The organism is [Scytonema hofmanni] UTEX 2349 (genome assembly GCF_000582685.1).
Lineage (GTDB): Bacteria > Cyanobacteriota > Cyanobacteriia > Cyanobacteriales > Nostocaceae > Hassallia > Hassallia hofmanni.
Genome location: NZ_KK073769.1, coordinates 850186 through 907856 on the forward strand (window position 1 = coordinate 850186; position 57671 = coordinate 907856).

Genomic DNA, 57671 nt, shown 5'->3' on the forward strand with positions numbered 1-57671 from the left:
AGGACTTTCAACTGACCAGTGGAAAATACACTGCGTTCGTTTTGCTCCCAATTGTCCGGTACAAAACCCCATTGAGGATGTTTGGTTGCAAGCCAAAACCTGGGTTCGACGTTTTTGTGCTTTGCTCCCTTCATTCTCTCATTTAAAATGGATGTTTGAATGGTTTATCCGTCACACTACCTTTGATTTTCCCACTCTTCAGATGTACGGAGCTTTTTCAAAAATCAAATATTAGTCCTATATTCTTGTTGGTATTAGCCTCGGCTTAGAAAAACCTGCAACTGTTGCAGTAGTAAACGGCACTACAGGTCAAGTCCTTACCTATCGCAGCATAAAACAACTACTGGGTGATAATTACAAACTGCTAAATCGACAGCGACAGCAAAAGCATTTTTTATCCCACCAACGCCAAATAGCTCAAACGCTTGCTGCACCAAATCAGTTTGGAGAATCGGAGTTAGGTCAGTATGTAGACAGCTTGCTGGCGAAAGAGATTATTGCGATCGCACTGAACTACTCTGCTGGAAGTATTGTTTTACCTAACTTGGACAATATGCGAGAACAAGTTCAAAGTGAGGTTCAAGCCAAAGCTGAACAAAAATCAGACTTAATAGAAGTTCAAAAACAGTATGCTAAACAATACCGAGTTAGCGTCCATCAGTGGAGTTACGGCAGATTGATGGCAAATATTCACTCGTCAGCTGCTAAAGTTGGAATTGTTATAGAGGAGTCAAAACAGCCAATTCGAGGTAGTCCACAGGAGAAAGCGAAAGAATTAGCGATCGCAGCTTACCATTCCCGCAAAATAAACTGATTGACAAAACACCGAACCTTGACAATAAAATAATCAGTAATAGCGCCGCAGTTCATGCTTGTTACAAGCCTCTGTGCTGTGTAAATTTGGGTTAGTTTGACTGCTGTTAAACAGTCTTGCTTTCTGACCCTGGTAGCTGCCCACCTTGATGCTGCTGTCCCTTGCGGACAGGAATTAGGTGCGCCCCCAGTAATAGAGGTGCGGGTTTACCGCAGTGGTGGCTACCCAATCACCTCCGACCAAGGAGGAACCCACCTTAATTATTTTTTGGCATGGTAAAGCGGGAGCGATTTCCCTGGGACTCCTGCCAAATCTTCAAATCCCTTTATTAGCATACTTTCTAGGTTTTTAGTTGTCACTGGATTTACTTTTTTCAGTTTCAACTAGTGAGTAATTTTGGTAGTCCTGCCAAAAGTGCCTCTAGGAAGCTTGATAAATAAAGGGTTTCAAGCACGGAGTTTCAATGCGCCTCCTAGCTTGAGGCGGGTTGAAAGCGTTGATTCATGGCATTGAAGTTATCCATCTTGGTGGTTTCAATGCGCCTCCTAGCTTGAGGCGGGTTGAAAGGTTGGGTTACGAGTCGTGATGCGTAAAGCCCCCGTCATTCATGCGGGGGATATAAGCGAATAAGCCAAATTTATTTGGCTTTAAAAACAGTTTATTCATTTTTAAGATACAATGGATAAATGCTAAATCTAACGTATACCTATCGCCTAAAACTAACACAACTGCAATCCCTAACCTATGAGACGTGGCTAGAAACCTCTCGCAGGGTTTGGAATTTTGCGTTGGCAGAAAGGAAAGATTGGTATCAGTCTAGATCATGCAGAATTGATGCTTGCAGTCTAAAAAATGAGTACATCATTCCGGCTGATGCGCCTCGACCGACCTTCGCTTCTCAATGCAAAGCTTTAACTCAAGCAAGAATTACTAATCCTGACCTCAATGCAGCACATTCTCAAATGTTGCAGCAAGTGTTAAGAAGATTAGAAAAAGCATTTATTGGAATGTGGGAGACGGGTAGAGGTTTCCCCCGATTCAAGAAAAAAGGGAGAATGCGCTCTTTATTGTTTCCACAATTAGGGGTTAATCCAATCCAAGGAAGCAAAGTTAAACTTCCTGGTGTTGGCTGGGTGAAAATGCAACTATCCCGACCTATCCCAGATGGGTTTGCGGCAAAGCAAGCCCAAGTGGTGAGGAAAGCTTCGGGGTGGTATGTAATGCTCACACTGCAATGCTTAGTTGATGTTCCAAGTTTTGCGCCACACGGTCAACCTATTGGTATTGACTTAGGGCTAAAAAGTTTCTTAGCTACATCCACTGGTGAACAAATCGCTAGACCAAGATTTTTTGTGGATCTCCAACGCAAGCTGAAATTGCTGCAACGCATGGTTAGTCATAAGAAATTAGGATCAAATAACTGGCGAAAAGCTCAACTGAGGGTATCACGGATACACGAATATATTCACAACACTCGCAAGGATTTTCATTTCAAGTTAGCACATCATTTATGCGACCAAAGTGGAATGATATTTGCTGAGGATTTGAATTTTAAAGCGTGGGCTAAAGGGATGTTTTCAAAGCATACTTTAGACGCAGGTTTTGGTGAATTTCTCTCAATCTTAGAATGGGTGTGTTGGAAGCGCGGGGTTTATTTTGCTAAGGTCAACCCCAATGGAACCAGTCAAACTTGCCCCAATTGCAGCCACCACACCGGAAAGAAAGATTTAAGCGAGCGGATACATTCTTGTGGTGAATGTGGATTTCAAACTGATAGAGATGTTGCAGCTGCTATGGTGGTGATGCAGCGTGGTCTTGCAGCCGTAGGGCATACGGTCAAGATGCTTGGCGAGGGGTTAAGCAATAGCACCCTTTTGACCCAAGAATCCCCCGTTTTATAAACGGGGGAGTGTCAATCCGCTACCGTCTACCAAGGCTCTAGTTTCAATGCGCCTCCTAGCTTGAGGCGGGTTGAAAGCAACAACTGGTAATGCTTGCCCTAAATTTATAGGAGGTTTCAATGCGCCTCCTAGCTTGAGGCGTGTACAAGCGGCAATGGGTGACCTGGGACTCGAACCCAGAACCAACAGATTAAGAGTCTGATGCTCTACCATTGAGCTAGTCACCCGCATAGTCATCTACTATAGCCTACTTCTGAAGCATACGCCAGCATTTGCGAAAAAATCAAATTTCCGACTTCTTCAAGGATACTGGGCAAATCAGGCGTATTACCTTTTATATAACGATTTTTCCTTATTCCACACGATTGATTGTAGAGACGTTCCGCACCGAACGTCTCATAGTAATGCATCTTGGCGCCAAATTTAAAACAGTTCTACACCTTCAAACTGCTGCTTACTTGCAGACGCAGCTTCTCCACAAGTACGTGGGGTGGGAAAAATCTTTCCAGGATTTGCTAAACCTTGAGGATTAAAAACTTGCCGAACCCATTGCATAGTTTCTAAATCAATTTCGCTAAACATATCTGGCATGTAACATTTTTTATCTGCACCAATGCCATGTTCACCAGAAATACTCCCACCTACTTTAACACAAAGTTTCAGAATTTCTCCGCCGACTTCTTCCACCTTTTCTAATGCTCCTTCAACGGAGTTGTCAAAGAGAATTAGTGGGTGAAGATTGCCATCTCCTGCGTGAAACACATTTGCAATTTTATAACCAAATTTTTGACTTAATGCCTCAATTTCTTGCAAGACGTAAGGTAATTGCGTGCGGGGAATTACGCCATCTTGAACATAATAATCAGGACTTAAATGTCCAGCAGCAGCAAAAGCAGCTTTGCGTCCTTTCCACAATTTTAATCGCGTTTCTAAGTCACTAGCAGAAGTAATGTTACGCGCACCATTCTTGAGACAAATTTCCGCAACCCGCTGTTTATTTGCGGCAACTTCTACTTCTAAACCATCGATTTCTACTAACAAAATTGCCGTAGCATCGCGGGGATAACAATTAGTAGCAACTACATCTTCCACAGCATTGATGCTGATATTATCCATCATTTCCATACCACCAGGAATAATTCCGGCGCTGATGATGTCAGAAACACTTTCTGCTGCTGCTTCAACTGTGGTAAAATCTGCTAAAAGAACGCAAATTGATTCTGCACTTTTGAGAATTCGCAAAGTAATTTCTGTAGCAATTCCTAATGTGCCTTCGGAACCAACGAATATACCTGTTAAATCATAACCAGGCATTTCCGGAATTTGTCCGCCAATATCGACAATTGAACCATCAGGTGTGACAATTTTCAATCCGAGAACGTGGTTAGTGGTGACACCGTACTTCAAGCAATGCACACCTCCAGAATTTTCTGCGACATTGCCACCAATTGAGCAGATAATTTGACTGGAAGGATCGGGAGCGTAGTAAAATCCAGCACCAGATACGGTTTGAGTTACCCAATTGTTAATTACCCCAGGCTGAACGACTACCCGCTGATTCTCTAAATCTACGCTGAGTATTTGCCGCATTAAAGAAGTGACAATTAAAACACAATTTTCAATTGGCAAAGCACCACCAGATAAACCGGTGCCAGAGCCACGGGCGATAAAAGGGATAGAATAGCGATCGCATATCTTCACCAATTGGGCAACTTGTTCTGTAGTTCTTGGCAAAACTACCACAGCAGGACGTTGACGATAGCTAGTTAAACCATCACACTCATAGGTGATCAGTTCTTCACGACGCTGTACTACCCCATTTTTGCCCAATACAGCCTCAAATTCTTTGATTATGGGTTTCCAGTTGCGTTGTTGTTTTTCTTGAGTAATCATGAGTAGTTAAAAAGAAAAGCGTTATTTGCTATTAATTAGATCGTATCCGCGTAAACAGTTATCCAATAAAATTACTTCACTATGCGATCGCAACGTACCCTTATACATCACGGAAACACTGCGCTAACGGGATTTAGATGCGTTTCAGACTGTATATTGCCCGCTTCACAATTACTTTACAAAATAGCGCAAAATTATAAAAAACTGCTAAAGACAAATCTGGGTACTAACTGTATTTGCTATGCTGGAAGGTATACTCTAAAGAAATAGTGAGCGTGAGATTACGCAAAAGAATCTAATTTCCTCATTAGATTGCTGAACATTGCAGAAATATAAGCCTTAATTTCACACTTATTTTTTCCACTTACAAAATATTAAATAAGCCATGAAAAAAGAACTTGTAGCTACAGGATTTGCCCTTTTCTGTTTTACTTTGCCAGAGAAAGCGATCGCTGCCAAGTTTGATGCGCTTTATGTATTCGGTGATAGTCTTTCTGATACGGGTAATACTTTCACAGCTACACAAGGACAAATACCCGTCCCTAGAGTCAATAATTCCAACCTTCCGGCTTATTTTCCTGGACGTTTTTCTAACGGTCCAATTTGGGTAGATTATTTCGGTTCGCAGACAGGATTAATACCCACACCTTTTGTTGCCCTCCAAACTATTCCGAATACTATTCCTAAAGATGGGGTTAATTTCGCCTTAGGTGGTGCTCAAACAGGTATAGTTAGTTCTTTTCCCGGTTTTCAAGATAATATACCAGGAGTGCTGGGGCAAGTTGCTTTGTTGAGGCAAAATTTGCCAGTTGATTCAAATGGTCTCTACTCAATTTTTGGTGGGGGAAATGATTATTTTGCAGGCAATACAAACGTTAATCAAGTAATTCAGAATTTAACTAATTCAATCGGCTCTTTGGCTCAAGGTGGAGCGACAAATTTCTTAGTATTTAACTTACCTGATTTGGGGGAAAGTCCTTTTGGAAAAATTTTAGGCTTTCCCAGTCAATTAAATCAATTGACACAAGAGCATAATAGACAATTAGCATTAGCTATCAGCAGTCTTCGCACCAGCAACCCGGATTTAAATATCTATTCTGTTGACATTAATACTCTTTTTAATACAATAAGAGCTACTCCAGCTAAATTTGGTTTTAAGGATGTAACCACTCCTTGTGTAACAGGTAACTTTCAGCAAGTCACAAATATCTGTGATAACCCAGATGATTTCTTGTTCTTTGATAATGTCCATCCCTCCTCACGCGCTCAGAACTTAATCGCACAAGCAGCACTGGCAGCAATTAATGGTAAAACCATTCCCGAACCTTCGGCAGCGTTGGGGATGTTAGCGCTTGGTGCTTTGGGTGCAGCAAAAGTGCGGAAGCGGAAAGTAACTTCACGAAATCGGGTTGTTGAGGCAGAACCTTCTAGAGAGCCGGTTCACTAATACAGTAGATTGCGTTGTTATTAAATACACGTAGAGACATAGCATTATCCTTACTGGGTGTGGGTATACGGTATTATCCAATTATATAAAGTGCGATCGCTAAAGCTTAAAGGCTGATCGCACTTTTTATGGGAGCAATCATCTAACCTAGAAATAAGACTTGAAATTTGTAGATAAATTTATGGTTGAGCAACTTTTGATCAATAATGATGATTACTACGTGCCAGATGCTAACCAACTAGTCACTGAAGATGATACGCCTATGGACAATTTCGCCTCTGCTAAACAACAACGTCTTTCAGTCACTTCTCTTTACAGTTCTCGACAAAATCAAACTTTCCTAGCCGAGGCTAATGTTGGCATTTATCATACAGATGGTGAGCCTCCCATTGTACCCGATATTTTCCTCAGCTTAGATGTAGAAGTGCCTCAAAATTGGTGGGAAAAGCAAAATCGTTGTTACATGGTTTGGCGTTTTGGTAAACCACCAGAAGTGGCAATTGAAATTGTCTCAAATAAAGAAGGTGGTGAACTGGGGAAAAAACTAGAAATTTATGAACACATGCGAGTGAGTTACTACATTGTATATGACCCCACTCAGCAATTAGGACAACCGCTACGCATTTATGAACTTAGAGGAAGGCGTTATTTTGAAACTACAGAAACTTGGTTAGAACAAGTTGATTTAGGTTTGACTCTCTGGGAAGGAGAATTTGAAGGTAGACAAGATATTTGGTTGCGTTGGTGTTACAAAGATGGGAACATTTTGCTAACTGGTGATGAACGTGCTTCCCAAGCTGAACAACGTGCTTCCGAAGCTGAACAACGTGCCCAATTACTTGCAGAAAGGCTCCTGGCTATGGGCGTAGATCCAAATAGCCTTTAGAGACATTACAAAGGCAGTTTACAAGCTTTTATCTGGCTAAGGGAAAATCAGATCATTTTATCACTTACGCACTCAGTCGCGAGAAAATAAGACTTAGAGATTGCAACCGAAGCGTCGATAGGGACGGAAATACGTAGTCCGTGCGTAAGTCCTGATTTTTTCGGTTTGCGTTGATGTTACGATAAAATGCAAATCTAAATTAAATTCTCGATGTCGGATTACGACAATTTATTTCAAATAATTGAAGAATTGGTAATGCACCATTCCCCCAGTGGTGTAGAAGTGTGGAGCGATTCTCCGCAGGAGACGCTACGCGATCGCGCAGATAATCTTATTGCCAAAATACCGGGGAAAAATTCAGAGCGAGCGATCGCTAACTGTATAGATTTACTACAAAAATTTTGCACAACAGAATTTGACTATTGACTCTTGATTATTTTGAGAAGTAACAATCTATTAACACCGTCCGGTTGATACCCGTAATTTTCTACAATGAACCAAAGAGATTGAAAAAAAGGTTAACAAGCGCAAATGCCGAAAACCGTTGCCGATGTGATGAGCCGTGACCCGATTGTTGTCCGCTCAGAAACTTCCTTAAATGAAGCGATCCAAATTCTGGCAGAACGACGCATCAGTGGATTACCTGTTGTAGATGATGCAGGTAAATTGGTAGGTATTATATCGGAAACGGATTTGATGTGGCAAGAAACTGGTGTAACTCCACCGGCATACATCATGTTTCTCGATAGCGTCATCTATTTACAAAATCCTGCCACCTACGAACGCGATCTGCATAAAGCACTGGGACAAACTGTTGGGGAAGTTATGAGCAAAGATCCCATCACTATTAAGGCGGAAAAAACTTTAGCACAAGCAGCCAGAGTTATGCACGATAAGAAGGTTCACCGCTTGCCAGTCCTTGACGAATCGGGTCAAGTGATTGGTATTCTCACTCGTGGTGACATTGTTCGGGCAATGGCAGCAAATCAAGATTAGTTGTTGGTTGTTGGTCAATGGTCAATGGTCAATGGTTATCCACTATCAACTATCAACCATCTACCAACCACTATCAACTATCAACCATCTACTATCAACTATCCATTATCAACAATGAGTATAACTCCTGAGTCTGTTAAGGAAATGCTTAGTTCTGAGGATTTGGGCGATCGCTTGCGTGCGGTTAATCAAATTCGCAATTTGGAACCTGGGATTGGTTTTGAGTTGGCTCAAAGTGCGGTTACTGACAGTAATTCCCGCGTGCGCTATTCAGCGGTGAGTCTGTTTGATACTTTGGGCAAACAAGATTTAGACGCATCTTTGAATATATTGCGCGATCGCTTGCTCAAAGATCCTGAACCTGATGTGCAAGCTGCTGCTGCTGACTGTTTGGGTGCCCTGAAACTACATGCAGCTTTTGAAGATATGCAGCAGGTTTACCGTACAACACCCGAATGGCTGGTAAAATTCAGTATTATTGCCACATTAGGAGAGTTAGGTGATCCACGAGCGTTTGAGCTACTCAAAGAAGCGCTCTCTTCAGATAACGAGTTAGTAAAAACGGCTGCTATTAGTTCTTTTGGGGAATTGGGAGACGCACAAGCAGTTCCCTTATTGGCACCGTATGCGAGTAATCCAGATTGGCAAGTACGCTATAGACTAGTGCAATCTTTGAATCTTCTAGGTGGTGCAGATGCCAAATCTATATTAGAAACTTTGGCTACTGATCAAGTAGAGGCGATCGCTGCTGAGGCTAAAAAATCTTTGCAGTCAACTTAAGGCAGTATGAGTTTGGATAATCTCTGGTAACACAGTACTTTCAAATCCCCATCTATTATTAGATGGGGATTTTTTGGTTGTTAATAACAGTAGTAAGCGTTTCAACGCTTATATTTCAATACCGTTGGTGTTTAGCCCCAAATCCTCGTCGAGACGTAGCAATGCTAGGTCTCTACATTCTGCAAATACGCAAAGTCTAAGAAATGCTTTCCTAATAGATGACAGGCAATGCTTGCTTTGAGCTTGATGTTTCCTGCTCATTTTTTCATGAAAAGCTTTTCATTTCTTTGTAAAGAGTCTGTAAAAAGCTGGAAACCATCACACTTTATTTTTACACAACATCAGTATATTGTTGTAATTTATTATTGTTCATAATCTGTATTTTTACTATTAGGCTTTACATAAACAAATTGACTAATAAAGTTTAAATGAATGTGTGGGTCTACCAGATGACACCTCAGTGAATACCGCATAACATACGAATATACACGCAGAGGAGGCACAACAAATTAGTTGCCTCAAGCATTAAAAAATACCTGAGATTGAGAGACAGAATCATGAAATTAAACAAACAATTTACCGCGACAGCTATTTCACTAACAGTATCCAACCTCACCAAAGAAATGATGAATTACAAAAAATCCTTCGCTTTTATCGGTTTAATTACAAGCAGCGCTCTGGCTCTTTCTTCTAATCCCGCTCAAGCTTTTAATTTCAACACAAGTACTGATTTAGGAAGTTGCTCTGCTCTCGCTGGTCCTTTCACAAGCAGCGGGTTAAGTTCTACTACTATTAAGCCAAACTGTAAAACTGGTGACGGTTTCACAATTACACCTAATCCTGAAGGTAAAGAACTTCAAGGTAAAAAAGTTAACGGTGTCATTGGTGTAGGTGTATCCGGTAACAAACCTGTTCGCGATGTCGTTGGTGGTGAAATTAACTACGGAGAGTCGATTGTATTAACTCTTCCCAATCCTGGAGATGTTCTCAAAAATATCGGTTTAAGCTTCTTATACCGACCCGGTGTGTTTGCAGATACAGTGTGGGAGGCTGCGAAAATCAAAACTAATACTGGGCTTGAGGGCATTCTTACAGTAACAGGTAAAGACACTGCTAGCTGGAGTTTTATTGGTGGTTTAGTTACAAATCTCAGCTTTTCTAAGGGTAATGGTGGTGGTTATTACGATATTGCAAATCCTTTCGGAAATGCCAAATTTGATTTCCTAACCCTCACTCCTTATACCTATGATTCAGTAGCAGAAAAAAGTAATGCTAACAGTGACTTTGCTCTCACTCATGCAACATCAGTTCCCGAACCAACAGCGATCGCTGGTTTAGCTTTAGTTGGTGGATTGTTGGTAGCAACTCGTCGTCGTAAAGCTATCCAATTTTAATTACCAAGGAAGAGTGTGGTTGGTTGGCATGTTTGACTTGCGGCAAAGCAATAATCATGCCTTACAGCTTTCAATTATCAGTTTTAGCTTTTTCATCCTATCTACAAGTGAGGCTCCAACATTAAAACACATTAATTATATGATTTTTTATTGAAGTAAGTCGTTTTCCAATGTCTTTTAAATGAGTATAAGAAGTAATTAATTACTTTCGTATACTCATTTTTTATTGATAATTACAGCAGATTTCAGTATTCCTTGTTCCATGTTCTCTGTTCCCTGTTACAGACTGCCAGGGCAAGGGCATCTCAAATACTATTGACATAATCATTATTTTGTGAATCTTAGGTATTTCCGTTCTTTCAGGCTATTGGAAGACAGGATAATTGTAAATTTAGCGTAATAATTATCCTGTCGTATCTTAACAATTCAATAGATAAACTCTGGTTGATTTAGCGGTAAACGCTTACGGCGCAAACAACTCATAAATTCATATTCTTGTCAATGAATGTTAAGATGCGCTGACCCTGTACAGACTGCTTATTTAGCATAACAAGTGCGATAGAGCTAAAATAAAAAAGCTGATTACTCAAAATAGGCTCAACCAGTACCATTTTCAAATCTTAGTTGAATACATTAATTTGATGATGACTAACTTTTCTTGGACTAAACAGTGGTATCCAATAACTCCTATCAGCTATCTGGAATGGGAGCATCCAACCCCAATTAATTTGTTGGGAAAAAAACTGGTAATCTGGAGAGATAAAAATCAAAAATGGGTAGCAATGGATGATACTTGCCCCCATAAATTGGCGCAGTTATCTTTAGGAAGTATCAATAAAAATGGAAACCTAATGTGTCGTCATCATGGTTGGTGTTTTGATGAGACAGGAAAATGTATAAATATTCCCATGCTGAGTGATGAAAAGGCTTTAGAAACTGCTTGTAATAGTGAGCGATCGCAAGTAACAACATATCCTACTCAAGTGCTACAAGGATTACTATGGATATGGGCAGATAATAGTCCTACTGCTTTTGAAGATAGCACTTCAAAGCAAGCTGCGGTGATGCCAGAATATAAGGTTGATAGCTCTGCGACAGATTGGTTTATGTCAGAAGTTCCTGTTGGTTACACTATCTCTGTTGAAAGTAGTTTTGACCCTTCTCATGCCCAATTTTTACATGAAGGAATTGCTGGATTTTCTCCGGAAAGAGCTATTCCCATTCAACATTTTGAAGTGTTTGGAGAAATGTCTGCTGAAGATGGTTTTACTTTAAAGCATTCTGGCTACAATATTTTTAACAAAGATATGGATGCGACGCGCAAGTTCACTCCACCCTGTTCTAACACAACAATTTACAAATATTCTAACGGTAAATCTGCTTTATTTCAGTTATATTTTGTGCCCACAAAACCAGGTTATTGTAAACACATTGGTAAGTTTATTGTTGATAGTCCTAAGCAAAAAGGTAATTTCTGGTTTGAACTATTGCCCAAATATTTACAAACTGGGTTAAAACATTCATCTAGTTATAAGTTAAGTAACCAAGATTTATCAATGATGCACTCCCAAGCTGTTAACGAATCTACAGGAGATAAAACTTGGCAGAAGTCATATTTTATGCCTTCAGTAGCTGACGTTGGCATCGTTAATTTTCGCAAATGGTTAGATGAGTTTGCTGGTGGTAAACCGGCATGGCAGTCAGTAGTAGAAGCACCTTTTCAAGAATTAAGTGATAAGCAATTATACGATATCTGGCACAGACATACAAAGCATTGCCCTAGTTGTCGGCAATCTCTAGTGCTGATAGATAAAGTCAAAGATTTTTGTCAAAATTTTACGGCAGTCTTGGCAATACTAGCGTTGTTATTAATAGCAATTAATCTGCCGACAAGAATAGTTTTGATACCGCTTTTGTTTGGCATATTCAGTTTAATTTGCTCCTATAAACTAGGCTCAATTCGGGAAAGATTTATGAGCAGCATTCCTAAAAAAGGTTTACCCGTAGTAAAACTATAGGACTAATATAGCGCTTCTCGGTTGCTTGCAATACGCGGTGTAGAGACGCGAAATTTCGCGTCTCTACATTTATTTATAGTGCAAATTCTACCCACCAAATACCTGCGACCAAGTTGTGAATAAAAAAACTGCAACCGCAGCGATCGCTAATATTCCCTGAATCAAATTTCCAATTAACGTTCCTGCTACAATCCCTAAACCAGCTTTCACCGCTAACTGAAAGTTTCGTTGATATATATACTCGCCGATAATTGCACCTAACAACGGTCCTAATAATATCCCTAACAACGGACCTCCAAAAGGCAAAGTCGGCAATAATCCAAAAAATCCCAGCAATAAACCAACTACCGCTCCAATTTGTCCGTATTTACTAGCACCTGCTTGTTTTGCTCCTAAATAACCTCCTAAGAAATCTACTCCAATACTTAAAATTAAAACAATAATTGTCACAATTAGTGGTATTTTAATTGCTGCAAAGGAACCACTAACAAATCCCCAAACAATAATCGAAATTAAAATTAAACTGGTTCCCGGAATTGCCGGAACCACAGCACCAATGATACCGAAAATCATCACCGCAACAAGTAACCAATAAATAATTTGCATTTCTTTGTAATTGTTAATTGTTAATTGTTAATTGTTAATTGGGAATAGGGCATTGGGAATAGGGCATTGGTAATAATTCTTTTTCTAGTCCCTAGTCCCTAGTTCCCAGTCCCCAGTCCCTAGTCCCCAGTCCCTTTTAAAGTAACAGCTAACTTGTCAGCAATACCGGCAATCCATTTTTCATCTTGTTTGGTATAACTGCGAGGAGAATTTGCTGCTAAAATCAAAACTCCTTGATTGCCGATAGGTTGACAAATTACACCTTGAGTGTTTTCTGGCAAATAATCAAATTCAATTTGTCCTGGGTATACTTTTAAAGCAACTAGATAAATTGCTTTTTGCGTTTCTAGCACTCGCTTTAAAATTGGTCCTGGTGTTACTTCCGATTTAGGAGCGAGAATACCGCGACGCAACAAAACTTTACCTTGAGAGAAAACTATAAGCGATCGCGTGACTGTATTAGTCAACAATAAATGAGATGCCCAAGCTAATTCGGTTTTTACAGCTTCAGGTAAATCTGACGCAAGTATAAAACCTTCTTCACCAATCAATTCTACAGTTTCTGGCGATCGCGGCTGTACCTGCTGCCAAATTAAACCCGTTAAAATTAAAACCGCACTCAAAATCACACCCAGCACATCCCCACGGGATTGAGACTGAGTTAGTTCTGTTGTAAACAAACGGTTAATCAACAAAAGTATAGCGCCTAAACCACCAACAACGATGGGTAGACGCCGCAGAACTCGATTAGGATCGGTACTCATTGGTCAAAAGTCAATAGTCAATAGTCAACAGTCAAAGAGTCAAAGAGTCAACTTCCCTGTCCCCCTTGTCCCCTTGTCTCCTTGTCTCCCTTGTCCCCTCTTCCCCTCTCACTCATCACCTGGTTCAATTATCCGTTGAAACAAATAACCAGTACCTCGTGCGGTGAGAATCAACTCTGGGTTACTGGGGTCATCTTCCAATTTTGCCCGCAAACGGGATATATGCACATCAACTACACGGGTATCTACATGACGTTCTGGTGTGTATCCCCACACTTCCTGTAAAATTTCTGAACGAGAAAAAGCTTCTCCAGAGCGACTGACTAACAATTCTAGTAAGCTAAACTCCATACCTGTCAAGCGAATACGCTCATCACCTTTGTATACTTGTCGCTTATTAGTATCAATTCTGATATTGGCAACATGTATTACTCCAGAACTGGGAATTCCCGAACCACCTGTTTTGTCTACTCGTCGTAGCACTGAGCGAATGCGAGCTTCTAGTTCTTTGGGGGAAAATGGTTTAACTACATAGTCGTCTGCACCCAACTCTAAGCCGGTGATGCGATCGGCAACATCGCCCAAAGCTGTTAGCATAATAATGGGTACATCAGATTCTTTACGTAATTCTTGGCATACGCCGTAGCCATCCAACTTTGGCATCATGACATCTAAGACAACCAAGTCAGGTTCTGCTTTGCGAAAAGTTTCCAAAGCTTCTTCACCATCCCCTGCTGTCACTACATCGTAGCCAATCATCGAAAGGCGGGTTTCCAAAATTCGGCGAATACTAGCTTCATCGTCTACTACTAGAATTTTTTCTTTATGACTTTCCAACTTTCTCGAGGCTCCTTAACTAAAATTTTTCAGATTAATTTTTAATACCATAATATTAAGATATCATTCCCTGAATTCATTTGGAAAAAGCTAGAAGCACTACTATTATTCAACTTTCATCGTGGGAAAAATTATTAAATGATTAAGATTAATTAATAAGATTTAAGAATGGCTAAGTCAAAAACCGTTTTCGTTTGTAGTCAGTGTGGGTCAGAATCACCTCAGTGGTATGGTAAATGTCCAGCCTGCGGCACTTACAACTCTTTGGAGGAGCAGATTACTAAACAATCTGCGGTGGATGTCCCCAGTCGGGGGGGAGTAAGTAGTTGGCAAAACAGTCACAACAATAGTAAATCTGGTGTTAGGGCACCCAAAGCACGAGCTTCTTTAACTTTTGATCAAATTAGCGATCGCCAAGTAGCACGCTGGGAATCTGGTTACGGTGAACTTGATCGGGTGCTTGGTGGTGGAATAGTTCCCGGTTCGATGGTGTTAATTGGTGGCGATCCCGGAATCGGTAAATCTACGCTATTGCTGCAAGTATCAAATGCCTTAGCGCAGAGATACCGGATTCTCTACATTTCTGGGGAAGAATCAGGACAGCAAATTAAATTAAGAGCTTCTCGCTTAGGTGTATCAAAAGATGCAAATGAAGTTGTAGAGGAAGCACCACAACCAAAAAACTCCGAAAGTATAGGAGTATTAAAAGATGTAATTGAAGTTGTAGAGGAAAATGGCAAAGTAGTATTAGTAGTAGAAGAAGCACCACAACCAAAAAACTCCGAAAGTATCGGTGCTGATTTATATGTTTTGCCAGAAACAGATTTAGAAGAGATTTTGCGGGAGATAGACTCTTTAAAACCAAATGTGGCAGTAATTGATAGTATTCAAACAATATTTTTACCAGCGTTAACTTCGGCACCTGGTTCAGTAGCGCAAGTACGGGAATGTACTGCGGCATTAATGAAAGTGGCGAAACACGAAGATATTACCATGTTAATTGTGGGACACGTCACCAAAGAAGGAGCGATCGCAGGTCCGAAAGTATTAGAACACTTGGTAGATACAGTATTGTATTTTGAAGGCGATCGCTTTGCCTCCCATCGATTGTTAAGAACAGTGAAAAACCGCTTTGGTGCAACTCACGAAATCGGCATCTTTGAAATGGTGGCACAGGGATTGCGAGAAGTTGCTAACCCCTCAGAATTATTTTTAGGTAATCGTGACGATCCAGCACCTGGTACAGCAATTGTCGTTGCTTGCGAAGGAACTCGCCCAATTGTGGTAGAATTACAAGCTTTGGTAAGTCCTACGAGCTATACTTCACCGCGTCGATCTACCACCGGCATAGATTACAATCGCTTAGTACAAATACTTGCGGTGTTAGAAAAACGGGTAGGGATTCCCATGTCGAAGTTGGATTCTTACGTTGCTTCTGCCGGTGGGTTGAATGTCGAGGAACCTGCGGTAGATTTGGGAGTAGCGATCGCTATTGTTGCCAGTTTCCGCGATCGCATTGTCGATCCGGGTACAGTGTTGATCGGGGAAGTGGGTTTAGGGGGACAAGTGCGATCGGTTTCCCAAATGGAACTGCGTTTAAAAGAAGCTGCAAAATTGGGGTTTAAAAGAGCGATCGTACCCAAAGGGCAAAAATTTCCCGATCTTGATATTGAGATTTTACCAGTTTCCAAAGTCATAGATGCAATTATTGCCGCCCTTCCCCAACAAGGATTGACAGAAGAAGATTTGATGCCAGATGATGAGGACGAGTAAAATTTCATCAATCCTTGATTAGACGTAGCATTGCTACGTCTCTACATCATATGTAATGTACTGGACATGATATAACTTACATTTTGCGCCTTTGTGTGATATCATGTGCCTCAATATCCTATGTCTCTTCTAATCCCAAGCTGAGAATACCTAAAATTTTACCAACTTGGTTCAAAAAGTATTCATCTAAACCTCCAGGAGACTCCCACCAAAACTGTACTCAGTTTGGTGGCGAGAGGAATGGAGGGCTAATTGCGAAACGTCCCCTGAGTGAATTTCTGCGTCAGCACAAACAATGAGGGGGACAGTTGAGCAATTAGCAAATATTTTCCAATCCAAAGGTTTGTGCATTGTATTTTCTGATATAATTGGATGAGTTTTGATACGAATGCAATGCAAACAATATCGGTAAAATGCAAGATTCAAGTCCCTGTAGAGTTGCGCTCTGAGATAGACCGCACCTTGCAGGGGTTTGCTGATGCTTGCAATCAGATATTGGAGGAAGCACGCCGCTCGAAATGCTGGAATACTACCAAGCTTCACCACTTGGTTTACAAGCCAGTACGCGCATCTACAGGCATCAAAGCAAATCACGTTTGCCAAGCTATTCGCCGCGTGATTGGCAACGCTAAAGCAGTTAAGCAAATTCACAAGTTCAGACCAACATCTTTGAGCTTGGATGCTCGGACTTTTCAATACTTGGAAGAACTGCAAACTGTAGGCGTTACTTTGATGTGTGGTCGCAAAAAGTTTAAGTTGTTGATTGGTAACTACCAGTTGGCATTGCTCAAAGGGCAGTCCCCAACGGCTGCTACCCTCAACAAAACGAAACACGGCAACTACTACATCAATATCTGTGTTGACTTGCCTACCAGCCCTACAGGTAAAACACCCAAGGTGATTGGGGTTGATCTGGGACGGCGCAACATAGCCACCACTTCCAATGGTGACTCTTGGAGTGGTGAGCAGATTCAATCGGTTCGTGACCGATATAGTAAGGTCAGATCCAATGTTCAAAGCAAACGCACGCGCAGTTCCAGGAAATTGTTGCGAAGGCTCTCTGGTAGAGAACAAAGGTTCCAAAAGTGGTTGAATCACAATATCTCGAAACAGTTGGTTCAAGATGCGCTCGCAAGTAATTCTGCTTTGGCTTTTGAAGACTTGATCAATATCAGGCAATCGCTTAACCAGCAACGTAGAAGCAAGACTGAACGCCGGAGAACTAATAATTGGGCTTTTTACCAATTGCGAATATTTGTTGATTACAAGGCAAATATTGCTGGTGTGCGAGTCGTCTTCGTCCCACCTGCCTATACCAGCCAGACTTGTTCGCGGTGTCACCATGTACACCCCATCAAAGGTAAATCCTATCGTTCTAATAAGTCTTTCAAGTGTGGGCATTGTGGTTTTGAGCATGATGCTGATATAAATGCTGCGCTAAACATTGCAGCTTTGGGGGTTTCCGTAAACAACCCTGAAGTTCCGGGGATTGCTTGCTTGTTGGAAGGACAACTCAGCTTGTTTCCGACTGGTGGCGAAATCTGGGACAAAGCCTACTCCGCATTTGGTACTCCAAATCGGTGTAGGTAGTTTACTCAAATCAACTTCTATCGTTGTTTCTTGTAACTGCATAAACTTCCAACTACTGCCGGTAGTTACCGCACCAAGTATTTTACTAATTTGTCTTCCTTTTTGCTGGTTAAAAATCACCAGACGCGATCATTTCTGCCATACACTGTCTTAAACCAGCTTCAATATTCTCATTTTTTGCTTCCACCACTGCGATCGCTGGTGATGTGATGATTAACTGTTCTGGAGAACGACTGATAAGAAAGTCACAATAACCATTCAGACCCTTTTCTATATCGACGGTAAAATCTTTACCCGAAAATAAACTTACTTTTTCAGGGTATAGCCGCTTTAATTCTAATAATATTGGTGCGATAATCATTTCCGAACGAGATTTTTCTGAGTTAATTGCTAAAGCGATCGGTGTATTAAAACGAAGCGTTTCTACAAGATAATCGCTATAGCTAATTTCTGGTACATCAGCAAATTTACTGTTTTTTTCGATGAGAGTAATATTAAAGTTGACTCTGATTGATTCAATATCAAACTGGCTGTAAGGCATTATTTAATCCCGTTGTATTATGTCCATTTAATTAACAGTAATAAAAATATCGTAACCATCGTAGAGACGTTCCGTCGGAACGTCTTTACTAGAACATGATATAATATTAAGTCCGGATAATCCGATTTGTGTGTACACGGTAGTCCCCCTGCCTTTTTCTAAATATCCCCACTTTGAAATATCCATTAAGATTCATTACAGCGATCGCTTTAAATTTAGTACACCAAACTAGAGATAATCAAATTGATACAGCTATGCGCTGTATGGCTGTAAGATTATACTTTGGTTAAAAAACTATGTTTTTGCGCCGTTTTCTGCTATTAGGGACTCTAATGGTAATTCTGCTACTTACGGTAGGATGTAATTTACAACAAGAAACTGTCATTCCCAAAAAACTGACTATTGGTGTGGTGAGCTATGAACAAGGAGCGGTTTCTCTAGACAAATACAATCGCTTCAAAGAGTACATAGCAGAAAAAACTCATTCAGTTGTAGAGCTAGAACCTACATACAACGAATTGCGGGCTATTGAGCAAATTCAACGCAAACAGTGGGATATTGTATTTGCACCTCCCGGTTTAGCAGCGATCGCAATCGACAAAGAACTTTACACTCCTTTATTTTCAACGGGAGGAGTCAGTAGCCGACAACGTTCTTTGCTTGTAGTCTTAGATAATAAACCAATTCAAAAGATAGCCGACTTAGCCAATAAGACCGTCGCTTTAGGACAAATAGGTTCCGCAGCTGGTTACTACGTTCCCTTGTATGACCTTTATGGTTTAACCCTCGCGCAAATCCGGTTTGCCCCGACTCCGAAAACAATACTACAATGGCTTAGTGAAGACAGCGTTGATGCTGGTGCTTTATCAGAGATGGATTTCGAGCTTTATCACAGTCAATTTACCACAATAAAGTTTAGAATTTTACACACAAGTAGATGGATTCCTTCAGGTGTTGTGCTGTTAGGATCAACTGTAGAACTTAATTTACAACAGCAAATTCAAAAAGCGATGAGTGAAGCACCAGCAGATATTACAGCAGATGCTGGTTATGTTCCTACTGCTAAAATACCTAACTACCAGCAGTTCATTAAATTAGTTGAAAAAGTTATACCATTGGAACAGCGAGTCAAGCAAACACCGGCAGTTCTACGCCATCCAGAACAATTTTAAAAAGAAAATGTTAGTCAGCAATAAGTTAACTAAGTATCATAAAAATTAACACTTGTCTTTTTTATCAACATACAGCAGATTTGAGGTAAATGAAGTACATATATAAAACCCCTCTCCTTGATTAGACGTAGCACAGAATAGTCTCTTGTATTCGATGAAAGCGGAATCTGCTGTAACTTAGTTAAAGATTTAATACTAATTTATGTAAATAAAAATTAATATCTGGAAATATTCTTTACTTTTGCCTTACTTCAACGACAAAAATTTATATATATCTATTTTCCCAAAAATCGCTAGGAGTGCGATGAGATGTCACAGTCTCCTTTAACAAAACCAGAAATAAGTTCTGGAACTCTAATTGATAATCGCTATACGATCCAAAAACTTCTTGGACAAGGAGGATTAGGACGAACTTACTTAGCCTTTGATACTCGTCGCTTTAATGAACCTTGTGTGCTCAAAGAATTTGCACCCATTGGTACAGGAGAGAGCGGACTAGAAAAATGTCGCGATTTATTCAAAAGAGAAGCAAAAATTCTTCATCAACTACAACACCCTCAAATTCCTAAATTCTTGGCTTGTTTTGAAGGAGATGGACGGCTGTTTTTGGTACAAGAATATGTTGACGGGCAAACATATTCAAAGCTGCTACAAAAGCTTCAAAAAGAGGGACGGAATTTTTCCGAAGACGAGATTATAAACTGGTTAAAAAACCTCTTGCTTATTTTGGAATATATTCACGAACATAACATTATTCATCGAGATATTTCTCCTGACAACGTTATGTTACCTGACAGCAAAAATGTCCCAGTGCTGATTGATTTTGGTGTAGGAAAACAAATTGCTGGGGAACTGAACAATACTATAAATTCAGACCAGGCGACCTTTGTTGGTAAAATGTCTCTTGTAGGAAAAGTGGGATATGCTCCCCGCGAACAAATTAGCTTAGGATTGTGTTCTCCTAGTAGCGACCTTTATGCTTTGGGAGTAACAGCTGCGGTGCTGCTAACAGGTCGAGATCCATGTCTACTAATGGATCAGTATTCTCTAGAATGGAAATGGCGTCTCTACAGCGATGTCAGCGATGCTTTTGCTGAAGTACTTGATAAAATGTTAGCAGATACGCCTAAAAACCGATACCAAACAGCAAAAGAAGTTCTCACCGATTTACAGTGTTTAAAACCGGAAGAGTTACAAAAAGAGATGAATAATGCACCTTCTGGGGTATTTGTGAAGGAACTTCTCACTGATTTACAGTGTTTAGAACCTGAAGAATTAGAAGGAGAGATGAATAATGCACCTACTGGGGTAACTGAACTTTACTCTTCTGAATTAAAAAGCCCGGATACCATCGACCAATCAGTAGTAAATTTTGATAGTTTGCTTATTCCCCCAAAAAAATCTCAACCTCAACCAGTAAACTCATTCAAACAGGGATTCATTAAGCTTTGTCAGGAACAGCTAGCTTACCACATCGGACCGATCGCCAGTTTGATTATAGAAGAGACATTAGCTGAAAATTCTGATATTTTGCCCGATGAATTGGTTAAATTGTTAGCGAAAGAAATTCCTGATTCGCAGACAGCATTTGAATTTCAACAATCATTTTTTTCTGATTATTAATAGTCAAGGATTAAGGAAACAACAGCTAACACTGAACTTTAAAGAGTTCAAGCATTAATTTGAATACTTTTCTTTCCGGTTCCTATATATTAATTAACTACCTGTATTTTCCGAACGACGTTTAATTCTTTTCATTGCCATTTCCAAACTTAATTGCATCCGTCTGAAAGCTCTGGCAAGTTGACCGATTTCATCATTAGATAATTGCTCAAATTGTACATCCATATGCCCTATACTGACTTCTTCCGCTATGCGAGTTATCCGTTTGAGAGGACGAACAACTTTTTGAGTCAAAAAGAGATTGACTAAAAAGATAACAGCAATAAAAACACTTGATACAATTAAGAGAATGACAAAAGAAGATTGATTAGCTTTGTTAATTACTTTACTTGCTGGTATTGAGATAATTTGAGAGCCAATAATTTCATTCATGTGCCACCCAAATCCATTAGCTGTGCCATAACGCTCAACCATACTTTTAGGTGCAATATCGGCTGAGGTATGACACTTCAGGCAGCTTTCTTGAGTAATAATCAGTGGACGAGCCATATAGAAGATATCCCCACCTGGCATTGAGCGGAATCCGCTTAATTCTTTGAGATCGCGTTTGTTTTTGAAATTGTTTATAGTTGTAGTCTCAAAATTATCAGCTTTATCTCGAAGATTAGTGGGATTAAGCGTGGCTTCTTTATAGAAAAAGTCCCTATACTTCGGATTTTTTCGCAGATGATCAAAAATCTCCCGTGCAGAGTACGCAGGCACACTTTGGGGCAAAAACTCAGCTTCTAGTTGATTGTCCAAAAGTGGCTTAACTTGAGTGTTAGTGTACTCACGTACAGAACTCATTGTTTCCATAAGCATGAAAGCGGTTGAATTAATATCATGTATCGCATTCTGCTTCAGGACAGAAGACAGAGCAAATCCACTTAAACTCATACCTAATACGAGAATTACAATAAGCAGAATTGTAAATTGTTGTTTCAAATTGAGATTTTTTAACATAATTGTGGCTCACTTGCAATTCAAATTTTTATTACCGAAGTACTTAAAGTTACATTTTACCTTTGACAGTAATTTATGTAGCTACAAAAGCGAAATGCACGATTCCGGACTATACCTCGATAAGTCGGTAAATAAGGTAGGGGGAAAAGTTATTATAATTTGAAATTTGGGATGGGTGGATTTTCTACTATAAAACCCTTATCCTCAAAGAGATTGAATAATTGAACTGTTAGAAGCCGAAAGTAAAATGGTGTGAAAGAAGTGAAAAATTATCTACCCTTCTACTCTAGGATGTATTCCAAAAACAAATAACAGTATTTGGTAATTGTTAACAATGGTGTGGAAACCGGGGCAGCCTTTATTTGGAGGGCGCTACATTATCGAAAGCAAACTAGGCGAAGGTGGAATTGGCATTACCTATCTTGCCAGAAACCAACGCAATGAATTACGAGTAATTAAAACCCTCAAAGAAGAAATTCTTAATCACCCGGTTTGGAAACAGCACCGCGACAAATTACGACAAGACTTTCGCAATGAAGCTGTTCACCTAGCTGTGTGTCGCCATCCTCATGTAGTGGAGGTGGAAACTATCTTCGATGAGGACAAATTTCCTTGCATGGTAATGGAATACGTTGAAGGAGAAGATTTAGGTCAGCGTTTGCGAAGGATGAGGTTGCTATCAGAAGCAGAAGCCTTATTATATATTCGACAAATTGGTGATGCGTTGACAGTAATTCACAATAAAGGCTTGCTGCATCGTGACCTCAAGCCGCGTAACATTATGCTTCGTTCTGGCAAATCAGAAGCAGTGTTGATTGACTTTGGTATTGCTAGAGATTTTATTCCTAATGTTATTCAAAAACATACAGTGTATCGCACTCCTGGTTTTGCCCCACCAGAACAATATGATTTAGTTGCACTACGGGGAGAATTTATTGATATTTACGCCCTTGCCGCTACTTTATATAACTTATTAACCGGAGTTGTGCCGACGAGTGCAGAAGACAGACGCAACAATATTCTCCTGCAACAACCGCAACACTTAAATCCGAATATAAGTGACAAAGTAAATCAGGCAATTATGCACGGTATGGATTTGCAGGCAAATTATCGCCCTCAATCCGTGCAGGAGTGGTTGAATTTATTGGTTGCTGGTGTTGGAGCACATGTACCATCAACAGTTAAAATATCTAGTCCACAAATCCCAAAACCTGCTGTAGTAGCTCCACTAGAGTGGCAATGCGTACACACTCTCAAAGGTCATACTAGCATGGTTCAGGCGATCGCTATTAGTCCTGATGGGCAACTAATTGCCAGTGGCAGTAATGATAATACTATCAAATTATGGCAACTAACAACCGGCAAATTATTACGTGATTTTAATCGTTGGTTTTCTGGACATTCCAGCATGGTTGATTCTCTCGCCTTTAGCCCAGACGGACAACTTCTTGCTAGCGGCAGTTGGGATGACACTATTAAATTATGGCAAGTAAATACAGGCAAACAAATCTCTACTTTCACAGGTCATTCTAACTGGGTTAATTCTGTCGCCTTTAGTCCAGACGGACAGATACTTGCTAGTGGTAGTGCTGACAACAGTATTAAATTATGGCAAGTAAATACAGGCAGACAAATCTCTACTCTCACAGGTCATTCCGATTTAGTTGGGTCAGTCGCCTTTAGCCAAGATGGAGAAATTCTCGCAAGTGGTAGTGCTGATTACACTATCAAACTTTGGCAAGTACACACAGGTAGAGAAATTTGCACTTTTACAAGTCATTTTTTCTATGTTAACTCTGTCGCCTTTAGTCCAGATGGACAATTACTTGCTAGTGGTAGTGGTGACAACACTGTCAAATTATGGCAAGTAAGTACAAATAAAGAACTTAGCACTCTCACTGGGCATTCCGACTCAGTTTGGTCAGTCGCTTTTAGTCCAGATAGGCAACTTCTTGCTAGTGCTAGTTGGGATAAAACTATCAAAATTTGGCACGCAAGTACAGCTAGAGAAATCTGCACTCTCACTGGTCATCTCAACTATGTCAGAACCGTTGCCTTCAGTCCAGATGGGCGAACCCTAGTTAGTGGTAGTGATGACGACACCATCAAGATTTGGCGACGAAAATAATATTAATATCTTATCGAAAATTTGAAGGAGCTTCCCATGATTCAGTAGGAGGGATTGCGATGGCGTACCCGCCGTAGGCGATCGCAGCGCTGAATAATGGTTTGCGTCCCTTCCTTGCCAAGTGGCATCCGCTATAGTCCGAGGGATAAAAATAGTTCACAACAACAGCATCAAAGTACTACAAAAGGAAATAAAATGAGTCTAAAAAATCGTATTTACTGAACAGGGGAAATTATGATCTTCGCTGCAATCGGTGCATCTTTGGAAGAGGTTTGGAGTACATTTTTTGCTATTTCTTGTAACTGTTGCTGGTTGATTTTGCCTTGAGTATTACGAGGTAATGTTGGGACGGAAATCCAGTGTTTAGGAATTTTGAATTTACAAAGTTGCTCTTTGAGTATGTTTTGAATTTCTAAGCTAGATATTTCTGCTTTTTTGGGAATATAAATGGCTGTTATCGCTTGTCCCCATTGTTCATCTGGGATGCCAATTACACAAACATCGTTTACCATTTGAGTTGCTCTGATGGCTGATTCAATTTCGATTGGATAGACGTTTTCACCACCGGAAATGATTTTATTACTGCTGCGTCCAAGAATATTTAAATGACCGTCGTTATCTATAAAGCCTAAATCATCAACTTGTAAATAATCTTGATTATTCCATATTTCTGGATAGTAACCAAGGGCTAGAGATTTAGACTTTATAATAATATTTCCTTTTTGGTTTGAATTCAAAACCTCGCCTTTTTCATTACAAATTGTTATTTGGGCATGAGGGAGGATTTGACCGCTGCTATTTTTACCCTTAAGGAAATCGTCGGGTTTGACTGTGGCAATTTGCGAAGCGGTTTCTGTCATTCCGTAAGTAGGTGCTAATCGAATACGGTAAAATCTCGCTTTTTCTAAAAGTTCATTCCAAGCTGGGGCACCTCCTAAAAGTACAGTTTTAAATTGGGATAGCCACGTTGTTAAATCTAGATTTTGTAGAAGACGTTGTAATTGTGTTGGAACTAAAGATATAAAAAATTGCGATGGTTCAATATCAGATATTTGATTTGATTCTATTTGTTTAAAGGGAAAAATAGCGAGTTTGCCACCAGTGGTAAAGGAACGCATAAATTGCATTAAACCGCTGACGTGATATAACGGTAATACACAAAATGAATTAACTTGATTTAACTGAAAATATTCGGTAAATCCTTTCACAGATGCCATGAGTGTATCCCAAGTATGGATGGCAAATTTAATCTTTCCCGATGAACCACCTGTGGGAATCATAATTGTATTGGAAATCGGTAATTGAGAATCAGAAACAATTCTGTTCCATCCTCCCGAATTGCCATCTCCTAAAATGAGGTTTGGTTGTACTAAATTAAATACTTCTTCCCATTCTTGTTTTCCCCAGTCGGGGTTACAAAGAAAAACTGGGCAATTAGCTGCACAAGCGGCAAGAAAGCCTGCTAAAAATCGCGTAGGTTCGCGTTCAGCTAAAAGGATTTTTTGTGGTGTTTTATATGCTGATAGTTCTAAATACAAGCTTTCAAATAATTGCTGAAAATCAAAGCGATCGCCTTTGAAAAGCCAATTATCATTTTGACCTTTGATATAATCTAAAATTTCCATAGATTTTCAAGCCAATTATCCTTCTCTTGTTCAAGTAAATGGTTAACACCAAACCCAACTGCGCGATGATGTTGAGATAATTCCGCAGCTAACTTAAGTGCAGCTTGTCTACCAATTTCAGTTTCAAATACTGATGAAAATACAGCATCAATTTTACAATCAAGGCAAAACTGACGCAGACGAGATGGTGAACCAACTATCCCAGGTTTAATTACAAAAATGTCTCGCCAACCTTGTTTGAAGCAGCATTCAAGTTGTTTGAGTGTGGCGACAGATTCATCTAAAGCTATCTTTGTTTGATGGAAATAAGACAATTCCAACATTCTTTGAAATTGATCTACAGATAGCGGTTGTTCGATAAATTCAATTGACACTCGGTTTTGATTTGCCTGAATATTATCACAAGTCCACAGCCATAAATTTGCATCTTCATAGCTGAGTCCCCCGTTTGCATCTAATCGCAGTTTTGCATCTGGTGGTAAAGCTTGAGTGAGTAACTCAAAAATTTTCAGTTCACAGGCGATCGCATACACTCCAATTTTCCATTTAAACGTGCGATATCCCTCTTCCCATAACGTCTGCCATTGTTCCAAAGCAGCCTCTCCTGCTGGTAATAAAGCACTGTAGGTGAGGGATGAGGGAGAGGGGAGGACAGGGAGACAAGGAGACAGGGGGACAAGGGGACAAGGAGAATAATTCTTCTTTCCCCCACTCCCTAGTCCCCGAAGCGCAGACTCAAAGCCAAATTGACAAGCGGGTAATTCATCTGGAATCGAGAAAACCGTCTCCTCAGTAATTTCCGTTGGTAGCTGACGACAAAATGATAAAGCTTGTTCTATGGTTTCGGAATCAAACCAGCTAATAGGGGCAATTTCTCCCCAGCCAATATTAGTTTCATCTCTGAGGCAAAGAATAATACCCTCGCGGATATCCCAAGTACCGTGACTCGTAGCGAGGGGACGTATGAATCTCCGTTGATAAGGACGAAACTCAAATTGATAGCGCATCAATTGTAAGTTGTTGGTGGGTAATGGGTAATGGGCAATGGGCATTGGGCATTGGTAATAATTCTTTTCCTTTCCCCCCTTCCCCTTTCCCCCTCTTCAAATTCCACTAAAGCATAAAACCCAAACCGAACAGCAAGCAACTCCAAAAATGCACGGCAACAGCGATGAATTTACAGTTGCTGACTTTTTCTGGCTGGTTATGATTTTGCAAAACGTGTTTGCATAGTTTGAGGGCAAAGGGTAAACTCAGCCAACTCAGTAATGTCCACACGGGGAACATCCCCAACAGTACAAACACCAAGCTGAGGGGATAAATACTTGCTGTAAACCAGGTTAAAACCTTGGCACCTCTGGCAGTACCGAGACGAACAATAGGCGATCGCTTGCCGGCAGCTATGTCATCCTTAACTTGGTGAAAGTGTGAACAAAATAAAATTAAACTCGTGGCAATCCCCACCAACACCGAAGCTGCTAAACTTGTCATGTTCCAGCTTTGGGTTTGACTGTAGTATGCTGCCGTCACTGCTAATGGACCAAAGGCGAAAAAGCAAAGAATTTCTCCTAAGCCCTGGTATCCTAAACGAAAGGGAGGTCCTTGGTACATGTAGCCTAAGGCACAGCACAACAAAATTATCCCTATCACAGTTAGGTCTTGCTGCCACCAAGCTATTCCTAGTATCCCCAGCAAACCTAATCCCAAACAAGAATTTCCTAACCAAAATATTAATGCTTTATTTGCTGTTAAATTTACCAGAGAATGATGTTTGTTTTTATCAATCCCCGTTTCGGAATCAAAGACATCATTACTGATATTTTCCCACGCCAAAATTAAAATTGCAGATGCTAAAAAAGTAGAAAAAACTACTCCATGAAAAATCTTGGTTTCCGCAAAAGCTACAGCAGTTCCTACCCAGATAGGCATAATCGCAACGCTGTACATCGGCGGTTTAATTGCCGCCATCCATAATTTTTTGTTGGGATATGAAATCAGCTTTGTAGTCATCTTGTGTAAGCAATTATGGTTTCAATCTTATACCAGAACAAAAGTCAGATGTGCAGCGATCGCTATTTTTTCTGTGACTGATTTGCCTTAAACTAGTCATGACCTGAAATGGTATTGCAACATCGTTATTTGCACTTAGCCACTACGCTGGTTAAACAGCGTCTGAATATGTTACCTGTAAAAATACGACCACGAAATATTGCACTTTAGGAAGATAACTTCAAAAAAGTTTACTAAATTTAGATCCATGACAGTTTCACCATGTCGCACCAACTTCAAAGTATATAACAAAGACCTATACGAATTTCTGTTAGCGGTTCAGGAGAATTGCCGTCAAAATCATTGTCGGCAGATTGTCAGTATTTCCCTGGAGATTGACTATGTTGATCCTTTGATAGTACTTCAACAATTTAATCAAGCAAATGAAATAAATTTTTACTTTGAGAATAGAGGCAAAAAAGAAGCGATCGCTGCCATCGATGCGATCGCCAAATTAGAAATCGCCGACAAAGAGCGTTTTCTTATAGCTGAAAATTTTATCAAAGATTGTCTCAAAAATATAATTAATTTCGGTAATACAAATTTACCTTTTTCTCGCGCTCACTTTTTTTGTTGCTTCAGTTTTTTTGATAAAAATGCCCAACTTGATTATCCATTTCCTGCGGCTAGCATTTTTCTACCCCGTTGGCAAGTAGCTGTGAAAAATGAACGGTGTATATTAGTTGCTAATACAATCATCAATGCCAGTGTCAATATTGAAAAAGTATTACATAACCTTTGTGAACAAGTCGAGAAAATTCAATCTTTAGAAGTAAGTACAATAAATCTTGATTTTTCTCGACGTAAATACAGTAAAAAAACTCTACCCAATCCTGATAAATTTAAACTTTCAGTTTTATCGGTATTGTCAAAAATCCGCTCTAATCACTTGAGTAAAGTTGTTTTAGCAGATGTCCTAGATGTCAAATCAAATCATAAATTTAATTTAGTTCAATCTTTAAACAATCTTCGACAATTACATCCTAATTGTTATGTATTTTCTACAAGTAATGGTAAGGGACAAAACTTTATTGGTGCAAGCCCAGAACGGTTAATTAGTATTCACCAACAACAATTAATTACTGATGCTTTGGCAGGTTCTGCACCTAGAGGTAAAACACCTGCTGAAGATGCAGCAAATGGCGATCGCTTGCTAAATAACGAAAAAGAAAGGCACGAACATTCACTAGTAATTGATTTTATCACGCAACGCCTATCTGAACTAGGTTTATTACCGCAAATGTTATCACCGCGTCTGCGACAATTATCTAACATTCAGCATTTATGGACACCAATTAGTGCTATAGTTCCCACTAACGTACACCCGTTAAAAATAGTCGCGCAATTGCATCCTACACCAGCCGTTGCTGGTGCAGCTAGAGATATTGCCTGTGCAGAAATTCTTCGTCATGAAAGCTTTGAGAGGGGTTTGTATGCGGCACCACTGGGTTGGGTTGATTCTGAGGGTAACTGTGAGTTTATTGTCGGAATTCGTTCGGCGCTGATTGATGGCGATCGCGCTAGACTTTATGCAGGTGCAGGTATCGTCGCCGGTTCCGATCCCGACAAAGAACTAGCAGAAATTCAACTTAAACTTCAGGCTTTATTGAAAGCATTAGTTTAAATAAAAACGCCACAATCGTCGTAGAGACGTTCCGTCGGAACGTCTTTACAATAGTAGGGTGCGTTAACGAAGTAACGCACCTTGTAAATGCACATCGACCGCTATGCTTATAATGCGTTACCCAAAACCCTTGATTAGATGTAGTAGTGCTACGTCTCTACATTCATTTTCACTCCTATGTCTAACCAATTCTGGTGCGTTACACTTCGTTAACACACCCTACATTTAAAGTTTAGCTAGCTACTGATTATTCATAGGAACCGTAAAGCCAATTACCAGAACTATTGACATCTTCACTGATATGAAACTCTTTGGAGGCTTGAACATATTCATCGCGTGAAATATGTCCATCAGCGTTGCTATCTAAATGCACAAAAGCTGTTTCAGCATCTTTTTCAGTCAGACCAATGGCTACAAAAAAATGGTTATATTCGCTCTTGCTAATTTGATCGTTATTATTAGCATCCAAAATGTCGAATATCACATTAGCTTTAGCAGTGTGAGCGTTTTGAAGTTCTGTTGAATTAGAAAAATTATTAATTGAATTCTCTACCACCTTCAAGTATTCTTCTAAGCTAACTTTACCATCGCCATTAATATCAGCCGGTTGCCAAAAATTCGTCCATATTGCTGAATATTTTGCTTGTAAGTCTAGAAATTCTGATGAGTCTGGTTGCCAATTACGCAGTTTAGCAAGATTGCTAGCACAACGTTCTAGATCAATTGGTTCTACAAAACCACTTCCATCTAAATCGTATACCTGAAAATTTTTAGTGTGTTTTTTTTGCAATAGTTGACTTAACATTTGTATTAGTCCTGCTATTTTTACATATCGAATTATACCTCTACAGGGCAAACACACCATGTCAAAAAAAGGATTTTATTCTCAATCGACTCTAAAATAGTCGCATTAATGCCTGCTTATTGACACAAGTTTAGCGTAGGTGTAGCCCGTCGTAGCGATCGCTTTGAGTCTTGGAAACTAAACCAATTTAAGACCAAATTTTTGTGTAATTAATTTTGTCCGACTACTTAACTAGCAACTTGGGTTACTATTTCAAATCTCTATGAGTAAAAGATTTAGCATTCTTCCCAGTGTAAGTATTTACAACATGACCATCGCCAATCATTTGATATTTGTATGTTATCAAACCTTCTAAACCGACGGGACCCCGAGGTGGCATTTGTTGAGTACTAATTCCCACTTCTGCACCGAAACCATAGCGGAAACCATCAGCAAAGCGAGTAGAACAGTTGTGGTAAACTCCAGCTGCATTTACTAGCGCTAAGAAACTTTTTGCTGCTTCTACATCTTCAGTAATAATCGCTTCGGTATGACGAGAACCATAATCGTTAATATGTGCGATCGCATCTCCTAAAGAATCAACAATCTTAATTGACAAAATCAAATCACTGTATTCTGTTTCCCAGTCTTCTTCTGTTGCCGCTACAATATCAGGCAAAATTTCCCGGCTGCGTTCATCTCCTCTTAATTCCACATTAACTTTTTGTAACGCATCAGCAACTTTTGGTAAAAATGTTGTCGCAATATCCGAGTGAATTAACAAGGTTTCAATGGCATTGCAAGCAGCCGGATATTGAATTTTAGAATCAATTGTAATCGTCACAGCTTTGGCAATATCAGCAACTTTATCTATATAAAGATGACAAATTCCATCCGCGTGACCTAATACAGAAATGCGGGTATTTTCCTGGACAAATCGCACAAAAGAATTAGAACCTCTAGGAATAATTAAATCTACATATTTATCTAACTTCAAAAGTTCTAAAGTTTCTTCTCTCGTTGTCAGCAACTGCACCGCATCCGGGTTAACAGCAGTTTGGGATAAACCTTGTTTAATTGCTTTAACTATCGCTTCGCAAGAACGAATCGCTTCTTTTCCACCTTTGAGAATAACACCATTTCCCGACTTAATAGCTAAAGAAGCAATTTGAATTGCTGCTTCTGGACGCGCTTCAAAAATAACACCCAAAACGCCTAAAGGACAAGTAATTCGCTTGAGAATTAAGTTCGTATCAATTTCGCGATGAATCTGCACCGCACCAACTGGATCGTCTAGTTTACCTACATCTCGTACCCCAGCGATCGCATCTCTTAACTTATGTTCATCCAACTGCAAGCGCTTGTAAAGCGGTTTGGCAATTCCTTCAGTAGCTGCCGCTTCACAATCTGTAATATTCGCTTGTAAAATTTCATCTTTCGCCGATTCTAAAGCAATAGCGATCGCTTCAATCGCTTGATTCTTCACTTCGCTAGAGAGAATCCCTAACTTACTAGCAGCAAGTCGGGTTTTTTGAGCGATCGTAATTAAATCCGAGGTATCAACTTGGGAAATACTCATACCACAAAACTTTTTGCATTTACCCAATTTTATCAATCTTAGGCGATTTTGAAGCTGCATCAAAAACATCGTTTATTAGAGTAGTGTTTGATGCGTGTTGTCGCATCGCATATTTCCCTACGTCAGTTTTCACTTTTATTAGACTATACTAATCCCGTAGAGACGTTCCACCGGAACGTCTCTCAATGGTCAGTGAAATTTATGACATTTGCCGCTAAAAATAAATGTGGCATAACTATGATTTTGCTTACTGTCAGAGCATTTCGCAATTATTGATTTTTGAATTAATCCTTTAATTGCATAATTGGACTTCACTCACACCTATTAAAAATATAGATCAAGGTTACAGTATAAGCCTTGTTTCGCTTGTGCCTGATACGCTTTTCTAACTTTCGATTTTCCCCCAACATTTACTTTTTTTGGAGAATTATAATGGAATCTACCAACGATGTTTCTGCTAAACTCAACAAACCTGTATTGAAAGAAGGTTCCACAGGTGATGCAGTCAAAGAACTGCAAGAACTTCTCAAAAAATACAATACTTACGCAGGTGCCATTGATGGTTTATTTGGTGCTCTGACGAAAAAAGGTGTCATAGCCTTTCAACATCGCGTATTTCTCGAAGAAGATGGTATTGTTGACGATAATGCTTGGAGAGCTTTGTTTAAAGGTGCGCCAGTCGATATGCCAATTTTGAAGAAAGGCAGCAAAGGCGACTTGGTGATAATTGTTCAGAATATTCTCAAGTCTACCAAAGATTATAACGGTGCGATCGACGGTGAATTTGCTTCTAAGCTAGAACGTGCGGTGAAGCACCTGCAAAGACGTACTGAGTTGCCTGATGATGGCATTGTTGAAGATCGCACTTGGTTCGAGTTAAGCAAAATTCCGCATTAAACCGTCACAAGAGACGTAGCAATGCTACGTCTCTACAAGACGTTTCACCGAAACGTCTCTACAATATGTGATTTGTCGGACATGATATAAAAACACTCCCCTCCCCTACTTACGCGATTCACAGATAAAAATTAAAGAAACTTTATATAAATAGTGAAAACACATATCTACATATGTGTCGAAAAATTTTTCCGTAATTGCGGTGGCGATCGCTGTATCTATTGAGTATTGATAGATAAATACTACTCCTCCTAAAGGGAGACACTATGTCACTGCAATCTGGAATAGATGCCTTTAAAATCGGACGTTATCAAGAAGCGATCGAATTACTAGAAGAATTCAGTCGAAATTGTGTTGATGAAATTTCTCCAGGCTATTTAAACGCGCAGATGTGGCTGTTGAAAGCGTATCAAGCCACTGGAAAAATTGAAAAAGCTAGGGAACTGTGTCAGCAGTTAATGAGCAGCGATAATTTAGAGATACGCGCTTGGGCAGAAAAAGCTTACCCTACTTTACCTCAGCCTTTAAAAACGCCATCTCGCAGCGATCGCGCTCCTACATCTGGTGTTAACTTAGCGATGAAGGGTGTCGGTGGTAGTTTAGCACTAGCATCTGGTGTCACCCTCACCTTGCTGTTTGGCATGGTGTTCGTTTTAGGTTTAGCCCTGGTATTCATTGTCAACAGCGATGCACCTGTAAATGGACTAGCGATCGCTCTAGCGATCGCTGTTATTTTCAACCTCGCTGCCTTCTTTCTGTCTCCCTTTTTGATGGACTTAACCCAAAATTGGCTCTACCATACTCGTTGGGTAGACTTGGCAGAAGTTGAAAATCTCAGTCCAGAAACAGCCAGAGTAATTCGTCGCGTTTGTCAGCAGAAAAAATTAAAAATTCCCCGTTTGGGAATCATTGACGACGAAAACCCCACGGCTTTTACTTACGGATCATTACCCAATAGCGCTCGCTTAGTAGTTAGTCACGGACTTTTCACCTATTTAGATGATGATGAAATTGCTACCGTCTACGCCCACGAATTAGGACACATCGTCCACTGGGACTTTGCGGTAATGACAGTAGCTTCCACCCTAGTGCAAATTTGCTATTTGATTTACATCACAGCTAGAAACCTTGGGCGTGGGGGCGGTGATAGTAAAATCAAAGATGCGGCACAAACTGCTGCTCTAGCGGCATATGTGTTTTACTTTATCGGTACATATTTAGTACTGTACCTCTCCCGCACACGAGAATACTTTGCTGACCACTTTGCCGCAGAAACCACCGGCAACCCCAACGGACTTTCCCGCGCTTTAGTGAAAATAGCCTACGGCATTTTAGAAGAAGGTTCGCGATCAAAAGAACCCAGCCGCTTAATTGAAGGTACTCGCGCTTTGGGTATTTACGATCATAAAGCGGCTGCGTCTACCGGAACCGCTTACCGCATTGCTTCCGATCCGCAAAAAATCGGTCGCGTCTTTTTGTGGGATATGTTTAATCCGTGGGGTTGGTGGATGGAGTTAAATTCCACTCATCCCCTGACTGGAAAACGAGTCCGCGCTCTGAGCACCTATGCAGAACAGCTAGGTTTACCAACTGAGTTCGATATGGGACGAGTTATTGGTGAAGGCAAAACTCTGAATAAAAGTAAGCTTTATGGCAGCTTCTTCTTAGATGTTATCCTGTACGGTGCTGAAACCATTGGGTTTGTCGCCGGCTTAGTTATTGGGGCTATTCTTTGGTCAAGTTCACAAAACCCAGGTTTGATGCTGGGTATACCATTCATCGGCTTAGGTGTAGGAGTGGTAATCAAAGCCTTTATTATGTTCCCTAGCTACAGCCAAGCCCCAGAAACTGACGTTCTCACCTTGATGTCAGATCCTTATGCTAGTCCGTTGCGTGGAAGACCTGCGAAACTGGAAGGTAGACTAATTGGTCGTGGTGATTCCGGTTATAAATTTGGTTCTGACTTGAAAATCCAAGACCGTAGCGGAATGCTTTATTTGCATTATGCTTCGCGCTTTGGTCCGATTGGTAACTTCTTGTTTGGAATGAAACGAGTTGAAAGCTTGATTGGTGAATCAGTTGGTGCGGTAGGTTGGTTCCGTCGAGGTGTGGCACCGTGGATGGATTTAAGTCAACTTAACAGTGAAAGCGGCACCATTGTCAACAGTTACCATCGCTTTTGGTCATTCGTCTTCGGTGGCGGATCGATTATCTTAGGAGTGGTCATTACATTGTTTATGACCGGCAGATAGCTAAATTTTAGCTTGCTGTCAGAGCATTTCTAATTTATCCAAGCTGTAATTACAAAGGAGGTGGTGAGTCAATACGGTTCGGTTAAGGTGCATAGTCCTTAAAGATCCCCCTTACTCCCCCTTAAAAAGCTACGGTGTACACACAAATCGCAAAAACCTCACCCTCGCTTTTAGCTACGCTAAAATCTTTCCCTCTCCTTGTTAAGGAGAGGGATGTCCGGAACGGACAGGGTGAGGTTTTTAAGATTTTGGGTAATTTGATGAGTTGTGTATACACCGTAGCCTTAAAAAGGGGGAAATAGAGCTATTCTTAGCCTGCCTTAAAAAGGGGGGTTGGGGGGATCGAGTCTTATCCGAAACGTATTGGGTGGTGAGTAACTGCCTCCTTTTATTGTGTGGGTTAGATTGCAATATGCTTGGTGTTATATCATCTCAGGTAAATTAACTATGCGTTATCACAAAGCCAAGAGACGTAGCACTGCTACGTCTCTACATTTATTTTCAAATTGAGACGCTTTCTGTTTGTTGTGCATCTTCAGTTTTTTTCGCAACGATTGGAAGATGCACAATATGGACTGAACAAGGTGCATGGTGAAGAACATAGTTACTGACGCTGCCTAAAAATAGTTCTTTTAAACCAGTGTTACCCCGACGCCCCATAATAATTAAGTCAGCACCCCAACTACGGCTGACATCACAAATGCAGCGACCAGGATTGCCAGAATTTTGGCTAAATTCAGTAGTGACACCTGCTATGTCTGCTTGGGCATAATAAGATTTTAACATCTCTAGACTTTGGTGTTTAAAAGCGTTCCATTGCTCTTGGTAAACTTCCAAGGTTTGACTCTGCACTGCTGAATAGTAGTTCAAACCAGAGTATCCGGAGTATACAATAGGCACATATGGACTGCCTTCTTCTTCAGTAGAAAGAACGTGTAACAGCATTAAGCTAGCTTGTGTAACCTTCGCTAAAGCCAACGCTTGTTCAAAAATCTGCTTGCTCAATTCAGAGCGATCTAATGCAACGAGAATTTTGTTAATAAACATATAGACACCGTTTTTTTAGCAATAGTTATCATTTATTAGAGGGGGCAGGCGATCGCCCGGACAGCATGTCTTTCCTCTTATACTTATGTTATAGACAAACAATTTGAGGATCTTGTGAGGAAAGGGGGACAAGGCGACAAGGCGACAAGGGGACAAGGCGACAAGGGGGAGATGAGAAACTGTCAGACTCTTGAACTTTCTTGTGGTGCGATCGCGCGTTGATGAAAGCTCAAAACCTAGTACTATATACATCAGTACTTTCTCATGCCACACGGAAAGCAAAAATAGCTTTATGTCAGAGCTCACTCCACCTACAATCAAGCCAAACGTTGCTCATTTCTCCTCTGGACCTTGTGCGAAACGACCGGGTTGGTCTGTTTCCCAACTTGAAAAAGCCTGTGTAGGTCGCTCTCATCGCTCTGAAGCTGGTAAAGCCAAATTAGCAGAAGTGATTGAGCGTTCTAAAAAAATCCTCGGTGTTCCCGCAGATTATCGCTTGGGTATCGTTCCGGCTTCGGATACAGGCGCTGTGGAAATGGCGTTATGGTCGCTCTTGGGAAAACTTCCCGTAGATATTTTAGCATGGGAAAGCTTCGGGCAGGAATGGGTTAAAGATGTTTTAGATGAGTTGAAATTGCCAGAAACTCGTCATTTGAAAGCAGATTATGGTAAATTACCAGACTTAAACGAAGTTGACTTTCAAAAAGATATTGTGTTTTTGTGGAATGGTACCACCTCTGGTGTCAGGGTAGAAAATGGTGATTGGATTAAAAGCGATCGCTCCGGATTGACAATTTGTGATGCGACTTCTGCGGTTTTCGCAATGGAAGTACCTTGGGAAAAGCTCGATGTAGTGACTTACTCCTGGCAAAAAGTATTGGGAGGAGAAGCTCAACATGGAGTAATTGTCCTTTCTCCCCGTGCAGTGGAACGTTTAGAAAGTTATAATCCTGAACGCGCAATACCTAAGTTATTTCGCCTGACACAAAAAGGTAAACTAATTGAAGGCATTTTCAAAGGTGACACCATCAACACACCATCGATGTTGTGTGTCGAAGATGCCCTGGATGGGTTGAAATGGGCTGAGAGCATTGGTGGACTTCCTGGTTTAATTAGCCGCAGTGAAGCAAATTTGCAAGCGATCGCTAAATGGGTTGAACAAAGTTCTTGGGCAGGTTTCTTAGCAGAAAAGGTAGAAAATCGCTCTTGTACCTCAATTTGTCTGAAGATAGTGGATTCCTGGTTTACCGGCTTAACTCCAGAAGAACAAGCAAAATGCGCGAAGAAATTAGCGAAACTTTTAGAAAAGCAAGAAGTAGCTTTTGATATCGCTTCCTATCGCTCCGCACCTCCCGGATTGCGGATTTGGGGTGGTGCCACAGTCGAAACCGCAGACATTGAAGCTTTGCTTCCCTGGTTGGATTGGGGATACGCTACCGTCAAAGCCGAACTTGAGAAAGCAGTGTAATTTGGGCATGGAGTAATGGGCAATGGGCATAGGGCAAGAGAATTGAGTAAAAGGTTATTTAATACGCTCAATTTGTGATTAAAAATCTGACTCTTCTTTCCATGCCCAATGCCCGATGCCCATTACTCCAATCCCTATTTCAACAACCTCAAACCACTCAGAGTAACCAATACTGTAGAACCTTCGTGTCCAATTACACCAAGGGGTAAGTTAACATTACCGAGAAAATTACCTACCAAAAGCAGAATAATAAAAGATAGAGCAACTGTTATATTCTGCTTAATTATGCCATGCGATCGCCTCCCCAAAGCGATCGCCACTGCAAGCTTCTCCAGTCGGTCTGCCATCAATACAATATCTGCGGTTTCCAATACTACATCACTTCCCGCAACTCCCATCGCAATACCTACAGATGCCTGAGCTAATGCTGGTGCATCATTAATACCATCACCCACCATTGCCACTGTTTTATACTGCTTTTGCAAACGTCGGATTACATCCAATTTATCCTCTGGCAAAAGTTCTGCATATACTTGATTTATACCCACAGCTTGCGCCACACTATCAGCAGTGCGCTGATTATCGCCAGTTAACATAACGATTTGTTCAACTCCCAAAGCCTTTAAGCGAGCGATGGTTGCAGCAGCTTCTGATCTCAATTCGTCGGCGATCGCTATTAATCCTATCACGTCAAATGCAGGACAAGGGGACAAGGGGACAAGGTGATAAGGGGACAAGGAGAATAATTCTTTCCCCCCATCTCCTTGTCCCCCCATCCCCCCATCTCCCCATCCCCCCTGCGCTACCCAAACGACTGTCTTACCTTGTTGCTCCAACACAGAAGCAGATTTTTGCAACTCTTCCGGTAAACTTATGACATGCTTCTGCACAAAAGCAGCATTCCCGACAATTACCTTTTGGTCTTGGTTGATACCGACAATTCCCTGTCCGGGAATAGCTTGCACTTCAACGGCACTCACCCAATTTAAATCAGCAGCGGCTTTGACAATCGCTTTACCGATCGCATGTTCGGAAACTGATTCTACGGTTGCGGCAACTTTCAATACATCAGCTTGCGAATAATTACCAGCAGGAATAACTTGAAATACTTCGACAATTCCTGTAGTTAGAGTACCAGTTTTATCGAAAGCGATCGCTCTCACTTTCCCCATCATTTCTAATTGACTACCATTTTTAAACAAAATCCCCTGTTTTGCACCATTTGCAATTCCCGACAACAGCGTTGGCATTATTGCTGCCATCAATGCACAAGGAGAAGCTACCACCAAAAAAGTCAGCGCTCGATAAATCGTTGTTTCCCAATCCCAACCTAAAAGAAACGGTGGTAAAGTAGCTAGCAACACCCCAGCAATCACAATGAAGCGTGCATAACCTCGTTCAAATCTCTCAATAAACTGTTGGGAAGGTGGTTCTTCTGTTTGCGCTTGCTCTACTAATTTAATCACACGTTGAATCAAACTACTTTCCGGTGGTTGATGCACCTTCAACTTCAGCGCACCATAACCATTAAGTGTACCTGCAAACACTTCCTCACCCACCGTCTTTTCTACAGGTAAAGATTCCCCGGTAATCGCAGCTTGATTGATGCTGCTGTAACCTGATAAAATCACTGCATCGGTAGGAATTAACTCTCCCGGTTTCACGACAATTTCATCCCCTACCTTTAACTGGGAAATCAAAACTTCTTCTTCCCTTCCCTGACGCAAAACCATTGCGATATCTGGTGTCAAACTCATCAAACTGCGGATACTCCGCTCAGTGTGTCGCATTGCGTAACCTTCGAGGGTGCCACTTATGGCAAAGATGAGAATCAAAATTGCCCCATCAACAATTAGGTGGTATTCCCGTTGCCATAAACCTAAACTAGCAGCGCCCACAGCCGCCACAATCATGAGTAAATCTACATCGAGTTCTTTTTCTTTAAAAAGTGTAGTTAATCCCTCCCGCGCACTTTCGTAGCCACCAATCACATAAGCTGCGGGGAGTAGCAGCAATGCCAATCCTAAAAAATTGAGATGTAAGGCGATCGCACCAACAAGTAATAATAGACCACAAGCGATCGCGGCTACGGTATCTGAATGTTCTTTGGTGAATTGAGTTAAGCGTTCTGGGTAGAGCATGAAAGTTGAATCAACACATACTCTCTCACCCTAAACCTTGACATTAGTGTTAATGTCAATAGTGCTGAGGATTTGCGATATGGCTTGCATTGTGAATGCAGAGCCTCGTTATGTTAATGCAGAGCCTCGTTATGTTAATGCAGAGCCTCGTTATGTTAATGCAGAGCCTCGTTATGTTAATGCAGAGCCTCTGTTATGTTAATGCAGAGCCTCGTTATGTTAATGCAGAGCCTCGTTATGTTAATGCAGAGCCTCGTTATGTTAATGCAGAGCCTCGTTATGTTAATGCAGAGCCTCGTTATGTTAATGCAGAGCCTCGTTATGTTAATGCAGAGCCTCGTTATGTTAATGCAGAGCCTCGTTATGTTAATGCAGAGCCTCGTTATGTTAATGCAGAGCCTCGTTATGTTAATGCAGAGCCTCGTTATGTTAATGCACGGGCTTGCATCGCTTGTGTGTACACGGTAGACATCAAGGGAGAGTTCAGGGGGAGATATTCCCTAGTTGAATACCCTCCGGCACTTACCATTGTATAATTTGTAGCCTGGTTCACAATACGTTGGGGCAGAGATAACATTAGCCGGGGTAGGAGCTTGGGTAGAAGAAGTAGGAGTGGGGGTAGGAGCTTGGGTAGAAGTAGGCGTCTGGGTAGAAGTAGAAGTTGGGGCAGCAGAAGCTAAAGACACAGTGCCGAACCACAATAAAGTAGCTAAAACTAAACTTGTAAGTCTTTTCATCTTTTTTAAAGCGATCGTACAAACTGATCTAATCGCCCAAATTATATCAATAGATGTGTTATGATAAACCCTGGTTGCTTAACTATTAAAGAATTTACTGATGCAGTTGGTGGGGGAATTACTCCGCGCATGGTGCGACACTATCATCAATTGGGATTATTGCCGCAACCAGAGCGAAGCCAAAGTAATTATCGCCTTTACACCGAAAAAGATGTCAGTCGGTTGCAACGGATTGTTGCCCTGAAGCAGCAGGGATTTCAGTTAAACCACATCCGGCAAATTTTGAAGGTGGAACCGGAAGCGGATACTAGCATTACTCTGATGTCGCAACTTCAGCAGCAATATCGAACAGTTATGCAGCAAATTTCTCAACTGCGGCAAACTGCATCAGCTTTAGAAGGATTGTTGGGACGAGATCGAGATTGTCAAATCATGCAAGCGGAAGTTTTTTCTCAACTCAAGTTATTAGAAGTCGAAACTCAAGCAGGGGTTGGAGAATTAAACAATCTGTGGGATAAATTGGATGGAGAAGTTCATACTCATCCAGAAGTCTTTCAAGAATCTTTACAATGGTTGCTGCCTGATTTATCTGACCGTTCGGAAATTGAACAACATTTAATTTCGCAGATGGTTTTGGCTTGTGGGGACGTTAGTTTAGTTTCGTTTTTGAGGTTGGGGAATAAAGCGATCGCCTCCACTCGTGAAGCTCTAAAATCAGGTTGTCAGGTTGTTGTCGATACTTTATCAGTGGCAGCAGCTTTAGATAATACTCGATTAGCTCACTTGGGATGTAAAATTGCAACTTTAATTGACAATCCCCACGTCACAACCGCTAAAGAAGCCGAAATTGCTTTTTGGCAACATCAAGAATGGCGAGAAAATTTACTGCAACTAACTAAAGGTTGTGTGCTAGTTATTGGTTATGCTCCCTCAGTACTTTTAGAAGTTTGTGAAGCTATTCAAAATCAACAAATTCAGCCTGCGCTAGTGATTGCAATGCCGATTGGTTTTAGTCATGCACCCGCAGCAAAGCGACAATTAATGCAAACATCTGTGCCTTTTATCACAATTGAAGGCACTTTGGGTGGTGGATTGTTAGCAGCTACTGCGCTCAATGCTTTAGTTGAATCGCTGTTAGACAAACCTGATTGCCACTGTTATTTAAGTTAAAATTTTTGTTAATAAATTATTTTATGACTCGATTATTATGATTTGACGACATTATATATACAGCATATTTTAGGTAATTGAGGTACATGCATAAAACCCAAAACTCTGTAAAGACGTTCCGCCGGAACGTCTCTACGTGTATTCATTAAAAACGCAATCTGCTATAAGAATTCGGTTTGATTTTTGAACCAAATTAGATATTTGTCGGATGCGTTACAGAGTTCGTAACACATCAAAGCATAAAGGACGATGCCATACTCTCGTGTAACGCAACAGCAATAAAGTGATGTGATATTATATCGGGTAAATTACTTACAATTGTTTAGACGTTCCAGTGGGATGTCTCTACGAAGGTAGTAGTCTGTCAAGATAAAGAAGATTTCTTTCCTTCTGCCTTCTGCCTTCATGCAGTCGGTATGCTTTTATGAGTGTTAATTCAACGGAGGTGATGTGAAAGACCTCAAATAAACATACAATCAACATGGCTTCCACGCAATATAGAGTAAAGATAAAGTATAGTTGAATACTAATATATAGAAAAAGTTCTGAGATAGATGGCACAGATGTATAATTAGCGCGTCTGCTCTATAAAAAGATAACGATTAAGACTTGCTGGTAAAATAATATTCCTTTACCTTGATAAGGGGCATATGTGGCAAAAAGAGAAAAAAGATAATTCGATAGTCAGTTTGGCATTACTGTTGGCATTAACTTCCCCAGCAGTAACTCTCTTCGTCTTACCAAACTGCGTACAAGCAGCACAAGCTGCAACTGAAGATCCTTCATTTCCTCTGCCGAAAACGGTGGAGAATAATACTAAAATCAGGATTGATGGTTCAAGTGGGATGATGCCAATCAATCAAAGCCTGAAAGAAAGCTTTGAAAAACAATTTTCGGGCAGTTCAGTTGAATTAGCGGCAAACGGTGCAGATTCTGGTCTGAAAGCTTTGCAAGATGGTAAAATCGATATAGCAACAATTGCTCGTGACTTAACACCACAAGAAAAAGCGCAAGGTTTAGAACAATTGCATGTGCGTCGCGAAAAAATAGCCATCGTAGTTGGTGCTGGTAATGCTTTTAAAGGCAATTTGACAAGTAGGCAATTTGCAAAGATTTTTCGAGGGGAAATTACCAATTGGTCTGAGGTAGGAGGACGTGATGGTAAAATTCGCTTTATTGACCGTCCGTCAACAAGCGACACTCGTGAGTCTTTACGCGATTATCCAGTCTTCAAATCGGATAAATTTGCTACAGGCTCTACAGCTACTCAATTAGCAGATGATAATACAGCAGAAGTTATCAAGCAACTGGGTAAAAACGGCATCAGTTATGTCCTGGTTAATCAAATATCAAAGTTGCAAGATGTGCGATCGCTCAAATTGCATAATACCTCACCAGATGACGCGAGATATCCATTCTCCCAGCCTTTGGTATACGTTTACAAGAAAAATCCTAGTTTAGGTATTGCAGCTTATCTTGGTTTTGCAACCGCCAAACCAGGTATTGAAGCGATAGAAGAAGCCAGAACTAGCGAAGCTAATGCGATCGCTGCCAGTATACTACAAACAATCCCCCCAAATCCAATTACCTCAGCAACTACTGCACCTTCTGTCGCTGCAACTTCACCGCTTGGGGAAGCTACCAACCCCACAACAACAACAACAACTAATCAAAATAATTCCCCAATACCTGTAGCTGCTACCGATAACATTGGAAACGTTAATAATGAGACAATATCACCTTGGTGGTGGTTGTTAGCTTTGCCTGTCATCGGTGGTTTCTTATGGTGGTTGCTAGGAAAAAGACGGACAAAACCTCAACCAACAGATAACGTAACAGAATCCTTAGAAGAAACTATACCAACACCAACAAGCGCAAGTGTTGCTACCCCTCCTGTTAGCGAGGCTTTATCTGATAACCAGTTACTTCGCGCTTACGCGCAAACACAATCTGGCACAGTAGAAAATACTACCCACATCTCTGACAATTTGCCACAAGGAGTAACTAACACCGCAGATCATTTAGCTGAAGACACAACATCTCCAGTATCCAACATTACCCCCGGTGGTAGCGCAGCCCTAGCAGGGGTTACAGCAGCAGGGATAGGAACAAGCGTTTGGTTTCCACCCTCAAAGACAGAAGCGGTAGATGATATTACAGACATTCCCCAACTAGAAACACCAAATGATATTACAGACATTCCCCAACTAGAAACATCAGCAACCGACCAAACGCCAGAAGCACAATCAAACACCTCTGGGGGTGGTACAATAGCACCAAGCGAGTCAACACTTTGGTCGCGATTAACTGGCAGTTCACCAAGAGAAGTTATTGCCGAAAGTACAGAAAGCGACGACCTTGAAGAAGATGTCTGGAATATTGAAACTCCACCAACGGAAGTCACAACCCCCAAACTGCAATATTCTACAACAGTAGATGCATCGGCAATTGAAGTTAGAGATTCTCTCCCCCTTGCATTTGATGAAGTTGAAAATTCTCCCTTGGTTGCATCAAATCCAGAAGCATCGATAATTGAAATTACACCCGCAGAAACGCAAATTCCTACAAGTGCATCTAATGAAGTTGAAAATTCTCCCTTGGTTGCATCAAATCCACAAGCGCAAATTCCTACAGGTGGATCTGATGTAAATATCGAAACATCGACTTCCGAACAGCCAGATGTTTCTGATGAAGATGTAGAAACATCGACAAGAGAAATTACAGCTTCATTTCCCGAACTTGCATCACCTGAAGATGACTGGGATATGGAATTTGCCCAAGACGATACAGAAGCACAACCAGCAGCACAATTTAACTGGTTACAGAATATCACTTCTGCTGGTGGTGCAGTAGCAGCAGGAACTGGGGCAGTACTTTGGTCGCGATCGCCAAATAGAAATTCACAAACAGAAGCTACCAACCAAACCACACAAATCAACGATGCTGAGGAAGATTTCTGGGATATTGAAACACCACCAATTGAATCACCAGATGTGGCAGAACTTGCAAATGTAGAATCACCAACTGGTACGCAAATTACCGATTCTGTACCCGAATTGCCAAATGTCCCAGAACTTTTATCTGACGAAGACGATTGGGACATGGAATTTGCCCAAGACGAGACAGAAGTACAACCAGCACAATCTAACTGGTTAGATAGTATAATATCTCCGCGTAGTGGAGTAGTAGCAGGTGGGGCAGTACTTTGGTCACGACTGTCTGGTAAAGGTTCGCAAACAGAAGCCGATGATACCACCACAGAAAGCAGCAATATTGACGAAGATTTCGGGGATATCGAAACACCTGTAACTCAACAGGCAGATGTTCCTTTATCTGTTTTGAATTCAGAGTTGCCGACTGTGGAAATTATACCTGCAACTCAACAGCCAGATGTTGCTTTATCTGCTTTGAATTCAGAGTTGCCGACTGTGGAAATTATACCTGCAACTCAACAGCCAGATGTTGCTTTATCTGTTTTGAATCCAGAGTTGCCGACTGTGGAAATTATACCTGCAATGCCGGAATTACTAGATGTTCCGGAAGCTGCTTTAGATGTGGTTGCAGATGCAGCTGAGGAAGATTTATCTGATGAATCAAACTGGCTAGAAAATACGACCTCTGCCGATGATGCAACTATGGAAGATGATGTATCATCAGATTGGTTTGATATAGGCGAGACAACTTCTTTAAGCTCACCAGAATCAAGGGAAACATCGGCAGAAGTTACAGATACCAGCTTAGAACTAACAGCCAACCTACCCATCACCGAAGACATAAACGAGACTGTAACTCAAGTTCCAGAACCTGTAGAAAATGTTACAATACCGCGACCATTAGACCTAGCGGCTGGTGCGGCTTTTGTAGGAGTTGGAGCTTGGTCTCGGATATATGGCATTAGGGAACATACTGAAAAGATAGTTAATGAAGTTACAAATGATGTAGAAAGCAGCATTGCGATCGCACCTCGCACGGCAAAATGGGCTTATGTATCTTGGAACGTTTCCGAAGAAGAGAAAAAATCAGTTCAGCAAGAGGGAGTTTGTCAATTAGCCTTGCGGTTGTATGATGTGACTGATATTGACTTAAGTTATCAGACTCCCACATTGGTTCAGCAGTATGAATGTGAGGAAATCACACACGATCGCTATGTAGCGATTCCGGTGAGCGATCGCGATTATATAGCAGAAATAGGCTATCTAATTAATAGCGATCGCTGGTTTTTACTCGCTCGTTCAGCCACAGTTCGCGTATCTAACCGTCCCCAGCAAGGTTTTTGGTTCCAAGCGGATGCTGAGTTAATTATCCACGGAGCAACAGAACCAGGTGCAACTGTGACAATCGGTGGTCATTCCATCAAACTAAAACCCGATGGAACTTTCCACTTGCGTGTCCCTTTTACAGACAAATTGATTGATTATCTCATGACCGCAGTTACTTCTGATGAGCAAGAGACTAAAATTATTCACAAGAAGTTTTTCCAGGAAAGTCAAGAATAATTAATAATGGGGCATTGGGCATTGGGCAATGGGCAGCAGGAAGGGGAAAGGGGAAAGGGGAACGGGAAAAGGGAAAAACTTTTCTTCTTTTACCCTTTACCCTTTAACCTTTTCCCCTCATGAAATTCCCCCTTGTCCCCCTTGTCTCCCCATCTCCCCTTAACATCAAAACCGCTGACCGGTGGTAACTTCAAAGTTGACTTCTCCTTGGTCGCTAATTCCCAAGTCACCGCGAATCAACCCAAACGGTGACTTAACTCGCAATCCTAACCCGTAACCAAACCCACTTCCCGGTTTACCTCGCACTATACCCGGTTCCCCTAATACCGTTTGGCTAGATCCAAAATCTGAAGCGAAGTCTGCAAATAAAACTCCTCCCACTGTCCGCAGAATCGGGAAACGATATTCTACAGAAGCTAAACCATAACTACGTGCGCTAGCTACTCTACCACCTCCGTAACCTCTAACAGAATTCTGTCCACCCAAATTAAATGCGTTTGCAGGTGGAAATTCGCCGATATTTGTTCCAGCTTGCAAATTCAAAGCGATCATTTCTGTATTTTCTGTTGACCCATTACTACCGATAAAAGCAACTGGTACATATAAAATATAGTTACCTTGCAAGCGATTGCTAGCAATTTTACCAAGTCCGATGGGAATTGCTTGGTCGGTACGAAGAGTGAGAAGCGATCCTTTAGTTGGATAGTTGCGGCGATCGCGTTCATCTTTGCTGACAGTAAAAGACACTGTAACTAAATCATCAATACCAGTCCCGCTTACCGAAAGTGGATTTCCCAATCTATCCACTTGTGCCACATTATAATCGCGATCGCGCAGGCTAATTCTCGTGTAGTTTAGACCTAAAGCTGCATCCCAATCATCAAAAGATTTTAAAACAGCTACAGAACCCCCAAATCTTCCTTCTCGTGCGGTGCTACCATTTGACAACTTGATTTCATCGTTAAAAGTTCGAGATAAATCTCGTTCGCGAAAAGCTCGAAAGCTATAGCCTAAGCGGTTTGGTTCTCCTCGACGATAAGGGCTAATAAAAGAAGTGTCAAATTGAACATCTTTACCGCTGACTTGAATGCTACTATCTACTTGTTCATTCAGTCCGCTAATATTTGCATCTCGATAACCTACCTGACCGTAAAGCCCAACATCACCGTTATCACCACCACCAAAGTTCCAAGAAGGAAATTTATTTTCTTTAATGTAATAGACGATGGTAAGACTTGTATCATCATCTTCTTCTAAAACAAAATTGACTTTATCAAACGAATTTAATCTCCTTAATCTTTCTACGTCTTTTTGAAATAAATCGTTACGAAATATTTGACCTGGCTTTAATCTCAGATTGTCAATGATAAAATTTTTCTGAGTCCGTCCTTCGATGAGCCTACCTTTTTCATCTACCCAGTTATCCTTATTATTGAGAAAACGGATTTGGATATCTTTAACAATTTTCTCCTTAACCTCACTCTGCTCAACACCTGGTAAAGATGTAGGGAGTGGTTGGGAAATATTCTCTATGTCAGTTTCCCCGATTGACGGCAAGTTAGTACCATTAGTAGGTTCGGATTCTGCACGCACCTTGTAACTCAAACTCAGCAACATCCCGACAATCAAAATCACAATTTGAATACGCATATCTAAAACTTTATTATTCCCCACATCTTAATAACACAATACGGTTCAGTTAAGCCTAAAATCCGAGCGTAGAGACGCGAAATTTCGCGTCTCTACAGGTCTTGATAACAGTTAAATTGTCCCATTACAAGAGATCCGACTTGATTTAGAAAGATTTCTCCTACTGCCCTTTATAGAGTGTCGGGTATAAAATTGGAATGCTGACAGCCTCTTTTTTACAGGAGCGATCGCGGTGACTGTTGAAATTGACCAACTAATAGCCGATTGGAAGAATAAAGTCAATATTGCAGGTCAAAATCTTCTTGAACTTCAAGAACTACCAACTTATCAGCGAATGAGCGGTGGTTTTGGTTTTCCTCCAGTCAAGTTAACCGGAATCACCGCAACACGGGTAACACCAGCACTGGAGGCAATGAACGATTTATTTCAACACTTCGATTTATTGGTGCAGACAATTGATAAAGCAATCAAGTTGCGAGATCAGTTACCGCGTTTTTTGTCAACTCAAAAAACTAGCGAAATTGCACAATTACTCACAGGTGCTTCAATTAAGTTACCGATGGTGCAAACACCCCTAGCACAAAGAGAACTTTTAACTGGTGCTAACACAACTAAAATCACTCCCGCACAGCTACTTGAAGTGATGCAAAATGCTTTCTGTGTAGCTAGGGAAGCAGTTCTAGCTGTTGATGACGCTTGGACGCATTTGGATATGATGCTTGGGGATGCAGAAGCGGAAATTTTCTTCTTGCAAAATTTAGCTGCATCGCTGAATCAAGATTGCCAAAGTGAATTAATTCAAGTTGCGAGTGCGTTAGCTTCTTTACACCAAAGTATAGAACAAGACCCTCTAGGAACGAGTGCGGTGTTTCAACAGCAAGTCCAGCCGATATTAGCTCAGGTAAAAGCGACTTTAGACCAAGTTATCAAACAACAAAATCAAATTCGCGAAAAAATGGCGACAGCGAGGAATTTGTTACAACAGTTAAAAGAAATTCACACTAAAGCGATCGCAGCTTTTGCGGAATGTCAGGATAAAGTCTTGGATCACTCTATATTGCTACCTCCCTTACGGTCGGAACAAATTGAAGCGCTTAGACAATGGTTTATGAAGTTAGAAACTAAGTTTGCCGAAGGTTTAGTGAATCCAATTATTGTTGGTTTAGACAATTGGACTATTAAAGCTAGAGAATATATAGCATCAGAACAACAAGCATATGCAGTTAATAACGCTCCCCTACAAACTCGTCAAGAGTTACGTGGAAGGCTCGACGCACTCCAGGCAAAAGCGCTAGCACGGCGATTAATTGAAGATACAATTTTAACAGAACTGGCTTTACAAGCGAAGCAACTTCTTTACAGTCGTCCAACTCCTTTAAATAAAGCCGCTGAATTGATTTCTCAATATGAAAAACGTTTAAATGGCAAGTACAGACGCGATTAATCGCGTCTCTACAACTTTCGTATTTAATATAGGAGAGTCATAATGGACGGCGATGTCTACGACAAGAGCAAAGCTCTACGCTGCACAAAAAATGGCTGTACTGGTACTATTGAAGATGGTTATTGTAACGTCTGCGGACTAGCTGCGGTGAAATCACAGCCGAGTAGCCAAAGACAAAGTAGAGACGCGATTAATCGCGTCTCTACTATTACAGCAAGAACTTCATCTGTCACCACAGGAACAGGTTCTTCCCCACTAACCAATCGTTCTAAAGGTTCGCGACGTAGTAGTTCAACATCAACTAGAAGTAGCCGCAAGCACTTGGGAGCGGGGTTGATATCCGTACCCGAACTGCCTTCAACCGAGCCAGAAAAAGCCATCATCCCTAACCCGATGGTGCCGGAAAATAAACGCTTTTGCGCGAATTGTAATAACTCGTTGCGACGAGAAAAGGGATTTTGCAGCAAGTGTGGACAGAAGTATTCATTTATTCCTTCGCTTTCTCCGGGTGATTTAGTTATTGGGCAATATGAAGTTAAAGGAGCGATCGCTTACGGTGGTTTAGGTTGGATATATTTAGGCTTCGATAAAATTCTCTCTCGCTACGTAGTCCTCAAAGGATTGCTCAACACCGAAGATGCAGCAAGTGCTGCCGTTGCCGTTGCTGAAAGACAATTTTTAGCAGTAGTGAAGCACCCGAATATTGTCGGGATTTACAACTTCGTGAACCACGGTAGCGAAGGTTTCATTATTATGGAATATGTCGGCGGCAAAACCCTGAGAGAAATTCGCAAAAGTCGCGGATCACTACCAGTTGCAGAAGCGATCGCTTACATTCACCGCATCCTCAGCGCATTTGCTTATTTACATTCCTTAGGTTTAGTTTACTGCGACTTCAAGCCAGATAACATCATGATTGAAGGCAGAGATGTGAAGTTAATTGACTTAGGTGGAGTCCGCAGAATTGATGACCCTAATGGTGATATTTATGGCACAGTCGGCTACAGCGCTCCGGAAGCTGGCGAAGGTCCAACCGCTGTATCAGATTTATTTACCGTTGGTAGAACCTTGGCAGTTTTACTGACTGATATTAAAGGTTTTAATAAACAACATTTATACACTCTACCCAGTGCTGAAGAAGAACCAATATTTGCCGACCAAGAATCACTTTATCGCTTTTTAATTAAAGCCACCGCCGAAAACCCTGACGATCGCTTTCAATCGGCAGATGAAATGGCAGATCAACTGCTGGGTGTGCTGCGGGAAGTAGTAGCAATTAGTACAAATATTCCGCGTCCATCTGCGAGTAACGTCTTTAGTGGAGATATGCTAGCGCTGGGTAACGGTAATGACTTTGAACCGATAAAAGCCGATTATCAGCAATTGCCCGTACCGATGTTAGATTCAGAAGATTCTGGCTTTAATACAGTCGTCAATGCGAGTGCGATCGCCGATCCCGTGAAACGAGCAGCCAGTTTAAGAATGGCAGTTAAGCTATGTCCCAATTCCGCCGAAGCATTGCTGCGATTGGCAAACAGCCTAATTGACACTTTGGAATACGACGAAGCAAAGAATATTATAGCACAAGTTGAGGCGAAAGATGCTTGGGACTGGCGAATTTTTTGGTATCGTGGGCGATCGCTAATGCGACAAAGCAAACCTAAAGAAGCTCAAGCAGCATTCGACCAAGTTTATTTTGACCTACCGGGGGAACTTGCGCCCAAATTGGCGCTAGCGCTTGCGGCAGAACAAGGGGCAAATTATCAACTCGCAATTAAGATGTATAACTTGGTATCTCGTACCGATCCGAGTTATGTATCAGCGGCATTTGGGTTAGCTCGATGTCTTTGTGCAGTTGGCGATCGTAACGGTGCGGTAGCGGCTTTAGAAAGAGTGCCGCAAAGTTCAAATTTATTTACGCGATCGCGTGTAGAAATTGCCCGAACCTTAATTAATCGCGAACAATCTGCCCCCGGAACGCAAGAATTACAAGCTGCTTCTACCGCAATTGAAGCCCTCACTTTAGAAGGAATGGATCGCCATAAATTAACTAAGCAACTGTTAGAAACGGCACTAAATCTGCTTATCTCGAAGACAGTTAAAGCTGCTAACGATATGCAAATTTTAGGACAGCCATTTCAAGAAATGCATTTAAGAAAAGGATTAGAAAAAGCCTTGCGTGACATGGCACACCTCGTCAACAAAGAAGAAAAGATTCGCTTAGTCGATGAAGCAAATCGCGTGCGTCCAAGGACTATTTTTTAATTAGAAAATATGACAAACTTTATAGTCTTAACAAAAAACTTGCAACTAATTGCTTCTACTTTGGAAATTCTCCAAGCGGAAATTAGTGATAAATCAAAATTTTCTGAGCTACTAAATGCATCTGTACCCAGTAGTTGGCCACCGGGATTTAACGACGATGAAACGATGTTATTTTTTCTAAATAAATTACAAGCAGATCCTGAGGAATCAGGATGGTGGAACTGGTATTTTGTACTAAAAGATGTAGTTACAAATGCATCTATTCTTATTGGTAATGGCGGTTTTAAAGGTAAGCCAACATCTGATGGCATCGTCGAAATTGGCTATTCAGTTTTACTAGAGTTTCAAAACTTGGGATACGGTACAGAAGCGATCAAAGCACTTATATCTTGGGCATTTGCTCATCCTGAAGTTCGGCAAGTAATAGCAGAAACTCTGCCAGAACTCAAAGCTTCACAACGGGTTTTGGAAAAATGCCATTTTACATATGTTGGGCAAGGTTCGGAGGAGGGAATAATTCGTTATGAGCTTTCTCGTAATCGCCAAATGAATTTAGGAACAGCAAATTAAACTTATGGAATGTCCAAACTGTGGAACGGCAGTACTGGTAAACGATCAATTTTGCGAAGAATGCGGTACATCCCTCACAGCAGTGGGATGTGAAAAATGTGGTGCCGACCCAAAAGCGATTGATGATGAGGGATTCTGCTCAGTTTGTGGATTTCGCAAAGAACTTCAAGACCGACTTGAGATAACCATTGATTCGCATTTAGCCGGTGTAAGCGATCGCGGACTCAGACACCACCGTAACGAAGATTACCTTGCCCTGCAAACCGTCAATAACACCCATATCCTGATCGTTTGTGATGGAGTTTCCAGTTCTAGCAATCCTCATATAGCCGCTCAAACAGCCACCGAAAGCGCTTGTACAGCATTAATTACCGCTATCAAACAAAAAGAAAATCCCGAATCAGCCATCAAATCAGCCGTAGCTACTGCCCTTTTATGTCTAAGTAATATTGCTTATACTAAAAATATTAATTCCGAACCACCATCAACCACCATTGTCGCTGCCGTTGTCCAACAGAACACCGCTACCATAGGTTGGCTCGGTGATAGCCGCGCTTATTGGATTTCCGGCAATAATTCGCGACAACTAACTAAAGACCATTCCTGGCTCAGTGAAGTAGTAGCAGCCGGCGAAATGACACCAGCCGAAGCAAGACAATCTCCCCAAGCCAACGCCATTACCCGCTGGTTAGGCGCAGATGCCATTGACGACGCCACCCCCTCGATCATAAACTTCACCATTCCCAGTTCCGGATACCTGCTGCTATGTAGCGATGGACTGTGGAACTACGCAGAAAAACCACAACAACTCGCCAATCTTATACAGCAGACATCAAATACACATGCGATCGCCATCTGCCAATCACTAGTCGAATTCGCCCGTCACTGCGGCGGACACGACAACATCACAGTCGCCCTCCTCTCCTTGTAAAGGGTGTGGTGTGTGGGGTTAAGAAAAACTTCTTTTATTTCCTGCTCTTGCCCTGTTCTCCCCTACACCCTACACCCCACCCCCTACACCCTTTTCATTTTACCAAACACCATGCCCAACCAATTCAAAGCCGAAGTCTTCCAAAACCAATTTTTACCCGAAGGCGCCAGAGAAATTCACGCCATCATGACAGTCACCGTCCAAACCGATGACAGCATCGCCGCAACCCCCAATAACGCCAGACTATTCGGTATCATCTGCGACACATCCGGCTCAATGGGAGGTGGAAAAATCCACGCGGCAAGAGATGCAATGGTCAAAGTCGTAAATCTGCTCCCAGACGATGCCTACTTCTTCATCGTCACTGGTGCAAGTAAAGCCAGCGTCATTTGTCCAGTGTCAAAAGCTACACCAGAGAAAAAAAACTTGGCGATCGCTGCCATCAAAGAAATTTACTCTAACGGCGGTACACTCATGTCAACCTGGCTGAGTGAAGCTTTAGAACAATTCAAAAAAATGCCAAACGCTGTTCGTCAAGCATTACTACTTACAGACGGACAAAACGACGATTCAGACGAATCTAAACTAAATCGCGTTCTCCAAGCTTGTGAAGGAGTCTTTCAATGTGATTGTCGAGGTGTCGGTACTGATTGGAGAGTTGCCCAACTCCAAAAAATCGCGAATAAACTACTCGGTACAACTGACATCATCCCCAACCCCGAAATGATTGAAGTTGACTTTCAAGCGATTTTAGAGAAAGCCATGAGCAAAGATGTCAGCGATGTCGCTATGCGCTTGTGGACTCCCCAAGGTGCAAAAATACTGTTTTGCAAACAAGTTAGTCCCGACATAGTTGACCTTACACACCGCGCCAAAATTGTCAAGACCCAAGTTGTAGATTATCCCACCGGCGCTTGGGGAAAACAAGAATCCCGTGATTACCACTTCTGCATCGAAGTTAATCCCGGCAACGTTGGTGATGAAATGTTAGCAGGTCGCGCAAGTTTAGTTTACATAAACAACGGTGTAGAAACTAAAATTGTTGAGGCACGCATTTTAGCAACTTGGACTGACGACGATGCCAAATCCACCAAAATTGACAGACGAGTTGCTCACTACAGTGGACAAGCAGAACTTGCCCAATCGATTCAAGAAGGATTAGAAGCGCGTGCCAAAGGTAATATTGAAATCGCCACCGCCAAGTTAGGCAAAGCAGTAAAACTTGCCCATGAATCTGGTAACGAAGCAACAGCTAAACTCTTAAAAACTGTAGTTGATATAGAAGATGCACCCACAGGAACAGTGCTATTAAAAAAAGCTGTTGCCAAAGAAGACGAAATGGCGTTAGAAACTCGTTCTACCAAAACTACCCGCATTCAAAAACCGCAAAATTAGTCAAAATGTAGAGACGTTCCGCCGGAACGTCTCTACAGGGATTTTGGGTAACGCATATTTAAATTTGGTCGATGTCAAATTTGCAAATATAAGGACAAAGGACAAATGAAAAATGATATCTCTATTTATAAATGTCTCAAAGGTCACGACTCAACCGAATCTGATTATTGTTCAGAGTGTGGAGTGAAAATTCTCGGTGTAGGTGAAGCGATGTCTGACGACAAGCCGCTGCGCGTCTACGCCCCAAAAATACCACAAGTACCACAAAACATAACTCTCGAAACCTGCCCAGCTTGCAGTGTAAAGCGTGAACCCAACAGCGGCGACTTTTGCGAAATTTGCGGTTACAATTTCGTCACCGGCGCACATGGGGAAGTGCCGATCGCTATTGAAGAGGCAAGGGGACAAGGGGAAATTTCTCCCTCATCCCCCTCATCTCCCTCATCCCTCACCTGGGAACTTGCGATCGCAATCGATCCATCCCTACGGCATCCAGAAAGCCCAGAAGCGCCGACAAATCAACAGGCGATCGCTTTTCGTCTAGATAAGGCAAATAACCTTATTGGTCGCAATAGCCAAGCGAGAGCAATTGAACCAGAAATTGCTCTGGATTTCGACAATGCTGTTTCTCACCGTCATGCTTTATTAAACCTTCAGTCAGACGGTTCTTTAACTCTGCGCGATATTAACTCTTCTAACGGTACCAAGCTTAACGGGGTGGAATTGAAGCCGATGGTAGATGCACCTCTACAAGATGGAGACGAATTTACTTTAGGACACTGGACTCGAATTACTGTCAAAGCCGTCCGCCAACCATAAAAAATATGAGTAAGATAATCACAGCTTCAAGTAAAGCAATTAAGAAACTAAATACTCCACAACTGCTTCAAGGTGGTTTGTACTTAACTTGGGCTACAAGTTTACTAGTATTAGTTTCTACCATTAGCGGCATCCAAGGACAGCGCCACGCTATTAACACAATCGGTAAAGATGCTACACCAAGTATTACTACTGCCCAGCGTCTCAAGGATGCAGCAGCAGGTATGGATGCTTACGTTACCAAAGAATTGCTTGCTTTACCCGGACAAAACCAAGATGCTGTTAAGGGTTACAAGGAGCGATATGAGAAACTAACTCAAAGGCTGGTTGCTGCTGCGGAGAGTATTAGCTACGGGGATAAAGAGCGAAAACCGATTGAAACTTTGCAACTAGAACTTGGTAATTACATTGCCAAGATTCAGCAAGCGCGTGATTTTCACGAACGCGGTGACACTAATAATATGCTGGTTGCTTATCGAAGTGCTGCGGAAATTATGGATCAAAAGCTATTACCGGCATCTGACGCACTGGATAAGGTAAATGTAGACGCTTTAAATGTTACATACAATAAAGTAAAATTTGACTCTGGCAAATGGCTATTTTTTATAGTAATTTCTGGTGCCGCACTCATCACCGTATTACTAGGCTTACAGATTTTTCTCAGTCAGCGGATGCGCCGTACTTTCAATCCTATGTTGTTGGCGGCGACTGCGATCGCTATTGCTTTTTTAAATTACACCACAGGTGCGTTTCTTTCTGCTTCCCAAAATCTCCGAATTGCTAAGGAAGATGCCTTCAATTCTATGTACGCATTGCGACAAGCCCGCGCTTTAGGTTACATGGCTAATGCCACTCAAAGTCGCTATTTGTTAGATTCCGCTTTTGCTTTGAATCACGAACAGGCTTTTTTCAACAATATAGCCAAAATTGCTCAATTGCCTGATAGTGAGGCTTTTAAAACAGTCGCTGCTGCCGCATCAGCATCAAGCTACAAACCGAATTTTACAGGCTTATTAGCTGACCAACTAAAAAATATTACCTTTGCTGGTGAACGAGAAGCAACGGTCAAAAATTTGACAAATTTAGGGATTTATGTTGCGATTGATAAACAAATCCGCCAACTCGAACGCAGTGGTAAACATACTGAAGCGATCGCACTTTGTTTAGGTAATCAACCAGGACAATCTAATTGGGCATTTGATGAATTCAGATTAAAAGCCAATCAAAAGAGCTTTGATATTAACCAAGCAGCTTTCGACAAAGCAATTAAGCAAGGCTTTAAAGAAGTGGATGGTTTTGAGTATATCACCCCAGTGGCGCTGAGTGCGATCGCTCTTTTAACTTTATTTGGATTGCTCCCACGTCTGAAAGAGTATTCTACCTAATCCCAAATGTATAGTTCATCTGTTCTGTTTTCAGATTATTCACCCTATCTGGTGATGTCGCTCAAAGCTTCTGAACGATATCTTAAAAGTACCAGGAGTGATTGAACTCTGGAAACTGCAACTATGAAAAAAATTATTTCCGCTAGTTTAGTAGTTTTGGCTGCTGCTACTGGTTTTTTACTCAATAATCAGCCTGTTGAAGCTCATAGGCGTTACAATTATCGTCGGTATCCCTACTCCCGTGGGTATCCTTATTACCGTCGCTATCCTTACCCCATAGAGCCAGCAAGATACTGCTTTCCTACAACTCAATGGCAGGTTAACCAAGACCCAGGATATCACCCTCATGCTTACTCCGACGGCTACCGTCAAGGACAAAACAGCGCTAAAAAAGGTGATAAATATAAACCGCGTACTGCTGGGGGTGAATTCGCTCGCGGTTTCGATGATGGTTATTACGGAAAGGAATTTGCGGGTCAAAAAAACATTGTTCAGAACGTTATTAGACCATACACTACAACAGAATGTAGTTTGTATTAACTTCGTAGTGAGGACTTCAGTGCTCTCATACCATGTCCGGGGGCTTGGGCGAAATTCATGAAGAACCCCACCCGCCTGTGGCACCCTCCCCGCTTGCGGGGAGGGTTGGGGAGGGGTTCTTTTATTATGGCTGTTTGACCGGACATCATATCATATAAGGACTGAAGTCCTTACTACGATGTTAAATTAAGATATCTGTAGTTTTGTTAACCTGTGATTTCTTCTCAAATACCCACAATTAACGTCCTCAAACAACCTACCAGTTCTGCTTGGATAGAACAAGCGATCGCTAACTTAGATATCATTCTTCTTGACCACTCCCATTGCGAGCGCAAAGCAGCGGGTGTGGCTTTAAACATGATGTTTCGTTATCCTTCCAATACTAAAATGGTACGTGAATTAACTGCGATCGCTCGTGAAGAATTAGAACATTTTGAACTAGTCAATCAATGGCTAGAACGTCGCAATATCCCCCTTGCCCCATTATCCCCACCACCCTACGGTGCTGGTTTAAAAGCACAAGTTCGACCCAAAGAACCAGAACGATTTTTAGATTCTTTATTAGTCACCGGTTTAATTGAAGCTCGCAGTCACGAACGTTTAGGATTATTAGCTACCCATTGTCCAGAACCAGAACT

43 protein-coding genes, 1 tRNA gene and 3 pseudogenes (1 of these 47 running past the window's edge) are annotated in these 57671 nt (G+C 41.3%); 32 read left to right on the forward strand and 15 right to left on the reverse strand.

The genetic code is table 11. From position 1 onward, the window contains the following. The 4 genes and pseudogenes from TOL9009_RS44095 to TOL9009_RS0134050 form a co-directional block, all read left to right on the forward strand. Window positions 1-235, forward strand: a pseudogene (locus TOL9009_RS44095) (IS630 family transposase); the annotation flags it as partial. Beyond that, a pseudogene (cas12k, locus tag TOL9009_RS44100) lies at window positions 236-814 on the forward strand (type V CRISPR-associated protein Cas12k); the annotation flags it as partial. Window positions 815-910: 96 nt separating this feature from the next. Next, window positions 911-1093, forward strand: coding sequence for a hypothetical protein (locus TOL9009_RS46565; RefSeq protein WP_144238453.1), 183 nt, complete (start codon window positions 911-913; stop codon window positions 1091-1093). 407 nt (window positions 1094-1500) lie between these two features. Continuing rightward, on the forward strand, window positions 1501-2715 hold the full coding sequence (locus TOL9009_RS0134050; protein ID WP_029637815.1) for an RNA-guided endonuclease InsQ/TnpB family protein: 1215 nt from the start codon (window positions 1501-1503) through the stop codon (window positions 2713-2715). Between the two features lie 155 nt (window positions 2716-2870). Here TOL9009_RS0134050 and TOL9009_RS0134055 read toward each other — a convergent pair. Next, window positions 2871-2942, reverse strand: a tRNA-Lys gene (locus TOL9009_RS0134055). A gap of 196 nt (window positions 2943-3138) precedes the next feature. Beyond that, window positions 3139-4608 carry a glycolate oxidase subunit GlcD gene (gene glcD / locus TOL9009_RS0134060; protein ID WP_029637816.1) on the reverse strand — a complete coding sequence of 490 codons (1470 nt, stop codon included), beginning with the start codon at window positions 4606-4608 and terminating at the stop codon, window positions 3139-3141. A gap of 385 nt (window positions 4609-4993) precedes the next feature. Between glcD and TOL9009_RS0134065 the strand changes: the two genes are divergently transcribed. The 7 genes and pseudogenes from TOL9009_RS0134065 to TOL9009_RS0134095 all read left to right on the forward strand — a co-directional run bounded on the left by TOL9009_RS0134065 (window position 4994) and on the right by TOL9009_RS0134095 (window position 12129). Further along, the gene (locus tag TOL9009_RS0134065; protein WP_029637817.1) at window positions 4994-6055 is read left to right on the forward strand and encodes an SGNH/GDSL hydrolase family protein; all 1062 of its coding nucleotides are present in this window, start codon (window positions 4994-4996) and stop codon (window positions 6053-6055) included. A gap of 181 nt (window positions 6056-6236) precedes the next feature. Next, on the forward strand, window positions 6237-6941 hold the full coding sequence (locus tag TOL9009_RS0134070; RefSeq protein WP_029637818.1) for a Uma2 family endonuclease: 705 nt from the start codon (window positions 6237-6239) through the stop codon (window positions 6939-6941). 210 nt (window positions 6942-7151) lie between these two features. Further along, window positions 7152-7316 (forward strand): annotated as a pseudogene (locus tag TOL9009_RS0134075) (M42 family peptidase); the annotation flags it as partial. Window positions 7317-7472: 156 nt separating this feature from the next. Continuing rightward, on the forward strand, window positions 7473-7937 hold the full coding sequence (locus tag TOL9009_RS0134080; protein ID WP_029637820.1) for a CBS domain-containing protein: 465 nt from the start codon (window positions 7473-7475) through the stop codon (window positions 7935-7937). A 114-nt stretch (window positions 7938-8051) separates the two neighbouring features. Next, window positions 8052-8717, forward strand: a complete 666-nt coding sequence (gene nblB / locus TOL9009_RS0134085; protein WP_029637821.1) for a phycobilisome degradation protein NblB — start codon at window positions 8052-8054, stop codon at window positions 8715-8717. A gap of 557 nt (window positions 8718-9274) precedes the next feature. Further along, entirely contained in the window at window positions 9275-10111 is an 837-nt protein-coding gene (locus TOL9009_RS0134090; protein ID WP_029637822.1) for a PEP-CTERM sorting domain-containing protein, read from the forward strand. 641 nt (window positions 10112-10752) lie between these two features. After that, entirely contained in the window at window positions 10753-12129 is a 1377-nt protein-coding gene (locus TOL9009_RS0134095; protein ID WP_029637823.1) for an aromatic ring-hydroxylating dioxygenase subunit alpha, read from the forward strand. Between the two features lie 87 nt (window positions 12130-12216). Here TOL9009_RS0134095 and TOL9009_RS0134100 read toward each other — a convergent pair whose 3' ends face one another. The 3 genes from TOL9009_RS0134100 to rpaB form a co-directional block, all read right to left on the reverse strand. Then, complete coding sequence (locus TOL9009_RS0134100; protein ID WP_029637824.1) at window positions 12217-12735, reverse strand: DUF456 domain-containing protein; 519 nt, start codon at window positions 12733-12735, stop codon at window positions 12217-12219. A gap of 119 nt (window positions 12736-12854) precedes the next feature. Beyond that, on the reverse strand, window positions 12855-13499 hold the full coding sequence (locus TOL9009_RS0134105) for a cofactor assembly of complex C subunit B (protein ID WP_029637825.1): 645 nt from the start codon (window positions 13497-13499) through the stop codon (window positions 12855-12857). Window positions 13500-13607: 108 nt separating this feature from the next. Beyond that, window positions 13608-14336, reverse strand: coding sequence for a response regulator transcription factor RpaB (gene rpaB / locus TOL9009_RS0134110; protein ID WP_029637826.1), 729 nt, complete (start codon window positions 14334-14336; stop codon window positions 13608-13610). Window positions 14337-14504: 168 nt separating this feature from the next. Between rpaB and radA the strand changes: the two genes are divergently transcribed. Beyond that, window positions 14505-16109, forward strand: coding sequence for a DNA repair protein RadA (radA, locus tag TOL9009_RS0134115; protein WP_029637827.1), 1605 nt, complete (start codon window positions 14505-14507; stop codon window positions 16107-16109). Window positions 16110-16502: 393 nt separating this feature from the next. Next, a complete protein-coding gene (locus TOL9009_RS41420) occupies window positions 16503-17699 on the forward strand; it encodes an RNA-guided endonuclease InsQ/TnpB family protein (RefSeq protein WP_051503236.1) in 1197 nt (398 codons plus the stop codon). Between the two features lie 109 nt (window positions 17700-17808). Here TOL9009_RS41420 and TOL9009_RS41425 read toward each other — a convergent pair whose 3' ends face one another. Then, complete coding sequence (locus tag TOL9009_RS41425) at window positions 17809-18240, reverse strand: hypothetical protein (RefSeq protein WP_063628731.1); 432 nt, start codon at window positions 18238-18240, stop codon at window positions 17809-17811. Window positions 18241-18536: 296 nt separating this feature from the next. Here TOL9009_RS41425 and TOL9009_RS0134130 point away from each other — a divergent pair, with 296 nt between their 5' ends. After that, window positions 18537-19412, forward strand: a complete 876-nt coding sequence (locus tag TOL9009_RS0134130; protein WP_029637828.1) for a phosphate/phosphite/phosphonate ABC transporter substrate-binding protein — start codon at window positions 18537-18539, stop codon at window positions 19410-19412. A 309-nt stretch (window positions 19413-19721) separates the two neighbouring features. Further along, the gene (locus TOL9009_RS0134135) at window positions 19722-21035 is read left to right on the forward strand and encodes a serine/threonine-protein kinase (protein ID WP_029637829.1); all 1314 of its coding nucleotides are present in this window, start codon (window positions 19722-19724) and stop codon (window positions 21033-21035) included. Window positions 21036-21128: 93 nt separating this feature from the next. Here the strand turns inward: TOL9009_RS0134135 and TOL9009_RS0134140 are convergent, their stop codons facing one another. Continuing rightward, the gene (locus TOL9009_RS0134140; RefSeq protein WP_029637830.1) at window positions 21129-22037 is read right to left on the reverse strand and encodes a Tll0287-like domain-containing protein; all 909 of its coding nucleotides are present in this window, start codon (window positions 22035-22037) and stop codon (window positions 21129-21131) included. Window positions 22038-22371: 334 nt separating this feature from the next. Between TOL9009_RS0134140 and TOL9009_RS0134145 the strand changes: the two genes are divergently transcribed. Then, window positions 22372-24165, forward strand: coding sequence for a serine/threonine-protein kinase (locus tag TOL9009_RS0134145; RefSeq protein ID WP_029637831.1), 1794 nt, complete (start codon window positions 22372-22374; stop codon window positions 24163-24165). A gap of 215 nt (window positions 24166-24380) precedes the next feature. Here the strand turns inward: TOL9009_RS0134145 and TOL9009_RS0134150 are convergent, their stop codons facing one another. The 3 genes from TOL9009_RS0134150 to menA form a co-directional block, all read right to left on the reverse strand. Then, window positions 24381-25790, reverse strand: a complete 1410-nt coding sequence (locus TOL9009_RS0134150) for a 2-succinylbenzoate--CoA ligase (RefSeq protein WP_029637832.1) — start codon at window positions 25788-25790, stop codon at window positions 24381-24383. Beyond that, window positions 25778-26797: an o-succinylbenzoate synthase gene (locus tag TOL9009_RS0134155; protein WP_029637833.1), complete on the reverse strand. Its 1020-nt coding sequence runs from the start codon at window positions 26795-26797 to the stop codon at window positions 25778-25780. Before TOL9009_RS0134155 ends, TOL9009_RS0134150 begins: the two co-directional genes overlap by 13 nt. A gap of 106 nt (window positions 26798-26903) precedes the next feature. Then, a complete protein-coding gene (gene menA, locus TOL9009_RS0134160; RefSeq protein ID WP_029637834.1) occupies window positions 26904-27800 on the reverse strand; it encodes a 2-carboxy-1,4-naphthoquinone phytyltransferase in 897 nt (298 codons plus the stop codon). Window positions 27801-28047: 247 nt separating this feature from the next. Between menA and TOL9009_RS0134165 the strand changes: the two genes are divergently transcribed. Continuing rightward, window positions 28048-29463 carry an isochorismate synthase gene (locus tag TOL9009_RS0134165; RefSeq protein ID WP_029637835.1) on the forward strand — a complete coding sequence of 472 codons (1416 nt, stop codon included), beginning with the start codon at window positions 28048-28050 and terminating at the stop codon, window positions 29461-29463. A gap of 247 nt (window positions 29464-29710) precedes the next feature. On the opposite strand, the gene TOL9009_RS0134170 is transcribed toward TOL9009_RS0134165, so the two are convergent. Further along, on the reverse strand, window positions 29711-30268 hold the full coding sequence (locus TOL9009_RS0134170; protein WP_029637836.1) for an EF-hand domain-containing protein: 558 nt from the start codon (window positions 30266-30268) through the stop codon (window positions 29711-29713). A 247-nt stretch (window positions 30269-30515) separates the two neighbouring features. Next, window positions 30516-31826, reverse strand: a complete 1311-nt coding sequence (locus TOL9009_RS0134175) for a glutamate-5-semialdehyde dehydrogenase (protein ID WP_029637837.1) — start codon at window positions 31824-31826, stop codon at window positions 30516-30518. Between the two features lie 432 nt (window positions 31827-32258). Here TOL9009_RS0134175 and TOL9009_RS0134180 point away from each other — a divergent pair, with 432 nt between their 5' ends. Continuing rightward, window positions 32259-32723: a peptidoglycan-binding domain-containing protein gene (locus tag TOL9009_RS0134180; RefSeq protein WP_029637838.1), complete on the forward strand. Its 465-nt coding sequence runs from the start codon at window positions 32259-32261 to the stop codon at window positions 32721-32723. A 266-nt stretch (window positions 32724-32989) separates the two neighbouring features. Beyond that, entirely contained in the window at window positions 32990-34975 is a 1986-nt protein-coding gene (locus TOL9009_RS0134185; protein WP_029637839.1) for a zinc metalloprotease HtpX, read from the forward strand. Window positions 34976-35476: 501 nt separating this feature from the next. Here TOL9009_RS0134185 and TOL9009_RS0134190 read toward each other — a convergent pair. Next, a complete protein-coding gene (locus TOL9009_RS0134190) occupies window positions 35477-36022 on the reverse strand; it encodes a universal stress protein (protein WP_029637840.1) in 546 nt (181 codons plus the stop codon). A gap of 292 nt (window positions 36023-36314) precedes the next feature. Here TOL9009_RS0134190 and TOL9009_RS0134195 point away from each other — a divergent pair, with 292 nt between their 5' ends. After that, complete coding sequence (locus tag TOL9009_RS0134195) at window positions 36315-37490, forward strand: phosphoserine transaminase (RefSeq protein WP_029637841.1); 1176 nt, start codon at window positions 36315-36317, stop codon at window positions 37488-37490. A gap of 134 nt (window positions 37491-37624) precedes the next feature. Here TOL9009_RS0134195 and TOL9009_RS0134200 read toward each other — a convergent pair whose 3' ends face one another. Next, on the reverse strand, window positions 37625-39631 hold the full coding sequence (locus TOL9009_RS0134200) for a heavy metal translocating P-type ATPase (RefSeq protein WP_029637842.1): 2007 nt from the start codon (window positions 39629-39631) through the stop codon (window positions 37625-37627). A 612-nt stretch (window positions 39632-40243) separates the two neighbouring features. Here TOL9009_RS0134200 and TOL9009_RS0134210 point away from each other — a divergent pair. The 3 genes from TOL9009_RS0134210 to TOL9009_RS42420 all read left to right on the forward strand — a co-directional run bounded on the left by TOL9009_RS0134210 (window position 40244) and on the right by TOL9009_RS42420 (window position 46034). Next, window positions 40244-40432, forward strand: coding sequence for a hypothetical protein (locus tag TOL9009_RS0134210; protein WP_029637843.1), 189 nt, complete (start codon window positions 40244-40246; stop codon window positions 40430-40432). After that, complete coding sequence (locus TOL9009_RS0134215) at window positions 40432-41538, forward strand: precorrin-8X methylmutase (protein ID WP_029637844.1); 1107 nt, start codon at window positions 40432-40434, stop codon at window positions 41536-41538. The genes TOL9009_RS0134210 and TOL9009_RS0134215 overlap by 1 nt, the downstream gene beginning before the upstream one ends. A gap of 650 nt (window positions 41539-42188) precedes the next feature. Further along, window positions 42189-46034 (forward strand): substrate-binding domain-containing protein, encoded by a 3846-nt coding sequence (locus TOL9009_RS42420; protein ID WP_051503198.1) that lies wholly within the window; start codon window positions 42189-42191, stop codon window positions 46032-46034. 165 nt (window positions 46035-46199) lie between these two features. On the opposite strand, the gene TOL9009_RS0134230 is transcribed toward TOL9009_RS42420, so the two are convergent. Beyond that, window positions 46200-47684: a BamA/TamA family outer membrane protein gene (locus tag TOL9009_RS0134230; RefSeq protein WP_029637845.1), complete on the reverse strand. Its 1485-nt coding sequence runs from the start codon at window positions 47682-47684 to the stop codon at window positions 46200-46202. 232 nt (window positions 47685-47916) lie between these two features. Between TOL9009_RS0134230 and TOL9009_RS0134235 the strand changes: the two genes are divergently transcribed. The 9 genes from TOL9009_RS0134235 to miaE all read left to right on the forward strand — a co-directional run. Next, window positions 47917-49128 carry a hypothetical protein gene (locus tag TOL9009_RS0134235; protein ID WP_029637846.1) on the forward strand — a complete coding sequence of 404 codons (1212 nt, stop codon included), beginning with the start codon at window positions 47917-47919 and terminating at the stop codon, window positions 49126-49128. 42 nt (window positions 49129-49170) lie between these two features. Continuing rightward, window positions 49171-51393 (forward strand): serine/threonine-protein kinase, encoded by a 2223-nt coding sequence (locus tag TOL9009_RS0134240; protein ID WP_029637847.1) that lies wholly within the window; start codon window positions 49171-49173, stop codon window positions 51391-51393. A gap of 9 nt (window positions 51394-51402) precedes the next feature. Then, a complete protein-coding gene (locus TOL9009_RS0134245; protein WP_029637848.1) occupies window positions 51403-51963 on the forward strand; it encodes a GNAT family N-acetyltransferase in 561 nt (186 codons plus the stop codon). 4 nt (window positions 51964-51967) lie between these two features. Beyond that, entirely contained in the window at window positions 51968-52894 is a 927-nt protein-coding gene (locus TOL9009_RS0134250; protein WP_029637849.1) for a PP2C family serine/threonine-protein phosphatase, read from the forward strand. A gap of 111 nt (window positions 52895-53005) precedes the next feature. Next, entirely contained in the window at window positions 53006-54289 is a 1284-nt protein-coding gene (locus TOL9009_RS0134255) for a vWA domain-containing protein (protein ID WP_029637850.1), read from the forward strand. Between the two features lie 105 nt (window positions 54290-54394). Further along, on the forward strand, window positions 54395-55108 hold the full coding sequence (locus tag TOL9009_RS0134260; RefSeq protein WP_199341425.1) for an FHA domain-containing protein: 714 nt from the start codon (window positions 54395-54397) through the stop codon (window positions 55106-55108). Window positions 55109-55113: 5 nt separating this feature from the next. Continuing rightward, entirely contained in the window at window positions 55114-56493 is a 1380-nt protein-coding gene (locus TOL9009_RS0134265) for a hypothetical protein (protein ID WP_029637852.1), read from the forward strand. Between the two features lie 123 nt (window positions 56494-56616). Continuing rightward, entirely contained in the window at window positions 56617-57033 is a 417-nt protein-coding gene (locus TOL9009_RS0134270; protein ID WP_029637853.1) for a hypothetical protein, read from the forward strand. Between the two features lie 213 nt (window positions 57034-57246). Continuing rightward, window positions 57247-57671, forward strand: the 5' portion of a protein-coding gene (gene miaE / locus TOL9009_RS0134275) for a tRNA-(ms[2]io[6]A)-hydroxylase (protein WP_029637854.1). Its footprint extends 175 nt past the window's final position; 425 of the gene's 600 nt are visible here — the first part of the coding sequence; the start codon lies at window positions 57247-57249; its stop codon lies off the right edge, out of view.

What these genes read in the sequence shown, in the direction of transcription:
- TOL9009_RS0134050 (WP_029637815.1), top strand. Translation starts at nt 1,501, where the DNA reads ATGCTAAATCTAACGTATACCTATCGCCTAAAACTAACACAACTGCAA.
- glcD (WP_029637816.1), bottom strand. Translation starts at nt 4,608, where the DNA reads ATGATTACTCAAGAAAAACAACAACGCAACTGGAAACCCATAATCAAA.
- TOL9009_RS0134065 (WP_029637817.1), top strand. Translation starts at nt 4,994, where the DNA reads ATGAAAAAAGAACTTGTAGCTACAGGATTTGCCCTTTTCTGTTTTACT.
- TOL9009_RS0134070 (WP_029637818.1), top strand. Translation starts at nt 6,237, where the DNA reads ATGGTTGAGCAACTTTTGATCAATAATGATGATTACTACGTGCCAGAT.
- TOL9009_RS0134080 (WP_029637820.1), top strand. Translation starts at nt 7,473, where the DNA reads ATGCCGAAAACCGTTGCCGATGTGATGAGCCGTGACCCGATTGTTGTC.
- nblB (WP_029637821.1), top strand. Translation starts at nt 8,052, where the DNA reads ATGAGTATAACTCCTGAGTCTGTTAAGGAAATGCTTAGTTCTGAGGAT.
- TOL9009_RS0134090 (WP_029637822.1), top strand. Translation starts at nt 9,275, where the DNA reads ATGAAATTAAACAAACAATTTACCGCGACAGCTATTTCACTAACAGTA.
- TOL9009_RS0134095 (WP_029637823.1), top strand. Translation starts at nt 10,753, where the DNA reads ATGATGACTAACTTTTCTTGGACTAAACAGTGGTATCCAATAACTCCT.
- TOL9009_RS0134100 (WP_029637824.1), bottom strand. Translation starts at nt 12,735, where the DNA reads ATGCAAATTATTTATTGGTTACTTGTTGCGGTGATGATTTTCGGTATC.
- TOL9009_RS0134105 (WP_029637825.1), bottom strand. Translation starts at nt 13,499, where the DNA reads ATGAGTACCGATCCTAATCGAGTTCTGCGGCGTCTACCCATCGTTGTT.
- radA (WP_029637827.1), top strand. Translation starts at nt 14,505, where the DNA reads ATGGCTAAGTCAAAAACCGTTTTCGTTTGTAGTCAGTGTGGGTCAGAA.
- TOL9009_RS41420 (WP_051503236.1), top strand. Translation starts at nt 16,503, where the DNA reads ATGCAAACAATATCGGTAAAATGCAAGATTCAAGTCCCTGTAGAGTTG.
- TOL9009_RS41425 (WP_063628731.1), bottom strand. Translation starts at nt 18,240, where the DNA reads ATGCCTTACAGCCAGTTTGATATTGAATCAATCAGAGTCAACTTTAAT.
- TOL9009_RS0134130 (WP_029637828.1), top strand. Translation starts at nt 18,537, where the DNA reads ATGTTTTTGCGCCGTTTTCTGCTATTAGGGACTCTAATGGTAATTCTG.
- TOL9009_RS0134135 (WP_029637829.1), top strand. Translation starts at nt 19,722, where the DNA reads ATGTCACAGTCTCCTTTAACAAAACCAGAAATAAGTTCTGGAACTCTA.
- TOL9009_RS0134140 (WP_029637830.1), bottom strand. Translation starts at nt 22,037, where the DNA reads ATGTTAAAAAATCTCAATTTGAAACAACAATTTACAATTCTGCTTATT.
- TOL9009_RS0134145 (WP_029637831.1), top strand. Translation starts at nt 22,372, where the DNA reads ATGGTGTGGAAACCGGGGCAGCCTTTATTTGGAGGGCGCTACATTATC.
- TOL9009_RS0134150 (WP_029637832.1), bottom strand. Translation starts at nt 25,790, where the DNA reads ATGGAAATTTTAGATTATATCAAAGGTCAAAATGATAATTGGCTTTTC.
- TOL9009_RS0134155 (WP_029637833.1), bottom strand. Translation starts at nt 26,797, where the DNA reads ATGCGCTATCAATTTGAGTTTCGTCCTTATCAACGGAGATTCATACGT.
- menA (WP_029637834.1), bottom strand. Translation starts at nt 27,800, where the DNA reads ATGACTACAAAGCTGATTTCATATCCCAACAAAAAATTATGGATGGCG.
- TOL9009_RS0134165 (WP_029637835.1), top strand. Translation starts at nt 28,048, where the DNA reads ATGACAGTTTCACCATGTCGCACCAACTTCAAAGTATATAACAAAGAC.
- TOL9009_RS0134170 (WP_029637836.1), bottom strand. Translation starts at nt 30,268, where the DNA reads ATGTTAAGTCAACTATTGCAAAAAAAACACACTAAAAATTTTCAGGTA.
- TOL9009_RS0134175 (WP_029637837.1), bottom strand. Translation starts at nt 31,826, where the DNA reads ATGAGTATTTCCCAAGTTGATACCTCGGATTTAATTACGATCGCTCAA.
- TOL9009_RS0134180 (WP_029637838.1), top strand. Translation starts at nt 32,259, where the DNA reads ATGGAATCTACCAACGATGTTTCTGCTAAACTCAACAAACCTGTATTG.
- TOL9009_RS0134185 (WP_029637839.1), top strand. Translation starts at nt 32,990, where the DNA reads ATGTCACTGCAATCTGGAATAGATGCCTTTAAAATCGGACGTTATCAA.
- TOL9009_RS0134190 (WP_029637840.1), bottom strand. Translation starts at nt 36,022, where the DNA reads ATGTTTATTAACAAAATTCTCGTTGCATTAGATCGCTCTGAATTGAGC.
- TOL9009_RS0134195 (WP_029637841.1), top strand. Translation starts at nt 36,315, where the DNA reads ATGTCAGAGCTCACTCCACCTACAATCAAGCCAAACGTTGCTCATTTC.
- TOL9009_RS0134200 (WP_029637842.1), bottom strand. Translation starts at nt 39,631, where the DNA reads ATGCTCTACCCAGAACGCTTAACTCAATTCACCAAAGAACATTCAGAT.
- TOL9009_RS42420 (WP_051503198.1), top strand. Translation starts at nt 42,189, where the DNA reads ATGTGGCAAAAAGAGAAAAAAGATAATTCGATAGTCAGTTTGGCATTA.
- TOL9009_RS0134230 (WP_029637845.1), bottom strand. Translation starts at nt 47,684, where the DNA reads ATGCGTATTCAAATTGTGATTTTGATTGTCGGGATGTTGCTGAGTTTG.
- TOL9009_RS0134240 (WP_029637847.1), top strand. Translation starts at nt 49,171, where the DNA reads ATGGACGGCGATGTCTACGACAAGAGCAAAGCTCTACGCTGCACAAAA.
- TOL9009_RS0134245 (WP_029637848.1), top strand. Translation starts at nt 51,403, where the DNA reads ATGACAAACTTTATAGTCTTAACAAAAAACTTGCAACTAATTGCTTCT.
- TOL9009_RS0134250 (WP_029637849.1), top strand. Translation starts at nt 51,968, where the DNA reads ATGGAATGTCCAAACTGTGGAACGGCAGTACTGGTAAACGATCAATTT.
- TOL9009_RS0134255 (WP_029637850.1), top strand. Translation starts at nt 53,006, where the DNA reads ATGCCCAACCAATTCAAAGCCGAAGTCTTCCAAAACCAATTTTTACCC.
- TOL9009_RS0134260 (WP_199341425.1), top strand. Translation starts at nt 54,395, where the DNA reads ATGAAAAATGATATCTCTATTTATAAATGTCTCAAAGGTCACGACTCA.
- TOL9009_RS0134265 (WP_029637852.1), top strand. Translation starts at nt 55,114, where the DNA reads ATGAGTAAGATAATCACAGCTTCAAGTAAAGCAATTAAGAAACTAAAT.
- TOL9009_RS0134270 (WP_029637853.1), top strand. Translation starts at nt 56,617, where the DNA reads ATGAAAAAAATTATTTCCGCTAGTTTAGTAGTTTTGGCTGCTGCTACT.